The sequence below is a fragment of the Halocola ammonii genome, from assembly GCF_049334165.1.
In the GTDB taxonomy this organism is placed as follows: Bacteria; Bacteroidota; Bacteroidia; order Flavobacteriales_D; family Sanyastnellaceae; genus JBEGHD01.
Genome location: NZ_JBEGHD010000013.1, coordinates 57,672 through 115,342, shown reverse-complemented (window position 1 = coordinate 115,342; position 57,671 = coordinate 57,672). Strand labels below are relative to the sequence as shown.

Here is a 57,671-nt window from a genome sequence, read left to right as displayed (position 1 = left end):
GCTAGTTGAAAAAGGCGATGGTGTATTCGTGCAGTCTGCAGAGAGCTACGTCCCGCTAGACGGCATTCGCCAGGCTATCGGAGAAATGCAAAAAGCGGAACTCGGCACTTTCAATTTCACTGACTTTGAACATCGTCACCAATACTTCTTCGGTGCCGCGTTGTTAATGTTAGTAGTCTACATGCTGCTAAGTGAGCGAAGGTCGAATTTCACAAAAACCAAAACATCATGAGAGTAGCAATCCTGATAACGGTTTTCTCGGTGCTGTCTGCGAGCATTTTTGCCCAGGAAGAAAAAAGGAAAATTCTCGATGGCAACGAAAAGTACGATTCTGAAGAGTATACCGAAGCTGAGGAGCTTTACAGACAAAGTCTTCTAGAAAAGCAAACTCCCGAAGCACTTTTTAATCTCGGGAATGCACTTTACCGACAAGGCAAATTCGCGAAGGCAGCAGAAACTTTTAGGCGAGTAACTCAGTCTGAAGAAGCATCTGATGAGTTAAAATCTCAGGCTTATCACAACCTGGGAAACAGCTACGTTAACCAACAGGAACTTGAGAAAGGAGCTAATGCATTCAAAGACGGATTGAGGAAAAACCCGAAAGACGAAGACACTCGTCACAACCTATCTTATGCCCTGCGACAGATTCAGCAGATGAAGAAGCAGCAGGAGAAACAGCAACAGGGGAAAGAAGGAGAAGAAAGCGAAGATGGCCAGGAAGGAGCAGGTCAGGAAGAGGGAAATGAAGATAATCAACAAAACTCTGGTGAAGAACAAGGTGACAAAGGAGAAGACGAAGGTCCAAAACCCGGAGAACAAGAAGGCGAACAACAGGGAGAACAGCCTGGTGAAGTGCCAGATGAAATTAGCAAGGAAGATGCAGCCAGAATTCTAAATTCGCTAAATCAAAACGAGCAGCGAATTCAGGAAAAGGTGAGAAAGAAGAAAGAATCCAGGGACGAGAACGTGGAAAAAGATTGGTAACTCAAATGAAAAAGATTGCGCTTTTCATATTTATCTTACTGCTGAGTGCCGGTACCGGGTTGTCTCAGGCTGACGTGGAACTCGAGGCCACTGTGAACAAAACGACCATCTCAATTGACGGTTATCTCAAGCTTCGATTTACACTCAAAAATGCACGTACCAGAATTGAAGTTCCCGAGATGGAAAACTTTCGGATTGTGCAGGGTCCACAAGTTGGAACGAACACAATAATTGTAAACGGAGAAGCCACTCGCGAGTACTCTCAAACATATCTCGTGAAGCCGATGAAAGCCGGAACTCATCGCATCCCTCCGGCTCAGGCCAGTGTGAATGGAAAAGTTTACAAGTCGAACCCGATTACAATTAAAGTACTCGAAGCCAGCGCCACAGAGCAGCCCAACAGCAACAGCGATTTTTTTATTGCCGCTATTCCAAACAAAAGAAAGGCTTACAAAGGCGAGCCGATTACGGTTGCTGTTAAACTCTACTCTCGCTTTCGGTCGATGCAAATGACTGAACTCAACTTTCCGGAGCTGGAAGGTTTTTGGTCGGAAGAGCTCACACCAGAAAACAACGGCTGGCAGCGAGAAAACGTTAACGGTAGAGAGTTTCTCACCATGGACATCAAACACTTCATTCTGTTTCCTCAGAAAACAGGCGAACTGACTTTCGGTGGTGTCGAGCTCTCTGCAAATGTGTCCACCTCAATTTTTGGAGGCGGCAAGCGTTACGACATTCGCAGCACTCCTATAAAGTTTAAAGTGCTTGATTTGCCCCAACCTCCTGCTGACGCCAAAATGATCGGCACATTCGATCAGCTTGAAATTAGCAGTGAAATTTCGCGCACCTCTGCCGGAGTTAATCAATCAATTGAACTGAGCCTCAACTTCATCGGAAGCGGCAACCTCAATCTTCTCAACCAGCCGGAGCTAAATTTTCCAAAAAGCTTTGAGCTCTTTGATCCGGTTACAGATCAAAATATTAACGTTGGCAGAAGCGGAGTTACTGGCCAGAAGGCTTTCACTTTTATGATGATTCCGAGGAAAAAAGGAACCTTCAAAATTCCCGAACAAAAGCTCGTCTATTTCGATTCGCAGGCCGATGAGTATCGCACGCACACTATTGGGCCTTACGAAATAACAATCCATGAGACGGCAGAGGGCACTGGTGGAATGACCTACAACAGCAAAGATCAGGTGAATGTGATCGGGCAAAACATTCGGGAAATCAAAACAGAATCAAAGCTGACTAATTCTAGTCAGCAGTTTTTTGGATCAACACTGTTTGTAGGGCTGCTGAGCTTGCCAGTAGTCATACTTATTTTGCTTTTCTTTTATGGGCAAAAACTCAAGGCGGAAGACAAGGACGTTAAAGGGACCAAGTTGAAAAAAGCCGGAAGAGAGGCGCTGAGGCAATTTTCAAAAATAGAGAAACAGTTGTCTTCGCTTTCCGACAACGACTTCTATTCTCGACTGTCTTCAACCATTTACAGCTACATTTCTGTAAAGTATGGAATAGAGATGGCGGAACTCAACAAGAGCCACATCTCTGAAGCAATGGAGGCAAAGCACAGCAAAGGTGAGATCGACAAAACAATTGAGATTCTAGAGACCTGTGAGATGGCTCAATTTGCACCTTCATCGAGTTCAGACAAGCTCAGTCTACTCAATGACTCAAAGGCACTGATTAAAACTTTAGAAGCTTCAGAAAGATGAAAAACCTGGCATTAGCTTTTTTGACCTCTATAATTTGCGCTTCTGGCGGAATTGGCAAGTTGCAAGCGCAGTCTGACGCTCAGGATGCTTTTGAAAGAGGCAACGAGGCCTATCAGTCGGAGAACTACGAACAGGCCCTTGAAAACTACCTTTCAGCAGCTTCCGATGCCCATTCGTTTGAACTTTATTTTAATCTGGGCAACACCTACTTCAAGCTCGACAGCCTTGGAAAATCAATTTTGTACTACGAAAGAGCAAGAGAAATAAAGCCAAAAAACGAAGACATCGTTGTCAACCTTCAAATTGCCAGGCAACAGCTAATCGACAAGATCGAACCTCTGCCGAGTTTGGGAGTGAACAGTTTTTGGGAAAGAGTAACGGCAGAATCCAATCTGACTACCTACGCCACACTGAGCATTGTGGGACTTTTTCTAAGTGCTGCCATTTACCTGTTGATGCTTCTATTCAGAAACAAACCATCCTTGCGCTCCCCATTGCGAATGGTCTTTATCTTCCTAATGATTTTTTCCCTGGGTAGCTTGTTTCTCGCCTATCAGACCAACAATCGCCTGGAGAGCCAGAAATCAGCTGTGATTATGGTACCGGTAACCGATGTAGTTTTATCTCCCGAAGGTTCGGCCAAAAAAGTTTTCGAACTTCACGAAGGAACCAAAGTGGAAATCACCGAGCGCTCCGGAGAGTGGGTAAAGGTAAAGCTAGTGAACGGCAGCACTGGCTGGCTTAAATTTAAAGCACTGGAAGTGATTTAGAGAGATACTCAATCTCGAATGGTTCTGGTATAAAATAAGAAGTCCCCCCGACTTTTCGGGAGGACTTACTTAACCTTAACCAAAATACTTAACTACTTAATCAACTAGTAAAACTGTTGTTTTTCAGTCTAATTAAGAGCTATGAAAAAAACTTCTATTACAGTTTTTCATGAACTGACCTCTGATGTGTCAGTTTCAATGTTTATACAACAATAACCAATCCTACCCTACCACCTCCCCCCTCTTCAGCACGACCAAACTGTTAACAAAAGCCAAATCCGCGGATAGCAGACGTCAGCTGAGTGTAGGAGATTTGACAAGTGAAAGAAGCATTAAGGAGCCGATCGTACCACGCTCTTTTTGAGAGAGTCTATTCCACAGAAGAGTGAAATAATTTGCCGACAATTGAGGGTTAGGACAAAAAAAATTCTCCCCGGAATTAACCGGGGAGAACCCTTAACCAAAACTAAACTAATTGTTGAAGCTTGCTCTAATTACAAACTCTACCTATTCTGGAGTTGGTTTACGTTTACTCTTGAGATATCGTTTCAGAAAAAGGAAACTTTTACTAAAAAAATTCAAGGCCATTTGAGGGTCAAATAATTAGGAACAAAAAAACCCGAAAAAGAATGCTGATTGATTCAATTTCGGGTTTTTCAAAGTGGAGATAGGGGGGCTCGAACCCCCGACCTCTACACTGCCAGTGTAGCGCTCTAGCCATCTGAGCTATATCCCCAATTTGGGTTATGGGACGGCAAATATATAGAATTAATCAAACTGAAAATTGCCAACTACTGACCTTTGCTAAATTTGTTCAACAAGACAAAAAGTACATTAATGGAAGCAAGAGAAATTTGGATAAGCGGAGTTGTTCAGGGCGTTTTTTTCAGAAAGTCAACACAGGAAAAAGCTCAGTCACTAGATCTCAAAGGCTGGGTTAAAAACCTCGATGACGGCAGAGTTCAGGCATGGGCAGAGGGTGAATCTGAGAAACTAAGGCAACTCGAAAAATGGCTCCACAAAGGCCCTGACCGGGCGGAAGTGGATCTAGTGAAAATTGAAACTCGAGAACCCAGGGATTATTCAGATTTCGAAATTCAGAGATAAAATCGCCCGCTACGGATTATTCTGCTGCTCCAGCTCTTCGAACTTGTCAATTTCGAGTGTGTAGTGCTGACCTCCTGATCTGTACTTTAACACTCCGCCCTGCTCAAGCGAAAGCCCACTCTTGGCATACTCAATTTCCTCCACCACTTCAGGACCTTCATCGTTGTAAAATTGTCGCTGAGCTGTTAGAACAAGTTTGTCTACCTCTCCAGAAGCATCCAGTGTGGTGGTAGAACGTCCTTCACCTATTTGCAGGGCTGCAATGGGTAACCTAACATCCTCCACCAACAAACTGTCGAATTTTGTCGGCAAAGGCATATTCCCCGAAAGAGTGATTTTGTAGGTTCGAGTACTTCTCAAGTTGCTATAGGCACCGGGAATGGACTTTTGCATGGTGGCCTTTTTCAATTTCAGGTCAGGCGCAAATCCATTTGCGTTATCCCTTTGGCTGCCGCAAGCGACTATCATAAGCACTGCACTAATTAAACTCACTAATCCGATACTCTTTCTAATCATTTCAAATTTGATTTAAAGCTGTACTATTGCATTCTTGTAAGTGTACAGGGCAAAAATTATGCACTATTTTGTGAAATCCTAACTTGTGGGGATAAGAAAATTGCGATCGACTCTCAAAAAAATTCTGGATGCGCTGAATATTCATGTTACTAAGAATCAGCGCTACGACTTCGAAACCAAGAAAGTAATGCAGCGCGTTTTGAAGCAGGACTCCAACTGTGTGGACGTTGGCTGCCACGAAGGTGATGTCTTAAAACTCATTTTTCAGTTTGCGCCCAAAGGTCATCATTTTGCATTTGAACCGTTGCCAGATTTCTACACCTTGCTGAAATCACGCTTTGGCGATAAGGCAGAAGTCCACAACCTTGCTCTAAGTGATAAAGAAGGGGAGTCGAAATTTCAGTTTGTTGTCAACAACCCAGCCTACAGTGGCTTCAGGCAGCGCACCTACCGTTCTGTAGATGAAAAAATCAAAGAGATCACTGTCAAAAAAGAAAGATTGGACAGTATCGTTCCTTCAGATCTAAAAATCGACTTTATCAAGATTGATGTGGAAGGAGCGGAGTTAGAGGTGCTGAAAGGTGCTTCAGAGATTATTAAGAAAGACAGGCCAGTAATTGTTTTTGAACACGGAAAGGGCGCTTCGGACCACTATGGCACTACCCCAACGATGATCTACAATCTGCTAACAGGAGAATACGGTCTTGAAGTCTACAGGTTGAAAGATTTCCTCAAAGATCAACCTGCTCTGAGCAAAGCATCGTTCACCTCCGATTACAACTCCGGAAGGGAGTATTATTTTATGGCAGTCTAGAGCTTTAGGCAATCCAATCACCAACAAGAAAACGCCACAGAAAATAAACTTGAGTCAGTACGAGAAGCATAAGAATTCCGGTTTTTAGACTAGCTCTTGGCAATCTACGAAATTGCTGACCTGGAATCGATAAAATTAAGGCTGTCATCAGAACCACGAGCAATAACCACTTCAGCAAGGCCTGGATATGAACGAAGGATCCAAACAGCAAACTTGTCACCAGTAGAGAAACCGGTACCCACCACCACCTTCTTATTCTTTCTATTTTGGAAAGCCATCCGAGAACGACCAGAAAGAAAGGCGTTGCAAAAATGAACCTATTTAAACTAAAGAATTCCCCACCACGATAGATTAGTATTAGCATGGTGGTGCCAGCCAAGTACAAAAGCGAAAAAATCTCTTCTCTCCTCAGGTGCAACTTCTTCCGAAAGAAAGCCAAAATAAACATCATTCCAGAGCACGTTCCCGTCCAAAAAGCTATTGCATCAAGCTTCACAATATTATTTCCTCCCCAGGATGAAAAAGGGAATTCAGGAAAGCCAATCTGATTCCCCCATAGTTTCTGCGCTTCCAGAAATGTGAAGAATTTACGTGTATCCAACCATTGAATGTAGAAAACAAAGGCCAACCCAAGCAAGCTCGCCAACGTTCCAGCCATTGGAGTTTTCCAGTCAAACTGCGTTTTTATTCTGACGAACTCAAGAAGACTTACCAACCAAAAAGCGGGAATAAAAACAGCAATTGTCGGACGACAGGTTGCTGCTAAAAATGTGCCTACGGCAATCAGCCAAAACCACCGATTTCTGAGTCCAATCAGTAACAGCACCGATGAAGCAAAGAACAGAGCTTCCGAATAAGGGAGAAAAAAGAAAATCACTGAGGGCAACGCCAGGTACAATAATTGAACGCGGCTTGAAATATTTAGCTTCCATGATAGCAGGCTTAAAAAGAGAATGTAAAGCAGACCATTCAAAATGCTGATATTAACAGCTCCTGACACAACAGACCAAAAAAGAGGAAATAAGGGGAAATAGGCCGTTAACCAGGTTTCGGTATAGCCCGTTTGCGCAATCTTTTGATAATTTTCTGCATCAAAATAAATCAGGTTTGAGATCGAAAACTCTTCAACTAATTTTAATTGAACTAAGACGAAATAACCTACGGTAAAAACTGTGCAGTAATAAACAAGCGTTAATAGAAACCTCCTGATAATATCAGAATTGATACTCATCACTGTTTCAAAAATTTGATTGCATTACTGCTTACTCCTTCACCTTGAAGTCTAATGAAGTAAATACCAGCTTGTAGAGTTTCTAAATTAATGGTTGAGCTGGTTGGCGTAAGAGGTATAGTCAATACTATTCTACCGGACAAGTCGTAGATTTTTGCCTTCGGACTTGCTGTCAAGCCATGATTAATTGTTATCTCAGTTTTTGCGGGATTTGGGAACACGCGAACTTCGGAGTGTACAAATGAATTCTCAGCAATTTCTGTAGCGAACTCATCTTGATAATCTGCGATATCCAAGACATATTCGGAAACTAGAGACACATTCGGAATCCTGACTAAGTAGAAATCATGCAGGCTTCCCCCGTACGAGCTCGAGCCTCCTACATAAACTGCACGTCCCTGTGAATCTACGATAACATCGTTCCCAAAATCGTCTTGGTCTCCTCCAAAAGCAGCAGCAGCTGAATATCCACCACTGCTATTGGTCCTCAACAAATACATAGACAGCCCACCCAAACCATAAATGTCGCTGCGCCCAGCGAAAAGGATCTCGCCATTGTGCTCAGTAACTGCATTGAGCTGTTGATTACCATCATCATCCAGAATATTCTCCCATAGGAGTTCCCCATCAAAATCAAACTTCTTTATTATTTTCTGTCTTCTGTTGTCTGCCAAAAAATAACCAGCACAAAGAACAGTCGAGTCTTCCAACGCATAAGTGTCCAGGATAACCTGACCACTGTCTGTACTTGTAGTTTCACTTGTTTGCCAACTGATTTCCCCGGTCTCCGCATCAACTAGAGCCAAAAATGCCTCTCGATTAGATTCGTTTTGTGTGGTTCCTCCTATAAAAAACTGATCAGTTGAATTGGGAACTGGAGAAATAGTAAATCCTAAATCAAAACCATCTCCACCATAAACCGCCTCCCAAATAAACTCTCCATCTGAAGAGATCTTAGTGCAATAAACTTGGTTCTGCTGCCCGAAACTCCAGGTTTCACCAATGATGACAAGCTCGCCACTCGGCAACACAATAGCATCATTTGCGAAATCCCAGTCACTTTCTCCGTATGAATCACTCCAAATAATTTCACCTATGGAATTAACCTTCATTACTAAAAGATCATAGCTCGAAGATAAGTTAAGTGTATGTCCAATTAAAAAGTAGTTACCATTGCCATCAGGAGATATACTCACTCCAACATTGACACTATTTTCACCATAAACTTGGCTCCATTCAAAACCCAGCTGCTCTGAGATCTTAACCAGATACATTTTAGAACTGGATTCATCTGCGCTACCTGTTGTTCCAAAAAGCAAGTACCCTCCATCCGCGGTCTCAATCACGTCCCTGGCCTCTTCATTCCTGATTCCACCAACAGTCCTCACCATCGCAGTATCCAACTGTGCAATGGCGCTAAAGGCAAAAACAAAAAATCCTATGACCGTGAAAAACGTTCTCATGAAATGGCTTTTCTTATTCTAATCAAATTTTCGAGCATCGGCTTGAGTTTGCTTAGCTCTAACATGTTCGCTCCATCGCTTTTTGCGGTAGACGGTGTCGGATGAGTTTCAATGAACAAACCGTCTGCACCGACAGCTATGGCGGCTCTGGCAATGGTTTCGATGAGTTGGGGTTTTCCTCCGGTCACACCACTTGCCTGATTAGGTTGTTGCAGAGAATGAGTCACATCCATCACCGTTGGACCAAATTGCTGCATGGTGGCGATTCCGCGGAAATCTACAACCAAATCCTGATATCCGAAGGTGGTCCCGCGCTCAGTGATCCAAACGTTCTCGTTACCTGATTCTTTCACTTTGTTCACCGCAAATTGCATGGCGTCTGGTGACAAAAACTGTCCTTTCTTGATGTTCACAACCTTGCCGGTGTTTGCCGCTGCCACAAGCAAATCTGTTTGCCGACACAGGAAAGCGGGGATTTGCAGTACATCAACGTAGCTTGCTGCCATTGCGGCTTCGGGAACGCTGTGAATGTCCGTAATTGTGGGTAGATCGAACTCTCGCCCAACCTTCGCCAAAATCTCCAGTGCCTTTTCATCGCCAATTCCCGTAAACGAGTCGAGACGGCTGCGATTGGCCTTTTTGTAAGAACCTTTGAAGACGTAAGGAATATTCAGCTCTTCAGTAATCTCTTTGATTTCACCGGCTATGTCCATCGCCATTTGCTCGCCTTCAATGGCGCAAGGCCCTGCCAGTAAAAAGAAATTTCCGCTAGCGGTATTTTTAATTTTTGGTACGTTCTCGATCATTTCGTGATTTGAAAAATTTTGAAATTACAAACTGCGCTCCCCGCCCCTTGGCTTCAGGTAAAAACAAACCAGGCACATCGGTTACTCTCAGCTGAAGATACCAATTACTTTCGGTCCACCATTGAAAGTGAAGTCCAGCTCTGAAGTTTCCATACCCCCCGTATTCCGCATTAGCTCCGACAATCATCCTCTCACTCAGAAAATGTGAGTAGCCCACCCTTCCAAGTGGCACATACTCAGAGACTGGAATAAACTCAATTCCCAGAGTGTAAAAACCGTCTTCGACAATGCGATGATTCAAGGTTGCTACGATTCTTCCAGGTAGAAACGTTGTGCGTTGGCTAACTGTTGTCTCCTCAAAAAGAGTGTCCTGAATACTCGGGAATTGCACTTCATTTTCGTCTGAAAAAACATCGTTTATGTCTACTCCCGAAAACGAATAGGTTGTATTGCTCTGGTGATGTAACGAGTACTCATTCCAGTTGATGAAACCAAAGTCATGAAGTTGAAGACTTACAAAACCTTTGTCCTCTTTGAGAGGCAAATTTATTCGAGCATTGATAGCACTTCCCACTCCATTGGAAACACCGAATCCCGAGAAGAGTGTATCGGACTCATTCATTTCGGCAGAAAGCCCAATTGTCAACTCATCGCCATCGGGTGAGGTGTATAAATCGGCACCAGAAACAAGCAGCGATGAAAAAGATTGACCGTTGATAACATCTACAGAAACGAATGACAAAGTAGGTTTGTGAAAGATGCCGACTCCAGCCTGTTGCCAGGCAAAATAATCCGCACTTATTGGGTCCAGCGCTACGTTTGAACTCGCAAATGACCTGTTTCCATACATGGCCATTCCGTAAAAGTTTTCAGAGAAACTGGCTCTTGCATGCCAGTGAGTCGAGAGGTTTACCATCAATCCGAGATTTGGCTTGCTTTTGAAAATGGTGTCGGCAAAGTTGAAAAATCTCAATCCGGCAGAAGCTTCTCCGCCAAACCGAAAAGTTTCGTCTCCATTATCTCTCACCTCATCTTTTAGCTCATTGTTGATTTCTCCACCAAAGATGAATTTGTCGGTAAACTCATTGGTGAGCCGATTGCTTCGGTAATCGAGTTCACCGCGCAGCTCGAGCAGCGCCTGATTCTCAACAAAGGAGCTATCCTCACTCATGAGTAGCAACGTTTGAGATTGCATTTTGGAAACCCATATCAGAAGGATGAGGATCACAAGGGCAGTATGTCTCAACATGCTGCTATTCAACTGTAATCTCATAATCGATATCTCCGGTTAGCACTATATCCATATAATATTGCTCACGCAACTTCACCAGATCGGGATAGTTGGCGGTGTCGAAAGTCACGTTGATCACAATGCGGTTTTCACTGTGAAGCCTGGAAACCAATTCTGCCGGGACCTCGATGGTAGATATCGATTCCTGAGCGAGGTAGTCCAGACCAACGGGCATGGTGGCAGCGGCAATTTCTCCAGAGCCGATAAGCTCTGTTTCGCCATTCCCTTCTTCAAGTAATGAAAGATCGAAGTTTGCCGAAAATGGAAAAGTGTTTTCCACCTTCAGAAAAAGACTTCCCTGTGCCCATTCTTCGATAGGCTCGTTGTTGAGCTCAAGCGTATCGCGCATTCCGAGGTTTTCGGCAGCCAGACAAAGAGGCACATCCAAAATCAAAGACGTTTCCAGAGACTGATCAGTGTAGAGAAAGTCGTTACCCAAAGAAATGTCTCCCAGTGGATTCAAGTTCAGATCAATATCATAGGCCACTTTATCTGGCATTATTTCGGTGAAGTCTACAATATTGGAATTGTCGCCATTCACTTCAATTTCCAGTTCTGTTGGCGACACATTTCCGTTATTGTCAGTAGCCCGGGTAATATTCTTTTGATCTCCGATAAATGCGTGTGATAAAACCACATCATTTTCCGGAGTGGTGCGGATGCTCTTCAACTCGTTGAAGGTTACCTGAGCGTCCATTCCCACATAATTGGTGATAGAGAGATCAAAATTCACCTCATCCAGTTGAAGAATTCCTGGTGAGATATTCTTAAAAAAGTCAAGGTAGATGGTGTCTACAAGTTCGTTTTCGTACTGCCCGAAGTAGCCCGAGGCGTATTCAATTACAACGTCCTCGAAGCTGATATTTACCGATACACTGTCATCGCCATAAATTGCCGTTTCTCCTTCATTGTCTCCAACTGTGGCCAAAAAGTTTGCAGCGAGCGTGTTGTTGTCATTACCGTCAATTCCAGTAAGAGAAAGTTCATAACCAGAAATATCCCGAAAGTCTTCGTATACCGCAGGGTTATCTGGAGTACCTTCATCGGCTTCGATGCTGTAGCCCAGCGGACCTTGCGGACCATCGGCACCAACAAGATTGTAAGACATCTGAAGTTTTGAATCGACATAGTTTCGCAGCTCAATTCGCACTCCTCCGCTTTTTACCCTCACGGTTTTGAGCTCTGCACCACCCAAGTCGTAGGAAGTTTGTTGTGGTTCATCAACCAGTACAAAGCCCGCGGGAAAATCAAAAGGTCCACCGTCAATGTCGAGTGAGTAGCTTTGGCTAACTAGCGTGTCAGGCAGTTTCACCAACGTGTCAAGATCGAAATTTGTGAGCTTATTTTCGTAGATCAGATGAGCTAGACCTCCCTCATCAAAAGACAACAAGGTATCGCCAACAAGGTCGCCCAAAGAAAGTCTGCCCTTGGCAAGAGGTGCTTTCCATTTCGTTTTCCAGCGTGTCTCTTCCTTTCGGCAGGCAAACAGAGTCAAGGTGATAAAGAAGAATATTAAAATTCGAGCTGTTCTCATATCCACGGTTACGGCAAAAATAAAATTATTGCGCACAGGCTGCTCTATGCAATTTAGAATCAAAGAAAGAAAATATGTAATCTTGTGAGGTATCAATTGATGAGCAGCTATTGCAGAGCTATCTCTAATGAAAAGAAGAAGACTGAATGGAACGAGAAAAGATCACCCAAAACTTTAGGCGACATACAGCAGTGACCGAAAGCGATATGGACCTGTTTTTCTCCCTGGCAGAAATGAAATCACTGCAAAAAAACGAAATGCTGATCGAGCAAGATCAACCTGGAGCTGCACTCACGCTGGTTATTTCTGGTTGCCTGATGACCTACTACTCCGACAAAAACTGCGACCCTCACGTTATGCAATTTGGCAGAGAAATGTGGTGGACTGGCGACTTGCAGGCATTTGTTGAAAATTCTCCTTCGCTCTACTCCATCAAAGCGATTACTGAGTCTAAGGTGGCTATGCTACCGAAAAATAACTTCGACCAGCTTTGCAGAGAGGCTCCAACATTCGATCACTATTTCAGGATTCTTTTTCAGAAATCGCTGGTGAGCCACCAAAAACGAATCATTCGAAACATCTCGAACACAGCTGAAGAAAAATACGACCAGTTTTTGAAGTCACATCCGGGAATGGAGTTGGTCGTCCCTCAAAAATATATCGCCTCTTACCTTGGAATTACTCCAGAATTTTTGAGTAAGATCAGAAAGAAACGGGTAGGTAAGTAAGCAAAAAGCTCTTTATTAATTTGAATTTCAAATCTTTGCGTACTAACTTCAGCAATAAATCAAAATTTTATGAAGCTACGCACAATCATCATCATCGGAATTTTAGCAGCCGGTCTCCTTTTCGTACTGACCAGCCCCAACATCAACAAAAAGCTCTATTCACACGTCAGCCAGAAAGACCACTGTGAAATCGATTGTGCTTTCGGTAACGCTGAGGCCAACTGTCCCGGAAATCAGGCGCACTGCGAATGCCTCTTTTTTGCAGTTAAATCATACTGCGATGACCTGGAGGTAACCGATACACTTTCCTTCGATACTTCGCAAATCAAAATTCTTGTTGAGCTGGCAGAGTTTTCAAGAAATGAGCTAGGAGAAACCGAGCTTTCCACAATGTTTGAGCTTTTGTCTCAAAAAGACGCAAGTATACAGACGAAAAAACGAGCCCTCGACCAATGCCGCGAGCTCGTTTCGTTACTTTCAAATTCTGAGAAAAATGCTCTCAATAATTTTGTTCTAAAGGAATCTGGCAAGAAGTTGTTTTAGATACTAACCTTCCCAAACGCCCATTTTACCGGCCTGGTAGTCTTCCATGGCCTGGCGAATTTCCTGATGCGAATTCATCACAAACGGGCCCTGTGCTACAATCGGTTCTTCGAAGGGCTTTCCGTGACCAAAAATCAGAATCGCATCTTGCGAAGCTTCTACCTCGAGCGCAGGATCGTCATTGTCGAACTCCACAAGTTTGTGCAAAGAAGCTTCTTTCCCATTCACTTTCACCGAGCCTCGAGCTACGTAAAACAGGATGTTGTTTTCTACCGGAACATCCAGAGAGAACTTCCCTCCTGCTTTCATTTCAATGCTGGTCAGCATCAATTTGGTGAGCGAATCGATCGGCCCTTTTGTTCCTTTCCAATCTCCTGAAATCAAATTCACGCGAACCTTCCCATTGTCTTCTTCGAGATGTACAACTTCCTCTTCGGTAAGCCCCTTGTAGTCGGGGTCAGTCATCTTGTACTTCGAAGGCAGATTCATCCAAAGCTGGAGAATTTCAACTTCACCACCTTTCGATTTAAATTCTTCGGACGAGATTTCGGAGTGAATTAGACCGCTTCCGGCTGTCATCCACTGAACGCCACCTGCTTCGATTTTGCTTTTGTGGCCTCCCGAATCTTGATGGACGATGTCGCCCTTGAGGATGTAGGTCAGCGTTTCAAAACCTCTGTGCGGATGGGGTCCAAAGGGCAATCCGCGATTTCCGGGGCCGTAAGTTTGCGGCCCGTGATGATTGAGAAACAAAAACGGATCAAGGTGATTGATGCTTCTCGTTGGCATCGGGCGATAAGTCTCCAAGTCATCAATCGGAGCGTAAAGTGAATCGTGAATATCTTTTACTGATCTCATTTCGTTTTGCTTTTTTAGTCAAAAAAATACCGCAGCTAAAGCGATACAATCACTTAACTGCGGTAATTGAAAAGTTGTTCTTATCCTTTAACTACCTGGATGCTCATCATGAGTTTTACGTTGTCGCCAACTACTACTCCACCCGCTTCGGTTACCTGGCTCCAGGTCAATCCAAATTCTTTTCTGTTGATAGATCCGGTAAGTTCAAAACCAGCTTTGGTTTGTCCGTAAGGATCCTCCATTACACCACCGTGCTCCACATCCAGGGTCACTTCTTTAGTGACGTCTTTAATTGTCAGCGGTCCGGTCAATTTGTACCCATCACCAGTTTTTGAAAGTTTTCCTTCGAACTTAAGCTGAGGATATGTCTCAGCATCGAAAAAATCGCCAGACTTGAGGTGACCATCGCGGTCGGCCTGGTTGGTGTGTACGCTGTCTGCATCGATAGTTAGGTAGGCAGATGCTCCATCAAAATCTTCATTTTCTGTAGTGAGGCTTCCTTCAAACTTGTTGAAAGATCCTGTTACAGTTGAGATTACGAGGTGTTTTACTTTAAACTGAACTTCGCTGTGAGTTGGGTCGATTGCCCATTTTGTTTTTACACTTGCTTCTTGAGTATCCATGGTTTTTAATTTTTTTGTTTGACCAAAATTACACCCGGAATACTCCAAAAGCACTTGAACTAGATTAAGAAAACTCTTAGCTAAAGATTTCGACTCACCCAACCCAAACGGAAGCTCGAAAGGGCAAAAATCAAAATCAGCGGGATAAATGCAACGTGATAAGACTGTGGAATGACAGACCAAAGCACTAGCACCAGCAGCAATAAAATGGTCTGGAATTGAAAATATTTTCTGACAACTCCCTTGTTCGATTTCCGAGTGAGGAAAACGAAAATCAGATTCAATGGAATTGCCCAAAGCAGATTGAAATTGTCTGCAGTGGTAGTGTGGTCAGTGGCAAACCAAAGCAAGAAAACCATCAGACCGATCAGCCCGCTGACTACCATCCATAGACGGTCGAGCCAGAGCAGGCGCTTTTTTCTCACAAAGCTGAAAAGTGAAAGTAAAACTGAGACCCCGAACAAAACCCACAGTACAAAACTCGGTGTCATCAACGAGTCTGACGGAGGCTGAGGTTCTGCCGGGAGAATCTCTTTGTCGGAACTCACAAGCGGTTTTCCATCAACTGTAGCGTGCTTGAACTCGAGGTAAAGTCCATCCGGCAAAAACATTCCATCGCCAGGTTGCAGCTCATCGTCACATGGCAATCCGAGAGCGATGTCAATACCAAAATCGCTCCACGGCATGTCGTTCAGGTAGAGCTGAATCATTTCCCTGAATGTTCTTGACGTGTCTACCGGGTGCTGGTAAGCGAGCTTGTCGCCAAGTGTTTCCTTCAGCTTGTCGCGAATTTTTGTAGCGCAGTTGTCGAAGAAAAAATGATACTTGTAGTTTCTGTTCCCAGGCAGGTGGTTTGTTTCCAGCACATCGTAAAAAGCCTGTTTTTCTTCCAGTGTAAGATCCAGAATTTGCTCACGAATAGCTCTTTTCTCTTCGATGTAGGTGTACTGAAACCATGCAAAGGGCTGGCGCGAAAGCGTGTAATCGAGTTTTCCCCGGGAAAATTTCAGGTAAAAATTTTCTGTGTTAAAATCGAAAGTTCCGTAGTTGTAAACCGAGTCGATTTTGTTGATCGGGTCTTTCACGCGAATTGCACTGTGACCAAAAACCGAATAGAGATCAGAACCCGGAGAACAGGTTAGCAAACTGATCTGGACCTCCGGAGAAAGATCGGTAAAAGCTTTGCCTGAGTTGGCACCAAAAAGGAAAACGAGAATAAAACTGAGGCTGAGAAAGAAAGACTTCATCTAATCGATTTCTATTTTTCCGGTAAAAACGCGCTTTGCAGGTCCGGTGAGCCAAATATCTGAAAATCTGTTTTCACCAGCCGACCTAAAACTAACCTCCAGTTTGCCACCTTTGGTTTCAATATTCACGTGATTTGCTTCCGGATGAAGCAGACCATAACTCAAAGCAACAGCCGTCACTCCAGTTCCGCAAGAATAGGTCTCGTCCTCCACTCCTCTTTCGTAGGTTCTCACAAAGACCCCCTCCGAAGTTTCCTTCACTAAATTCACGTTGGTGCCTTCTTCTGCAAATCGCTCACCGTAGCGGATTATTCTCGCCTCTTTCACCAGATCGATCGAGTTTATGTCATCGCGATAAACTATATAATGCGGAGAACCGGTGTCGATAAAATGGTGGTCAATTCCCACTTCCACTTCTTCTACGTCCCGCATTTTTACGCTCACCCTTTCTCCAACCAGTTTCGCTTCGTGCATGCCATCTACCGCGCGAAAAGTGCAAGCTTCAGAAATCATCCCAAGCCGGTTGGCAAAGCTCACAGCACAGCGACTCCCGTTTCCACAAAAACTCTTGCTGCCATCGGGATTGTAAAAATCCATTTCGAAGTCGGCATCGTCACATTCTCGAATAAAAATGATTCCGTCACTACCAATTCCAAAGCGCCTTTCGCAGAGCTTCTGGATTGTTCGGAGATCGATTGAGGTGAAATTATTTCTGCGGTCATCGACCAGAATAAAGTCGTTTCCCGTTCCGTGATACTTGTAAAAATTTAGCTCCATGGAAGTGCAAATTTGAGCCAAATGTAGGGCAAAAGAAAAAGGCCCTGACGCTTCAGAGCCTTTTTCCCTTAACCAAATAATTACTTAACTACCTTGATCGCTATGTGCGATTCTTGCTTTATTACTATGAGAAAATATTCTACTCTTCAAATCTAGTACAACACCTTCTCACAGCCTGTAAGAACAAAAACATTTTGCCAGTAGGAGTATTCTTACAGATGTATGCAAATCACCTACTTCCGTTCGGCTCAATTCCTATAACACTGTGGGATTTTACCAGCCCGGCTCGGAGTTGTAAATTTGTAAATTCGTCAACTATTAAGTTTTAGTCAAAATGGCAACAGCACAGGAGGAAATAAAGAAAACAAAATCAACTATCGACAAAGAGACTCTGCAGAGAGCCTACGAGTTGATGACCACCGCCAAAAGCATGACCGACCTCTACGAGGCCAATTCGAAAATCACTTCGAAGTACGTCCATGCCACTTCTCGTGGTCACGAGGCTGTGCAGCTTGCTTTGGGTATGCAGCTAAAGGCGTGCGATTTCGTTGCGCCCTATTATCGCGATGACAGCATTTTGCTGGGTATTGGAATGACTCCTTACGAATTGATGTTGCAACTTTTGGCTAAAAGAGACGATCCGTTTTCCGGTGGAAGAACTTATTACAGCCACCCCAGCCTTCGAAGAGATGACATGCCGAAAATTCCGCATCAGTCGTCAGCTACTGGAATGCAGGCCATCCCTACTACCGGTGTTGCCATGGGCGTTCAGTTTAGAGAACAGCAAGGTATTCCTGAAAATGAATCTGAAAAACCTGTTATTGTCTGCTCTATTGGCGATGCAGCCATGACCGAAGGTGAAGTTTCTGAAGCTCTTCACATGGCAGCGCTCAAGCAATTGCCGATCATCTACTTTGTACAGGACAACGAATGGGATATTTCTGCAAATGCCGAAGAAATTCGATTTGGCGATGCTACCGATTTCGTGAAAGGTTTCCCGGGAATCGAATCCAGAACTGTAGAAGGAAACGACTTTGAAGCTTGCTACAACTTGCTTAACGAAGTGATGGACACAGTGCGCAAAGAGCGCAGACCGTTTTTGGTTCACGCAAAAGTGCCACTGCTTGGACACCACACTTCAGGTGTTCGAAAGGAATGGTACAGAGACGATCTCGAAGAAGCAGCCAAACGCGACCCACTGCCCAAGTTTAGAGATGCACTTTTGAGCCTCGGCTTTGAAGAGTCGCAACTAAAAGAAATTGAAGAGCAATCGGAAAAGCACGTAGCCGAAGATTACGAAAAAGCTACCGCTGCGGAAGATCCAAGGCCAGAGGATCTAACAACTTTCGATTTCGCTCCCACTTCGATCACCGAAGAAAAAGGCGAAAGAGCGCCAAAAGACAAGGACCCAACCCTAATGGTCGATTGTGCGCTTTTTGCCGTTCAGGAGATATTGAAAAACAACCCCGAAAGCTTGCTCTACGGTCAGGATGTGGGTGGCCGTCTCGGTGGAGTGTTTCGTGAAGCAGCTACTCTGGCTCAAAAATTTGGAGACGAGCGCGTTTTTAATACACCCATTCAGGAAGCTTTCATCATTGGAAGCACCGTGGGAATGTCTGCCGCTGGCTGCAAGCCGATCGTTGAAGTTCAGTTTGCCGATTACATTTGGCCAGGGCTCAATCAGCTTTTCACGGAAGTGAGCCGCAGCTACTACCTCTCTAACGGGAAGTGGCCTGTAAACGCTGTTATCCGTGTGCCAATTGGTGCATACGGAAGCGGAGGCCCTTACCACTCTTCGAGTGTTGAGTCGGTGCTGGCAAACATCCGAGGAATTAAGATCGCCTACCCGAGCAACGGAGCCGACATGAAAGGACTGATGAAGTCTGCTTTCTACGACCCAAACCCAGTGGTGATGCTAGAGCACAAAGGACTCTACTGGTCGAAAATCAAAGGAACTGAAAAGGCCAAAACCATTGAGCCTTCAGAAGATTATGTGATTCCTTTTGGGAAAGCCCGTACAGAACTCAGTGCCAAAAACACGCGCAACAGCATCGCAGTGATCACCTACGGAATGGGCGTTTACTGGGCGCTGGAAGCAGCCAAAGAATTTGATGAAAATATTGAAATCCTCGACTTGAGAACCATCGCACCGCTCGATGAAGAAGCCATTTACACAGCGGTAAAAAAATGTGGCAAATGCCTCGTGGTAACCGAAGAGCCTGAAGGTAACACCTTCGCGCAATCGATTGCCGGTCTGATTGCCGACAACTGTTTTGAATCGCTCGATGCACCTGTGAAGGTGATTGGAGCGGTGAACACTCCTGCCATACCCCTAAATTCTATCCTCGAAACTACTATGATTCCTAACGCCCAAAAAGTGGCGGAAAAAATGAAAACACTGTTAGCGTATTGAAATAAAAACCAAACAACATGCACGCTCTAAAATCTCTCACCCTGCTAATGGCAGTGGTTTTCACTACTGTGGGAATCTGCCAGAAGCCATTTGAAGGACTCATTACTTTCGATGTCAAATACAACGAGCTTTCGCCAGAACTCAAAACCTATGAAAGCTCACTGCCACAACAGGCTTCAGTTTATTTCAAAGGATCCAAAATCCGAATGGAACAAACTACAGCCTTCGGAAAACAAATTGTCATCACTGATCAGGAAAACGAACAGGTTTTTATGCTGATGGACATGCTCGGGCAAAAAATTGCTTTGCAAATTCCACGTGAAGACTATCAGATGAAAGTGGAGAACATGAAAGATCAACGAATCGACTATGTTGAAGAAACCAAAACTTTTGCAGGAATCGAGTGTGAAAAAGCGATTGTGACAGACGCCACTAATGGGAAAAAGCTGACCGTTTTCTACACCACTCTCTTCGAAAACCCAGGAGACAAATTCATCGCGCTTAAAGGATTTCCTCTCTTTTATCAGGAAACCTCAAGCAACAGTGTGAGCATGGAGCTGAAAGCTGTAACTATTGAAGAGCAGCCAGTTGATGACCAATTATTTGATATCCCTGCTGAGTATAAAATTATGACTCGCGAAGAGATGCAACAATCATTCATGGGACTTGGCCAATAAAAAGAAAAATACCTTTAGCTATGTTCTTCTTGTGGCATTCGCTGGATGGCTTGTTTTCTACATCTTGCGCTACAGAGTAGCACCAGAAATAGAAACTTTTGAAGTTACTTTCACCAATATTCAAGGCGACACGCTAAGTCTGGGAGATTTCGAAGGCAAAACCACCTTTGTAAACTTTTACGCCTCGTGGTGTGGACCGTGCATGAATGAAATGCCGGACCTTCAGAGGAGCTGGTCGAAACGAGATCAAGAGCAAACTAATTTTGTTGCTCTCACAGACGACTCATGGCAAAAAATTAATGCTGTTCGTCAAAAATTCGGTTTGACCTTTCCAGTTTACAAACTGACAGGCAGCTTAAACGATCAGGGAATTTATACCATCCCAACATCTTTTCTCTTCTCTGAAAACGGGGAACTACTACAAAAGCAAACTGGCGTGGTGAATCCCGAAGAATGGCTCGAGAAGTAATTGATTTTTCAGGTCGTTTCATAAACCTATCTTTGCGGACTTTGTTGGCAGTACCTAAAGAATCAAATTAAAAGTATGCGTAAGTTTTTCCCTCTCAAGGTTTCTAAAATAAATCGTGAAACAGATGATGCTGTTTCCATACAACTCGACATATCGGGCCTCGAAGATAAATTCAGTTACAAACACGGGCAGTACATCACTTTTAAAGTGCCTGTGAATGGTGAGGATCTACACCGCTCTTATTCGCTTTGTAGCGCTCCTCATGAAAGTGAACTGCGAGTGGCTGTGAAGCGAGTTGATCAAGGGAAAGGCTCTACTTTTCTCACTGAGGAGCTTAAAGAAGGTGACACACTCGAGGCAATGTCTCCGGAAGGAAACTTTACAATTGCCCTCGATGAGAAAAACAAAAAGCACTACGTGTTTTTTGCTGCCGGCAGTGGAATAACCCCAATTTTTTCAATTATCAAAGCCGTGCTGCGCAATGAGCCGGAAAGCAAGCTGACGCTTTTTTACGGAAACTCCAGTAAAGAGCAAATCATTTTTAAAGATGAGCTTGACACGCTTGCCCAACAGAACGAAGGAAGACTGACAACTCACCACATCCTCACAGATGGCAGCAGTGACAAGGCTATTTTTAACGGAAGGATTGACTTTGGGAAAACGCTCGAGCTTCTGATCAACTTCTGCAGTGACGATCTCGAAAAGGAATACTTCATCTGCGGTCCCGCAGGGATGATGAAGAGCGTGCAAAATGCACTGGCCGACAACGGAATTGAAAAAGGCAAAATTCATCTTGAATATTTTGAAGCTCCGGGAGAAGAAAATCCTGAAGTCGTCAAAGAAGAAGACAAGGACGAAGTGAAAAGTGGTTTTATTGGCGATGCCGAAATCACAGCAGTACTCGATGACGAGGAGTGGAACTTCTCTTTACATACAGACGGAAGAACAATATTAACTGAAGCACTCGATCAGGGAGCTGATGCACCTTACTCTTGCCGCGGTGGCGTGTGCACTACCTGCATGGCCAAGCTCGTAGAAGGAACAGTAAAGATGGATTCCAATTTTGCGCTTACCGATCAGGAAATAGAAGATGGCTACATTCTGGCTTGCCAGTCACACCCAACTAGCGAGAAAGTCAAAATTTCCTGGGACGACATTTAGGGAACTCCGATGTACTTGTGGGTCTGTAGTGAAATTCTCCATTCGGGATGCTCTCTGAGGTAATTTAGAATCATCGGTACAGCGTGATCGGCACGGTCCCACTCTGGCTGCAAAAAAAGACCACAAGAATCGTTGACTTTCTCTCGATGCTCCTCGGCCCACTGAAAATCATGCTTGTTGTAGACCACCACCTTCAGCTCGTGGGTTTGACTGTAAACTTCCTCGAGCGGTGCTTTAAATTTCTTAGGACTCAGACAAACCCAATCCCATTCTCCGGTGAGCTTATGTGCTCCCGAAGTTTCAATGTGGGTTCTCAAGCCTTCAGCCCGAAGCTTTTTGGTCAGCTCATCGAGATTGTGCATCGCAGGTTCACCTCCAGTAATTACCACGATTTCTGTCCCCGACTCCTTCGCCTCTTTCACTAATTGATCTACTTCGATTTTCGGATGAACATCAGCATCCCAGCTTTCCTTTACATCGCACCAAAAACAACCGACATCGCAGCCGCCAAGACGGATAAAGTAAGCTGCCGCACCCGTGTAAGCCCCCTCTCCCTGAACGGTGTAGAAGGATTCCATAACGGGCAGCATACCTGTTTTTGTGGCTTTATTTTCTGCAGGAGAATTCATTGCGGCCGCAAAGGTAAGGATAAATGAAAGGTGGCGTAGGGATATAAAAAATCCACATCGGTGGTTTTGAAAAAACTCTTTAGGACATGGTTGGAAATTCCACCGTTGATCAGTAATCCTCTGTTCTAAAACTTTAGAAACCGCTTCCGGTTGAGGCCCGCCTTAACAACAGCGAGTGAGTTTCCAATTTCAATAATGTTAGTTTTTCAAATATATGTCTCCGATGTGGATTTTAATCAGTGAATGAATGACATCTTAAAAGTAAATCACGTCTTTCAATTTTCAAAGAGAAGCGAACGATTTAGTTTTCAACAATTTCCGTCTTTCTCAACCTCGTGAAGACTCTCCTACGAAGTTGTCTTTCTTGCTTTTAAAGAGAACATTAAACGTTGTCAGGCTGCCGTAAATTCGGGTAATGTACTGCTGAAGCTCCACTTTTTCCTGGTCGCTCATTTTCTTGTGACTGTTGATTCGCTGCTCCATCACTCGCAAGCGGTCTCTCACCATCACAATTTTATGGAAGAAGGTATCGATGGGAATTTCCTTTGATTGTAAATCTTCATCACCGGGATGGATCACGATCTTTCCTCCATCCCATTTGTCAGCGAGTTCAATGATCTCCGAAATCTCTTGCTGCTGGTCAAAGACATTCTGAACAGCGTCAATCACATCTTCGAGAGAAATCACTTTATCCTCGAAAGTGGGCTCCTCGAGCAATTCGAATTTGTCGAACAGTTTTGAAAAAACCTTTTCTCCATGTTCGCGGAAATAGATACGATAGTGCTCTTCGGTCCAGCCGAAAATCACACCTTCACCATATTCGGGGTGTTCAATTTTTGCTCCTAATCCTAATTTCATTTTGGTCTTGTTTTGGTGCTTTCAATAGCTCCAAAGATATTCAAGACCGACAAAAAAGGTGTAGGTAAAAACTGAAAAATGAATTAATCGACTACGTGACCGTAGAGATCAAAGAAATCGGCTGAGTCGATCTTTACATGGGCAAAATCTCCCAGTCGAACGAAGCCTTCTGACTTTTTCACAAGCACTTCGTTATCTACATCCGGAGAGTCAAACTCGGTGCGACCAATGAAGTATTCACCTTCTACTCTATCGAAAAGCACCTTGAAAGTCTGGCCGACTTTTTCCTGATTCAAATCGTACGAAATCGATGTTTGTGTTTCCATTATCTCTTCTGAGCGCATGTGCTTCACTTCTTCCGGCACATCATCTTCCGACTTGAATGCATGAGTGTTTTCTTCGTGTGAGTAGTTGAAAATCCCGAGTCGGTCGAAGCGCATTTCCTCAACCCACTCCTTCATTTCCTGAAAATCTTCTTCAGTTTCTCCGGGATAACCTGAAATCAAAGTCGTTCGGATGGCGATGCCAGGAACTTTTTCTCGAATGGCATTTACAAGTGCAGTTGTCTTCTCCTTGGTGATCCCTCTACGCATCGCTTTCAGCATTTTCGTTGATGCGTGTTGCAGTGGCATGTCGAGGTACTTGCAGATGTTGTCGTGCTTGTTCATCACATCTAGCACATCCATCGGGAAGCCCGAAGGATAAGCGTAGTGAAGTCGTATCCACTCAATTCCTTCGATTTGCGCAAGCTGATCGAGCAGATCTGCGAGAGCTCTTTTCTTGTAGAGATCCAGACCGTAGTAGGTCAGATCCTGAGCGATGAGGATCAACTCCTTGGTCCCCTTGGCAGCGAGCGATTCGGCATTTTTCACCAACTGCTCGATTGGAGTGGATTTGTGACCTCCACGCATCAGCGGAATGGCACAAAAAGAACACGGACGATCGCAGCCTTCAGCAATTTTGAAGTATGCGTAGTGAGCCGGAGTAGTTAGCAGACGCTCACCAACAAGCTCGTGCTTGTAGTCGGCTTTTAGAGTCTTGAGGAGCCTAGGTAAATCGCGTGTTCCGAAGTAGGCATCCACATTAGGAATTTCTTTTTCGAGCTCTGGCTGATAGCGCTGAGAGAGACAACCGGTCACGTAAACTTTGTCCACCAGTCCCTGCTCCTTGGCCTCGGAATAGCGCAAGATCGTATCGATACTTTCTTGCTTGGCGTTGTCAATAAATCCGCAGGTGTTGATAATCACGATCTCCGAGTCGTCTTGCTTCGCCTCGTGCTCCACTTCAAAGTTGTTGGCTTTCAGTTGAGCCATCAGCAACTCCGAGTCGAATATATTTTTGGCGCAGCCCAAAGTGACTACATTGACCTTGTTTTGTTTGAGTGTTTTCGTTCTCAAGCTTCCTCCCTGGTTTTATTTGATTTGATTCTGACTAGAGCCCGATCTGCCCGTCAAAAAGAGAATCGACAAATTCGATTTTGTTGAAGACCTGCAAGTCTTCCATTTTCTCTCCAACTCCGATGTATTTCACCGGAATTTTGAACTCATCGGAAATACCAATCACGACACCACCCTTGGCAGTACCGTCAATTTTTGTGAGTGCGAGCGAAGTCACTTCTGTTGCAGCAGTAAACTGGCGTGCTTGTTCAACCGCGTTTTGACCGGTAGAACCATCGAGCACCAGCAAAACATCGTGTGGTGCGCCTGGGACAACTTTATCCATCACGCGCTTAATCTTTGTGAGCTCGTTCATTAGGTTCACCTTGTTGTGAAGTCTTCCGGCTGTGTCGATCAAAACCACATCAGAACCTTTGGCTTTGGCTGCCTGCAATGTGTCGAAAGCAACAGAAGCCGGATCGGCCTGCATGCCTTGTTCTATGATTGGCACATCCACACGCTCCGACCAAATTTTTAACTGATCTACAGCAGCAGCTCTAAAAGTGTCTGATGCTCCGAGCATCACTTTTAATCCCTGTTTTTTAAACTGGTAAGCAAGCTTTCCAATTGTAGTGGTTTTACCCACTCCATTTACTCCCACTACCATCATCACGTAAGGACCATCCACTTTTGGAATGGTGAATTCTGTAGCTTCTCCGGTTGAATTATTTTCAGCCAGGAGTTTTGCAATTTCTTCCTTAAGAATAGCCTGCAGCTCGTCAGTACCCATGTACTTATCACGAGAAACACGCTCTTCAATTCGCTCGATGATCTTAAGTGTAGTGCCGACTCCAACGTCAGAAGTTACAAGCACTTCCTCGAGGTTATCGAGCACTTCGTCATCCACCTTGCTCTTTCCGGCAACAGCCTTGGTGAGCTTAGAAAAAATGCTCGACTTGGTCTTTTCCAGACCACTGTCCAGCGTCTCTTTTTTCTCTTTTGAAAAGAATTTCTTGAATAGACTCATCTTCTAATTAATGTCTGTCTTTAAAGCCGGAGGCTCACGCCATAATGTTCGGTTGCAAAAGTAACTCAATAGCTACAAACACGAAAAGGCTTTTTCCAATCGACAAAGAGGAAAAAGCCTTTCGAAAAATAATTTCTTGAAAATTATCCCTTGGCGAAGAAATCTTTAACAGAATCATTGGTTACGATTTCTTCCTTGAAGATGTAACCACCTGACTTCTCAGACTTCACCATTTTAATCACTTTCGTGTGGTTCTTTCCACCACCTGTCTGGAGGGATGCTACGGATTTCTTAGCCATGGCTCTATATTATTTAATTTCTTTGTGTACTGTGTATTTGTTCAAGATGGGGTTGTATTTTTTCAACTCCATTCGATCTGGTGTGTTCTTGCGGTTTTTGGTTGTCACATAGCGCGAAGTACCTGGTTTTCCAGACTCTTTGTGCTCTGTGCACTCCAAAATCACCTGAACTCGATTTCCTTTCTTAGCCATTGTCTTATTTTTTTGCGGGGCGCAAATTTAAAGTGTTTTCTTCAATTTACCTAACAGCCCGCAAGATAATTCTTTCTTCCGCCATGGCGGCAAACTTCATCAGTTTTTTCCAATTAAGTGTTTTAACGGAAAAGTGTTGATAATAGAAGATCACCGCTACTCGTTAAGGGCTGTGCAAGCGTTATTTTTGAACTTGGATAATTTCCACCCAAAACAAGATTGATTTACGTGGCAGATGGCGAAAGCAAAGAAGAACACACTCAAAAACCAGCCTAAGGACAGCTCCGAAAGCACTTCTAAGAAAAAGGCACCAAGCAAGAAAAAGGAGAAAAAATCTTTTTCGATGCCTTCTTTTAGCTGGATGAAAGACGAACGTGTACGGAAGTTTGTCGGTGTTCTGCTGCTCGTTATTGCCGTTTTCACCGCACTTTCTTTTATCTCTTACCTCATCACCCGAGAGCATGACATCACGCTGCTCGAAAGCGATAGCGACACTTTCACTAATTCGACAGAGTACCGCTATAAAAACATCTTTGGACAGCTCGGAGCCATGACTGCCAGACTTTTCATGGACAACTGGTTTGGTCTGGCGGCATTCTTCATCTCTTTCTACACCTTTTTGATTGGATTTAGAATCGCCTTTAAAAAGTCGCTCTTGCCACTTTTCAAAACATTCAGGCTTTCGCTGCTCGGGTTGTTTTGGTTTTCTCTGGCTTTTGGTTTTGCCACCCTCTCCTTTGAGCAAGGTCCCGATGGATACATGCACCCAACTTGCGACAACTGCCTCGGTGGTGGTGTTGGCTTTCAAATGGCTGTTTGGCTCACCCAAACTGTCGGTAGCATCGGAATCATTTTCGTGCTTGCCCTGGCGCTTGGCGGAGTGCTCATCTTCAACTTCAACCCATCGCTCAATCAGATTTTTGAGTTTGGCAAAAAGGAAAAAGAAGAACCAGAAACTGCAGAACAAAAAGATGATGTTCGCAACAAGCCATTTCAACCGGGGAACGAATCGGAAGAAGACGAAGACATTGACCCAACCGACAGCACTCTGGATTCTCTAATTGGTGAAACCGAAAAGAACCAGGAAGAAGAAGAACAGGAAGAGCAAGAAATGGAGCTCGAACTGGAGGGGTCTGAAGAGGAAGAATCGACCATGGAGGTAGCCGACTCAGTGGGTGAAGAAGAAGAAGGTGATGATGTTGGCCTTGAAATCGAATCTGTGGAGGAAGAGCAACTTAGTGAAGATGAGATTGACGACAAGGTTCAGGAGTTTGGCGAGTTTGACCCAACCCTCGAGTTGTCCCGTTACGAATTACCCAACATCGACCTGCTCAACAAGTACGGATCTGGAAAAGTGGAAGTCGACAAAGATGAACTCGAGCGCAACAAGAACAAAATCATCAAAACGCTTAAGAACTACAACATTGAGATTGCGAGCATCAAGGCGACAATCGGACCCACGGTAACGCTCTATGAAATCGTTCCCGCACCGGGCGTTCGGATTTCAAAAATCAAAAACCTGGAAGATGATATCGCCTTGAGTCTAGCCGCTCTCGGTATCCGCATCATTGCACCAATTCCCGGCCGCGGGACTATCGGTATCGAAGTGCCAAGCAGCAATCCGGACATTGTTTCGATGCGCAGCTTGCTGGCTTCAGACAAGTTTCAAAATACGGATTACGCTCTGCCGATTGCTTTGGGGAAAGGAATTTCGAACGAGACGTTCATTGCTGACCTGGCAAAAATGCCCCACCTCTTGATGGCCGGTGCCACGGGACAGGGTAAATCGGTTGGTCTCAACGCTATCCTCGTTTCTCTGCTTTACAAAAAGCACCCTTCGCAAATCAAGTTTGTGTTGGTCGATCCGAAAAAAGTTGAGCTCACGCTTTTCAATAAAATTGAAAGACACTTTTTGGCCAAGTTGCCCGATGAAGAGGAAGCCATTATCACCGACACGAGCAAGGTGGTGAAAACGCTTAACTCGCTTTGTATCGAAATGGATGAGCGCTACGAGCTACTGAAAAAAGCTCAGGTGAGAAACCTCAAGGAATACAACGCCAAGTTCGTGAAGCGCAAGCTCAATCCTGAAAATGGCCATAAGTACATGCCTTACATCGTGCTGGTTGTCGATGAGTTTGCCGATTTGATCATGACGGCAGGTAAAGAAGTTGAGCAGCCGATTGCGCGACTGGCTCAACTTGCGCGTGCCATTGGAATTCACCTGATCATTGCAACTCAACGTCCATCTGTAAACATCATCACCGGTACGATCAAGGCGAACTTCCCGGCACGAATTGCCTTCCGTGTGACTTCAAAAATTGACAGTCGAACCATTCTTGATGCCGGTGGTGCAGATCAGCTGATCGGTCGCGGTGACATGCTTCTTTCAACAGGAAACGACCTCATCCGACTTCAGTGCGGATTTGTTGACACGCCAGAGGTTGAAGACATTTGCGACTTCATTGGATCTCAGAAAGGATACCCTGAAGCTTTTGAACTTCCGGAATACGTTGAGGAAGGAAGCTCCGAAATAGGTAATATTGCAGATGAAGAACGAGATGAACTGTTCCCCGAAGCTGCTCGAATTATCGTGATGCACCAGCAAGGCTCAGCTTCTCTGCTTCAAAGAAAACTCAAGCTCGGCTACAACCGTGCGGGCCGACTTGTCGACCAACTGGAAAACGCGGGAATCATCGGACCTTTTGAAGGAAGCAAGGCCAGAAAAGTACTGGTCCCCGATGAACTGAGTTTGGAACAGTTGTTGAAAGAAGATGCCAAATAAGATTTTAAACCCGAAAGGAATGCAAAAATTAAACACACTATTTACACTACTGGCTGTAACGATTTTTACCACAACCAGTTTTGGCCAGTCGGCTGAAAAGCTTCTCGAAAAGCTCAGCGAAAAAGCCAAAGGCTACAACACGATTTACGCAGAGTTTGAATCTACCCTGGTAGACAAACAAGCCGACCTAGAAATGACGCAGGAAGGCAAAGTAAAGGTGAAAGGCGAAAAGTATCGTCTCAACTTGCAGGACTACATCATCATTTCTGATGGTGAAAATGTGTGGACCTACGAAAAAGAAACCAACACAGCCTACATCGATTACAAGGAAGACACCGAGCAGGGCAACGTTAGCCCAAGCGACATTTTCACGATTTGGGAAACCGGTTTTAAAAGCGCCAGCAAAGGCACTGTACAGGAAGATGGAAGAACGCTTGAAGTAGTTGATCTCTACCCAAAAGAACCGGCCGACAAACCTTACCATACCATCAAGCTTCACATCGACAAGTCTTCGATGGAAATTGTGAAAGTAATTGTGAAAGGCCGCGAAGGAAGCGACACTGTTTACTCTGTGAAGGAATTTGATCCAAATCGCCAATTCAAAGACAGCGAGTTCACATTCAATAAATCTGAATTTCCAGGTGTTGAAGTGATCGACAACAGGATTTAAAAAAAGAGATTAGAAAATTGAAGCCCGCTTTTCAGGAAACTGGAAGGCGGGTTTTTTTATACCTTGATTCCAACCAATGAGACATCGTCAACCTGCTCAGAGTCTCCTTTCCACTTTTTAAATATTTCCAGAAATTTCTTTTTCTGATTCCTGAGAGAGCAGTCTGTACAACTCGCAAGCATCTCGTAAAACTGCCTTGACATGAACTTTTTGTCGCAGGGTCCACCAAACTGATCTCTGAAACCATCCGAATAGAGGTAGAGCACATCTCCCTTTTCCAGTTCAAAGTTCGAAACTTCAACCTGGACCTCCTCAGGGATCTCTCCTATTGCAAATCGATTACTCCTAACAACTTCAGCCTCTCCACCTGTTAGTTTAACTATTGAATGATTTGCTCCGCAAAAAGAGACCTTGCCGTTTTTGTCCATGTTGAGAATCGAAATATCCATCCCATCGCGCACTGTTTGCCCAGTTTTATTGAGAAGAGCAATTAGGCGGCAGTTCAATTCTTTCATGATCAGATCTACAGATCTTAACCCATTTTGAATGACAATCTCATCCAATAGAGAGTGGCCTAAGATGCTCATCATAGCTCCTGGAACTCCGTGCCCCGTACAATCGGCCAGGATCGCAATCTTTTCCCCTGTTTCTTCATTGCAGTGAAACCAGAAGAAGTCACCAGTGATGATGTCCTTGGGTAAGTTGATGAGGAAGAAATCAGAAAAATATTTCTGCATTTCACGTTCGTTCACCTTGAATGCCAATTGAAGCTTTCGTGCGTAGTTGATGCTGGCAGTAATATCATTGTTCTTGGCCTCGATAATTTCATTTTTAATACTGAGCTTTTCTTTTATCAGATCTTCTTTTTTCAATACTCGCACCAATAGGTTGAGCATGACGAAACCAATGATTAAAAAGACAATCACGCTAATTGCAATATTCCAGTAGAGATCCTGTCGCGCCTTGACCAGAAAAGAGTCAAACGGCTCGTCAACCTGCAGAATCGAAACCACTTCTCCAGCGCTGTTTTTTATGGGAGCAAAAGCCGAGAGCCATGTACCGTTTTCATCTTTGTAGCGATCGATGGTCCCACCTGATTTGTAGTTCTCCAAAATAGCATCGGGCTTTGAATGGTACTCGTGGCGGAAGTATGGGTTTTCACTGCTGGTCACACCAAAGAAAATCCTGTCTGAAGCTGGATCTTTGTACAAAGTGTAGACCGGTGATTCCAGCATATTCGTCTCGTAAGAGCGTCTGAGCTTTTGGTGAAGCAAATGGTATGTAAAATCCTCATCATTCCGGCTAATTTCATCTTTAGATGTGTGTGCATTCATCAGATATTCCACATCATCACCATCAATTTGAGCCGCTGCCGTTCTCGCAATTGTGTAGAGCTTGTCCAGCTGATGATACTGAATAGTAGAAATACTGGTGAGATAGGAATGAGCGATGAAGTAGCCGGCCAAAAGAACCATTCCCACCATTACGATCAGAGCTATCCTACCGGATCCACTTCTGGTAACTGCTGATATGTAGAGACTTTTAAATAGCATTGTCAGGTCTGATCGAAGACTAAAGTAAAGTCTTCTTCTCATCAAACTGTGTAGGAAAAGTCTCTAAAGAATAAAATCAGAGGAATCTTACAGGTTCAGCCAGTCGATATCCTTTCTCAATAACTCGAGCGTGGCCTCTTCCTCCGACCCACTTTCGGCCTCGTAGTTGTAAACCCAGCCAGCTGTTTCTGGCAGGCTCATAAGAATAGATTCCGTGCGACCCTTTGTTTCGAGGCCAAACTTGGTTCCGCGATCGTGAATTAGGTTGAACTCCACGTAGCGACCTCTGCGGATTTTTTGCCATTCGTTGTGTCGGTCTTCGACTGGCAAATCTCGCTTGCGGTTTACCAGCTGCACATAAACCGGAGCGAAGGTATTCCCCACTGCTTTCACAAACTTGAAAATATCTTCAGAAGACTTTTCCTCGTCTGGTTCCAGGTGATCGAAAAAGATACCTCCCACTCCGCGGGTTTCTTCTCTGTGAGAAAGGTAGAAGTAGTCGTCCGCCCATTTCTTAAATCGCGGGTAGTAGGCGATATCGAACTTGTCGCAAACGTTTTTCAGCTCCTTATGGAAAATAGCTGCTTCTTTTTTGTCGATGTAGTGTGGAGTGAGATCAATTCCACCGCCAAACCAGCAGGTTGTTTTTCCGCCCGGCTGCTCCATTTCGAAGTAGCGGATATTCATGTGGATTATCGGAACCAGCGGATGAGAAGGATGAATCACAATTGAAACTCCGGTGGCGAAAAAATTGGCTTCCTCGACTTTAAAATGGCGTTTCATAAGTGGAGGCAGCTCACCTTCCACAGCTGAAAAAAGGACTCCGCCTTTTTCGAAAACATTACCGTGTTGAATAATTCTGGTGCGGCCACCACCTCCGGCTTCACGCTCCCAGAGGTCTTCGTGGAACTTCGCTTTACCATCGCACTCCTCGAGCGCTGCACAAATATTGTCCTGAATTTCTTGAAAGCTCGCTGCTACCGTTTCTCTGTCGACCAATATTCTTCTTTTTTAAATTGGTTGTCCTCGTATTCGAGGATGTAAACAAACTGATTTTCGAATCCGCTTTCAATGCCGGTCTTGGCAAAATCAAACTGCGTACTCAGCAGGTCTTCGTCAGTGAAGTTGGTGAGATAGTTCGGGAATCGAGCTCCGTAACGCAACATTTTCATTCCGAAATACTGAAAAATGTCGTAGCCCAAAAAAGCGTACTGATCGGGCTCAGTGTTATACTTCTCACGATAGCTTCTCACAAAGCTCAGCACCTCTTCCGATTCGTAATCGATCATCGAGTTCGATGGAAGATGCAGATTCAACTTGTTTCTCGTTTCGATATCGAAAAAATTGAAGTTGATCCATTCGGAAGTTCCGTACATCGCAAACTCGTAATCTTTTCTGCTCACACCCCCCATTCTCCTGATCAGGTCAGCAATCACTGCCTTGTCGTTGCATGGTACCACAACCACATTTGTCCTCACCGAATTGAGCTTTTCTTCGAGTCCCTCAGCAGATTTCTCAGAAATCTCAAGAATCTTAACCTCTCCAATTTCGTAGATAGTATCCCTTGAAATTGCAGCTTCCAGCTCGGCCTTAAATGCGTCAAACATATCTTTGTAGCGTATGCCTCCAGCTCTCACAAGTATGATATTATCCTTTTGATGGTGAGCGGCAACTTCTCTTGCCATAATCCGCATTTCAGTGATTTCGGAGGGCACCAACTCGGTCATATTCTCTCGTTGGAGCAAAATTTTATTGGGCTGCGGCACTGGTATCACCTGATGAGCGTTGGAGCCGCTATAAAAATCGGTGACAATCTCAATAGCATCGCGCTGAAGAGGTCCAATTACAAGATCAGCATCGGGAAGGTCTTTTTGCAATCTCGGAGTAATTTGGTTGAGCTGATCATTGACGTCAACCACCACTAAATCGGCATTAAGCCCCCAGTTTTTCAAAGAGTCAGCAGACATAGATGCTCCTCGATAAAAACTCATTGCAATTTCTTGAAGTCGCTGCACCTTCCTTGGAACCGCTGTCTTCTCAGAGTCCAGATAGTTTAAGTAAAAAGGCATCAGTATACCGACCTTAAAACGATCTGGAAAAGCAGTCACTGTGTCGGAAACTATTTCTGAAAACTGAAGCTCTTTGTTGGTGTCAAATCGCTGATTTCGAGAAGGCACATCCCTTTCCGAAATCTGAGTTTGGACACGTTGTTCTCTGTCAGCAGGCTTGTCGGTTACAGCGTTACCTGGCGTCTCATTTTTAAGTTTGGGAATTCGAATAGTCGACTCGGCTTTCAATCCTTCGGGAAGTCCGTTGTTCACCTCCTTAATGGCCTCGATCGTAACTCCATACTTTTTAGAAATTGCATAAAGCGTTTCCTGCGGTTTCACCTTGTGGTGAACTAAACTGTCCTTTTCTGCCGGCACCTGCGCCATTGGAACTGCAGGTTGTGAGACAGAGCCTTTAGGGATTCTAATTTCTTCGTTCTTTTTCAAACCTTCATTCAGCGAAGGATTGAGCTCCAGCAAATCGTTTACTTCTATTCCGTATTCCTGAGAAATGCCAAAAAGCGTTTCGCGCCTTTTAACCTTGTGGATGAGAAAACCATTCTCGATCCGAATTGGGTTTTCCCAGCGGTCGGCACGGGCATCATCTGGCACTTTAATTTTCAAAACCTGGCCTACCTTGAGTCCGTCTTTGAGCTGAGGATTTTGGTCCTGGATTTCTTCAATTTCTACCTGATAGAGCTTAGAAATTGCGTAGAGGGTGTGCCCCGCTTCCACTTCGTGGATGTAGAATTTTTCACCATCTACTTCCTGCGTGGTTCGGTTGCTTTGGGCATTCGCCTGAAAACACATCAGTGCGAAAAGCCCGATAGCCAACAGGCGAATTAATTTGCAAGAAATATTCTTTTTCATCCGATTCATTTCATTCAAAAGTATCCGCCTCTATTAGCGGAAACCGTGCCAGTGAAAGGTAAATTTCAAACTCCAAGCACCAAATCTCAAATCCCAAATTCCACGTGTACTCCGCAAGCTTTAGCGAAGGAGTAAACTCCAAAAGGGTCAGTCCCAAATTCGTTCTACTTCGATCGACAAGCGGCCTTCGCGCCAAAATAAGCTATCTTCCCTCCCTTTCTCTCGCTCTCACACTCACTCTCAACACTGCCTTTACTCCCATTCGATGGTGGCAGGTGGCTTTGAGCTAATATCGTAAACCACGCGGTTAATTCCCTTGACGCGGTTGATGATCTGGTTCGAAACTTTCCCCAGCACTTCGTAGGGCAGGTGACACCAGTCTGCTGTCATTCCGTCTGTAGATGTAACCGCCCGCAAAGCTACGGCCTGCTCGTAGGTTCTTTCATCACCCATTACTCCAACGGACTGCACCGGAAGTAAAATTGCTCCGGCCTGCCAAACCTCGTCATAAAGATTGTTATCGCGTAGGTTCTTAATCCAGATATCGTCTACATCTTGTAAAATACGAACCTTTTCGGGAGTGACCTCACCGAGAATTCTAATTCCCAAACCTGGACCCGGGAATGGATGACGACCCAAAATATTTTCTGTGATATGAAGCGCTCTTCCCACTCTTCTCACCTCATCTTTAAAAAGCAGACGAAGCGGCTCTACTACTTGCAACTTCATGTAATCTGGCAAACCGCCTACGTTGTGGTGCGATTTGATTGTAGCCGAAGGACCACCGGTTGCAGATACAGATTCGATCACATCGGGATAAATTGTTCCCTGGCCCAGCCATTTAGCACCCTCCACCTTGTGCGACTCATCGTCAAACACCTCGATGAAAACGCGACCAATGGCTTTTCGCTTTTTCTCCGGATCGGAAATGCCTTTTAGCGCAGCGTAAAACTGATCTTTGGCATCAACGCCTTTCACATTCAGCCCCATGTCCTTGTAGCTCTCGAGCACATCTTCGAACTCGTTTTTGCGCAAGAGACCATTGTCAACAAAAATGCAGTGGAGATTTTTGCCTATGGCATTGTGCAAGAGCATGGCAGCAACTGAAGAGTCAACTCCACCGCTAAGGCCGAGAATCACCTTGTCGTCACCGAGCTGGTTTTTGAGTCGCTTGATGGTTTCGTCAGCAAAGTGCTCTGCTGTCCAGTCCTGGCTGCACTTGCAAATATTGACGATGAAGTTTTCGAGTAATATTTTTCCGTCAGTGGTGTGGTAAACCTCTGGGTGAAACTGAATTCCAAAAGTTTTTTCCCCTTCGATGTGGTAACCCGCCACTTCTACGTCTTCTGTACTGGCGATGATTTCGAATCCATCGGGCAGCTCGCGGATGGTGTCGGCATGCGACATCCAAACCTGCGACTGATCGGGAATGTGGTGCATCAATTCGTTTTCGCGCTTGATGAATGAGAGGTTTGCTCTTCCGTATTCGCGCGTTTCGGCTGCGGCCACCACTCCACCATTGGCTTGCACCATGTGTTGCGCTCCGAAGCAAACGCCCAGCAGCGGTAGCTTTCCGCGTATTCCAGAAAGATCTGGTTGCGGGGCATCGTCTTTTCTAACCGAAAAAGGGCTTCCCGAGAGAATTACACCTTTCACTTGCTCACCGATCTCTGGCACCTTGTTCCAGGGGTGAATTTCGCAGTAAACGTTAAGCTCTCTTACTCGTCTGGCAATGAGCTGAGTGTACTGCGATCCGAAATCCAAAATTATTACCGTCTCTTGCATGGCGGCAAAATTAGCCAATTGCCCATGAGTGGGTAGCCTATTGTGAGACAATTTTTCCCCAAAGTTTTGGGTGGTTGTTCATATCCCACAACACTAAGCCGGAGGCTGTATATTTGTGACTTCAATTGAAATCTAAGCAAATGTCGTTTCTTCAAAATTTGAGTGACAAAAAACTGGTACTGGCTTCGAAATCTCCTCGAAGACAAAAGCTCTTACGGGAGATGGATCTCATGTTCGAGACACGGGTTAGAGAAATCGATGAGAAGTTTCCCAGCGAGCTCAAGCGCGAAGAAATTCCGATGTTCTTATCAGAGCTAAAAGCAGGAGCATTTAAAGACGAACTCAACCCACAAGAAATACTGATCACCAGCGACACTGTTGTCTGCCTGGGCGACAGAGTGATGAACAAACCCGAAAACCGAAAAGAAGCTATCGAAATGCTCTCGAGTCTTTCAGGAAAAATGCATACGGTTTACACTGCTGTCACACTTACTTCCAGCGAAAAACAAATCACATTTTCTGATGCCACGGACGTTTACTTTAAGGAACTCACTGCCGCAGAAATCGAATATTACATCGACCAGCACCGCCCATTCGACAAGGCCGGAGCTTACGGCATTCAGGAGTGGATCGGCTACATCGGAATTGAAAAAATCGAAGGAAGCTACTTCACGGTTGTGGGACTTCCGGTTCAAAAGCTTTATGCGGAGCTGAGTAAATTTTAGCGATTTTCAAACTGCCCGCAGAAATAAGGAATCATGTCTCGCACTCGCTCGTAGCCAAGTCGCAGGGCTTCATTGAGATCCTCGCAGCCCTGTGACCCGCGGTAGGTCATTATTCTCGCCATTCCCCGGTTGTAGTAGGCAGCTGCGTATTCCGCATCTAAATCAATCGCTCGGTCGTAATGAAATCTGGCTTCATCCATTTCACCGCGCATAAGCTGCATATTCGCCATCAGGTTGAAGGCGATGGCATTGTTTGGATTCATCTCGGCTGCTTTTTCATAATCCGAAAGCGCTCGAAAAAAGTCTTCCTTTTGCTCATACGCCTGACCTCTGTGAATGTAACCCATTTCGTCTTGTGGGTTCAATTCGATTGCTTTTGTGAAATCCTCAATTGCCTCATCCACTTTTCCCTGTTCGAGGTAAAGATGACCTCGCGAGTAGTAAGCCAGCGGAACAGAATCGTTGAGCATAAAAAATGTTTCGAAGTCGTTGAGCGCATTGTCGTAGTCGTCCATGGCTGCGTAGGTCATCGCTCTTTCAAATTGTCCCCAAATATTATTTGCCGGTTCCAATTGAATCGACCTGGTAAAAGACTTAAGAGCACTCTCCATGTTGTACTGGCGATAAGCAATCATCCCTTTCACCTGCCAGGCCTCCTGAAAATCAGGATAACGAACAACCAAATCCTGAATCGTACGATTAGCTGCCGTCATGTCTCTGTTATTGTAAAGCAGTAGAGCACGCTTTAGAAAAGCCAGAGAATCTTCTGGTTCCTCCTCAATTTGATCGTCAATGTCAGCCAGCCTTTCCTTGTAAGAGGTGGTATCTACCACTTCGTTTAAATCGAAAAACACGTTGAGCTCATTGACACTGTTCAGCTTTAGAAAAAGATTCAGGTGCTTTTGATCCCATCCGATATCGCGGTCTAAAAGTCGCAACTTTGCTCCCTGATCGTAAACATATTCGATGTACGGGTTCATAGATTTGGCTTTCCTCCGATCTGATTGAGCCTCGGTTTCCTGACCAGTTCTCATCAAAGCCGTAGCACGCTTCATATAGGCAAGAGCGTATCCCTGATCAGCATTGATTGCGTTGGTGTAAGAGAAAATAGCATTCTGCCACTCGCCATTTTGCATGTAGTTGTCGCCCTCAACTATGAGCTTAACTGATTTGGTTCTCGGGTTTTGTGCGGTCGCATCAATCTGAAAAACAGCAAGAACAACAGTGATGAGGAATAAGAGACGGATGGGAATTTTCATTGTATCAATTTTGTCTTGTTAAGTTAAACAAAACAGAGAGACGGCTGGTTCATTTTGCCGCCTTTCCCGAAAGGCTAGAAAACAAAAAAGCCACGACAAATCTGCCAACCTTCTAAACTCAGTTTCTTGTCTCGACTCCGCTCGACAACCGTCAGCGCGCATTGATCAAAACCCAGAAGCACAAAGTCTCAAAACAAAAAAGCCACAACAAATCTGCCGTGGCTTCTTCAAAAATTAAATACTGATCCTATTATAAGTTCACCGTCACTTTTGGTGCGGCATTCAGTGTTTCATCGTTGGCACCGGACTTAAACTTATCGAAGTTTTTGTTGAACTTCTCTGCGAGCTCAACAGCTTTCTTGTCGTAAGTTTCTTTGTCTCTCCAGGTGCTGCGCGGATCGAGAATGTCTGAAGGAACTCCAGGGCATTCTTCCGGCATTTGCAATCCGAAAACTTCGTGCTCTTTGTAGCTCACGTTCTCCAGTTGGTTTTCGAGAACAGCCGTGATCATGGCACGCGTGTACTTGAGTCGGATACGAGATCCAACTCCGTACACTCCACCGCTCCAGCCGGTGTTCACCAACCAAACGTTTACGTTGTTTTCATCGATTTTCTTCCCGAGCATTTCAGCATAAGTGGCTGGGTGCAGCGGCAAGAATGGCGAACCGAAGCAAGCTGAGAAAACCGTTTGTGGCTCAGTAATTCCAGCTTCAGTACCGGCTACTTTTGCGGTGTACCCAGAGATGAAATGATACATCGCCTGTCCTTTGGTCAACTTGCTGATCGGAGGCAAAATCCCCGAGGCATCGCAAGTGAGGAAGAAAATATTATTAGGCACTCCACCGATTGACGGATCTACCGTGTTTTCGATGTGATCGATTGGATAAGAAACACGTGTATTTTGTGTTTTTGACGAATCGGTATAGTCGGGAGTAACTCCGTCTTCGCCAAAACCGATATTCTCCAAAATCGCACCGAATTTAATGGCATCGTAAATCTGCGGTTCTTTCTTGCGAGAAAGGTCAATGGTTTTGGCGTAGCATCCACCTTCGAAGTTGAAGACAGAATCTTTTGCCCAGCCGTGCTCATCGTCACCGATTAGTTTTCTTTTTGTATCTGAAGAGAGCGTGGTTTTCCCTGTCCCAGAGAGACCAAAGAAAATGGCCGTGTCTCCACCTTCGCCCACATTTGCAGAGCAGTGCATTGAGAGCACATCTCTTTCGTGAGGAAGAATAAAGTTGAGCACTGAGAAAATTCCTTTTTTGATTTCTCCGGTGTACCCGGTTCCACCGATCAGGATCATCTTCTTGGAGAAATTGAGAATGGCAAAGTTGTGTTGTCTTGTACCGTCAATTTCTGGCTCTGCGTGAAAACCAGGAGCACACACGATGTGCCAGTCCGGTTTGAAGTTTTCAATTTCATCAGCCGATGGTCTCAAAAACATATTGTTGGCGAACATATTTGACCAAGGGTATTCGGTAGCTACGCGGATGTTTAGACGGTAATCTTTGTCTGCACAAGCGTAGGCATCTCTCACATACAAATCTCTGTTAGAGAGGTATGCTTTCATTCGATCGTAAAGTCTGTCGAACTTGTCTGAATCGAACTTTTGGTTGATATCGCCCCACCAAACTGAGTTGCGAGTGACATCATCTTCAACGATAAAACGATCCTTAGGAGATCGACCGGTAAATTCTCCGGTATCGATGGCCAGTGCTCCGGTGTTGGTGAGCACTCCCTGGCCGTTCATTAGTGTTTCTTCCACCAGCTCTGCCGGTGCAAGGTTCCAATATGCGTTTGCATAATGCTTTAGTCCAATACTTTCGAGAGATGCATTTTTTGCTCTCTTGCCGAAATTGTTCATAAAATTGAAATTGGTTTCACATGCTTTATAAAGCAAAATTAGGGACTTTCTGAGGAACCTCCCACGTCCAATGTGTGCTATTCTTGGCTTTTTTTTCACACACAGTTTACAGACACGTATATGTTTTGGCACCAAAGGCGCGTGGACTACGGCATCGAAGAGAAATGAAAAAAGTGAAAAACTGTTTGGAAATCAAGACTTGCGAAGCATCGTCACAAAAACGAGCACCCAACCGACAATCATCAGCAATCCGCCAACGGGCGTCACCGGACCGAGGAATCTCAAACCGCCTTCCATCCCCATCAACGGGCGGAGGCTCAGCAGGTAAATGCTAAAACTGAAAAATAAAACACCGATTAAAATAAGTCGCATGGCCCATTTTAAGTTTTTGCCTGAAAGATGCTGAATGACGGGCAGCGCCAACAAAGCCAGTCCCATCCAAACCTGATAGCGCACACCGGTCTTGAAAGAATCGAGCTGGCTAGCCGAAAGCTCGGCCTCCAACGCGTGAGCACCCATGGCTCCGAGAACAACACCCAGCGCGAGAAGAATAGCACCCCATGCCAAAAAACCAGATTTCAAAATTTCTTGATTCTGCATCAGCCTAGCTCCTCCCTGAGTTCTTTTTTAAGGCTGGCGATTGCAAGTTTCGAAAGGTTGTTTTTCTTATTCGCTTCCTGCTGAAAGATGTGCTGACTCAGCTCCAGGCCGCTGGCTTTGGGGCCAACTTTTTTTGCCGCTTCGCGAATCCACTGCGACACCTCTTCTCGCGAAGCCGCCACCAACTGCCAGCTCTGATCGCTCACGTACATCTGCATGCTCACGTTGTGCTCAAACTCTTCGCGGATGGCTTTTAACAATTCTAGCTGCAGTTGGGCCGAGGTCATGGTCCCTCGATTTACTCTGTGAATCAAACTCTGAGGGGTGATTCTCTCCACGAAAAAGATCAGCCTCTCATAAGCCTTTAGCTTTAGCGGAAAATATGTGCTCATCTTGTTGTTCACCTGCTCTGCGTAGCGCAGTCGCTCACGCTCCACGAAATGAACTTTCACAATCACGTAAATTACGATAAATGCCAGCCCCATCAAGATTAATGACATAGCCGGCCAAATCCAATTTTCTAACTCCATGCTCTAAATTTGGCGTCCAAGTTATACAGAACTTAAGTAACCAACAATACCAATCGATTGATTAATTTGGCGTTGTTTGTATCTCAATGAGTAAACAACTACTGAAGATGAAAAAAATTCTGTCGATCGTTATCGCTTTGGTTTTGACCTCAACTGTTTTCGGGCAACTCGCTTTTGAAAGAGACGATTCCATAGAAGTGATTAAAGATGGTGAGCCGATGCTGAACCCCTGGGCTGGAGGATTCAACTCTCCTCAGTTTTCAAACTTCGATCTTTTTGCCAGTGGAAATGACGACCTGTTTGTTTTTGATCGCATCGGAGATCGCATCATGCTTTTTCACAATATTGCCGAGCCCGGAGAAACTCCCATCTACAAACACCGCTATGACGAGCTGCTGGACATCTTCCCGGAACTTGAGGCTTGGGCACTAATGCGTGATTACAACGGAGACGGGCTTTTGGATCTATTCACCAGCGAACAAAGTGGTGTGCGGGTATATAAAAACATCGGTGACTTTGGGCCCTTTTTCGAACTCGCTTCACCTATGCTTCAGTCTACCTACAATTTTGGCAACCCGTTCGATGCCAGCCTCTACTGCGTAAATATCGACATTCCTATTATCGAAGATTATGACGGAGATGGAGATCTGGACATTTTGAGTTTCACAGAGGGTGCCAGTACGATCTATTATTTCTGCGGTCAGTCTGCTCAAAACGGTGACAGCGAATCGCTCGATTTCGATTTGGGCAACCGATGCTGGGGCTACGTGAAAGAAGGTGCCGAAGACAACACCATTTTCCTGGGCGAAGAATGCTCTTTTAACGTAGTCGACCCTCGCTCTTCGAGTGGAGGTGAACGCCACACCGGGGGAACACTCGCTTTCAGAGACCTCAACGGTGATGGCTACGGAGAAGTAATTATTGGAGATGTGACTTTTGACAACCTGATCGCTCTTGAGAACGGACCTGGAGAACAAACACCTGATAGCGTTACAGCTCAGTACACGGATTTTCCCGCCTCTCTGGCTGGCGATGTTGCAGTCGATCTCACCAAGTTTCCAGCCGCCTACTTTCTCGATCTCGATGGCGACAACATTGACGATTTGGTAGTTTCTCCCAATGCGCAGTTTGCCGTGGAAGACGATTCCAGCGCGTGGTTCTACAAAAACACTGGAACAAACGACCTTCCTTATTTCGAGCTGCAACAGAAGAACTTCTTGCAAGACGGAATGATCGATCGGGGCACCAATGCCTATCCCGTGCTTTTCGACTACAACGGTGACGGCCTCAAAGACTTGCTGGTTGGAAACAAGCAATACTACCAGGACGGAGGAAATTCGCCTTCGAGTGTGGCGCTTTACGAAAACACCGGAACAACTTCATCGCCTCAGTTTACTTTCATCACCGATGATTATGCCGACCTGAGCCACGAAGCACACACGAACCTCTACCCCGCTTTTGGCGACATCGATGGCGATGGTGATCAGGATCTCGTGCTTGGCGTGAACAGCGGAGAACTCCTACTTTTTACCAACTCTGCCGGATCGGGAAACACTGCTGATTTTTCCGGAGGTGCCACACCGCTTCAGTATGCCGGAGGTGAGGCTATAGATGTGGGAGTGGCGGCAACTCCACAGTTTTTTGACGTGGATGGAGATGGCATTCTGGACCTTCTCGTTGGCGAGAAAAACGGAAACATCAATTACATCAAAAACAACGGTACAGCTCAAGCGGCCTCTTTCGAATTGATTGAAGAAACGCTCGGTGGCGTAATTGCCAGCAACGAACTCGGTATCAACGGCTACAGCGTTCCGCACATGTTTTTGCAAAGCGGACAACGCAAACTACTCGTGGGAACAGAAGTGGGAATCATCAACTTTTACGACAACATCAACGGAAACCTCGATGGCGAGTTTAACCTCGTTGAAGAGCAGCTGGCGGATATCAAAGAGGGAGATGACTGTGCAGTTTGGCTCGAAGACATCAACAACGATGGCTGGCCAGATCTTTTTTACGGTCAAATTGGCGGTGGCGTAGCTTTTTACGCTGGCATCGATCCAATGATCAGCGTTGGTGAAAATACAATAGGCGAGGATGACGTGACCATTTATCCAAACCCTGCTAGCGATCGAATTACCGTAAGGTTTGAAAAAGGAAACTCAATTCCAAAGCGCATTGTCTTGAAGAACATGCTTGGACAGGAGGTTCTTCCCGTAGTGAATTCTACTGAAAAAGAAATTCACATTGAAACTCACGAATTGCCGAGGGGTGTTTATGTGATCGTCATCACAACGGCCAATGGCAGTAGATCCTCTAAAAAGTTGGTGATCGAGTAATCAGTTTTCTTGTTTAAGGTTGGTAAGGCTAAATAGATCAAACTAGTTAAAGTCTTGGTTTCTAAAAGTTTTTTTACCTTACTCCTCATATCAATACTTAACACTGTTCTAATTGATGGAAATTATTACTCTTCACAAACAGCCAACTTCACTTCTGATCATTCTTTTTGCTTTTGCAATCTCCATTTCAAGTTGCCGAAAAGACAACGATGAAGAGTGCTGCGATCCGACTAATCCTGAGTGTCCAAATTACGATTCTTGTTATGGAGTGGAAGAACCTACCGCAGAAATCATTATGCGTGAGCTTTATCTTTTTGATGGCTTAAGCAAAACCCCGCCAGATTCTGTATTTGCAAATGAAGTCGAGTTCAGTTCACCTTTCATAAACGATGATATTGAGCACACGTGGTATCTAGGGGCAGAGGTAATTAATGAACCTGTTTTTTCACGCACGCACTCAGGAGTTCCTCGCCCCGCGAACATTACTGTAAGCCACGTGATCGAATATCCGGTTGACAATGAATGTTATCCTAATTCAACAGGTCGCGATAGCACAAATGCGACATATTATTTAATAGAGTACTATTATGAGTTCTTGACATATGGAAAATTCAGAGGAGCCTTTGAGAATGAGACAGATTCATTTGATTTCGAATTTTCAGTAAGGTATCCGGATTTCAGTCATGTGGCATACCCCGGTGATCTTTCTTTAGAACCGGAATCATACGCGTTTAACTTCAATAATGAAGGAGATACGATTACCAGCGAGGACCTTACACTTGCAATGAAAGGAAGAAATCTAATCGGTCACCTTAGTGGAAGCGGGACCTTCAGCCCAAGAGGTACATATACAATAAATCCTGAAAATCGAAAAGAAGCACGATTTGAGTACACACATCATGGTGAAGACTTTATTGTTAATGCCCGCATCCTTGACTGATTGACTGTGCCTAGTTTATTCTTCAAAAAATCAACAACCCACCAATAAAAATCACCAACCCAAGCACCAGTAGAAAGAGGGTAAACGGCAAAATGTCGCGGGCTTTCAGTCCGGTGATTCCGAGGAGCGGAAGTGCCCAAAATGGCTGAAGCATATTGGTGATCTGATCGCCATAGGCCAGCGCCATGATACTTTTAGTGAGCGGCACACCCATGTCGGTGGCGGCCTGGACAATGATCGGTCCCTGAACGGCCCACTGTCCTCCTCCACTGGGAACAAAAATGTTTACCAGTCCAGCTGAGAAAAAGGTGAGAATCGGATACAGCGTTTCTGGGGAAGAAGAGTCTTTACAGATTTCCACAAACCAACCCGAAATTTGCTCCACCATTCCGCTGTGGTTCATGATGGCCATAATTCCAAAATAGAGCGGAAACTGAATGAGAATTCCGGCAGCTCCGCCAATAGCGTCATCAACGGCCGATAGAAATGACTTGAAACTGCGATGGAATAGCAATCCCAAACCAAGGAGCAAAAAGTTGAGATAGTTGGGCGTAATAAATTTCAGTTCTGCAAATCCCGGGTCGGAAACGGCTGTGTAGCCGGCAACGCCCAGAAAAAGAATTCCAAACAAAAGCCCACTCCACTTCGAGCGATCGATTTTTTCGGCACCTACTGTCTCCTCTTCAATTTCAGTTTGTGCACCTTCTCCTTTAGGCAATGAAAAAGGCTGAGGCGACAAGCGATTTCCGAGCCAGTACATGGCCGTTGGCAAAATCAGTAACAACGCAAAAGACAGTGAAAGATTCATCGTTCCGAAAACCGTTTCTGTGTAGGTAATCGCCTCAGGGAGTTGAGCGATTTGATCAGCGGTCATGCTTTGTGAGTTGTCGCGCATCAGCTCGCGGATGTGTCCGTTGTCCGCCACTTTCACCAACGAAGATCCCGAAAAGCCACCGTGCCACACCATCAAACCTGAGTAGCCCGCAGCTCCAAGCAGCGGGTAGTTGAGTCCCATCTTTTTCTTTCGGGCACTCTCAGCAACTTTTCTGGCAAACACCGCCCCGAAGATGAGTCCGAGTCCCCAGTTGAAGAGCGCTACCATCACCGTCAAAAAAGTAATCCAAAAAGCAGCTTTACCTGTTGAAGTGCAGTAGTTGTCGGTGAAGTAGTCGATCACTCTGCTGACTGCCGGAGTGAGTGCCAGCGCGTGACCGAGCACCAGGATGAGCATCATCTGCATGGCGAAAACCATGAGGTTCGAGTTCCACAAGCCCTCCTGCCAGTAGCCGGCAATTTCCAATGCATAACTTCCAACACCCTGATCGGCAGTGCGAGTGAAAAACAAGGCGATCAGAAAAGTAAACACCGTCAGCAAAATCGCGATGGTGAAAGGCGAAGGCAGCAGCCTGCGAAAGGTGTAAATAAATCGGTCGGAGAAGTTCATTTGGTTTTCAGGCTTCGTCTTGATTTTTCGATCAAGTCGCTAAAGATAAGAGACTCCTGTCACTTTGCAATCGCTTCATTCAACCTCTCCAGTCACCTCCCCGCACTTCAGCATCGACTCGCCAAAGTAAGGGTTCAGCACTTCGTCTTCACTGCTCAGCCAGTCCGCCCCGTTGTTATTATCAGCCATGGGACAGTGCTGAATGAAAAGCTTGTCTCCACCAGTACCAAACATTTTGACTGCCTGGATCATCGCATTCGATAAGCTTTGAAAATGCTTTCGCATTTCACTCAGGGCATCAGCCTTTTCCATTTCACCGACAGACCTTTCCATTTGGCTCTTTAAGCTCTTCCAGTGATCGGCAGCTTTTTCATCCAAGCCATTTAGGTTGAGTGAAGACAGCGATTCTGAAAGCTTTTCTCGCGAATCTTTCGAACCAGATAGATTGTCGTTCACCAAAGTATTCTTCAAGCTTAAATAATCATCAATGAGTTTACTGAACTTCTCTTTGTCGGAATTACTCAACATCGCCTTCTTACTCTGATCGTCTCCTTTCACGCTCATCATGCTTGGCTTTCCGTTGAGTTGGGCTGCCGCATCTATACTGAAAGCCCCGCTCGCTGCGATTTCTTCGCCACTTTTCAGACCGCTCACGATCTCGTAAGAATCTCCCAGATCTTTGCCGAGCGTCACTTCTCTCATGTTAAAAAACGTACCGGCATCCGTGGCCGATTTTACGTAAACCACAGAGCGCTTGCCCGTCCACAGCACTGCGCTTTTCGGAACCGACAATACCTGGTTCTCCTTTTCGCCAGCGGTCAAACCAGCATTCACAAACATGCCTGGTTTTAGCTCTCCGTCATTTTGAACAACAACACGCGCCTTCGCCACTCTCGACTTTCCATTAATGACCGGATCGATAAATGAAACGCGCCCTTCGAAGATCTTATCGGGAATCGATGGAACCGAAAACTCCACTGTGCTTCCTTCCTCAATCCAGTTTAGATTTGATTCGTAAACATCGAGCATTAGCCAAACGCGAGAAAGATTGGCGATTTCGTAAATCCGCTCTCCAGCTTTCACATAATCGCCTTCATTCACTGACTTCTCCATTACCACTCCCGACACATCGGCATCAATCGGAAAAACCTCTTTTACCTTACCGGAACTCACGATTTCTTCGATCTGCTTTTCTGTTAATTTCCAGTTTCTGAGCTTCGACTTTGCCGACTCGAAAAGCTCCGGTTCTGAAGATTTGTATTTTGCAGCTTCGAGCAATTCTCTTTGAGCAGTTGCGAGCTCGGGTGAATACACCCGGGCAATCGTTTGTCCTTTGCTCACCAATTCACCAGAAAAATTCACCAGCAACTCTTCTACCCTGCCAGGAATATGACTCGACTGTGACTGTGACAGTCTTTCGTCAGCCTCGATTTTTCCGGTGAGGCGCAAACTTCTTGCGTTTTCTCCCATTCCGACTTCCACGGTTTGCACGTTGGCAAGCTTCATGGCTGTTTGCGTCATTTCCACTGCATCGGGGTCGAGCCCAGCAGCCTGCTCATCGACTTTAATTAAGTCCATACCACAAATCGGGCAATCTCCGGGCTCGCTCTTCCGCACGTTTGGGTGCATTGAGCATGTCCAAACTTCGCCTTCTTCGGATTCGTGTTGATGAGAGGATTTTTCGCCTGTCGAGTTTTCACCCGGTGAAACTAACCACACCAACAGTGCTCCCGCTGCAAAGGCCAGCAAGATTACAGTCCATTTTTTTATTCCTTGTTTCATCGTCTTATCTGTTAGTTCAATCTTGTTTTACTTTCCTGAAGTTTCAAAAGAAATTTAATTCACGTTTGAAGTGACGTATCGAATTCTGGCCAGCTCAACGTGGTAGCCCACCAGTGCTTCGACCTTCAGTTTTTCGTATTCGTTAATTTTTTGGCGTATTCTCAAGATCTCATCGAATCGAGTTCCCGAATTGGCGTATTCACTCCGCAACAACTCCAAAATTCTTTGAGCTTCCTCGATTTGTCGTTCGTAGAGATTTACCCATTCCGCCTTTTGAAAGAGTCTCGCCTTAGCCGTTGAAAGCTCGGCTTGCAGCTCATTTTCTACATTCTCTTTTTTGAGTTCGTAGCCTTCGCGCATCAACTGAGCTTCGCGTTTTGCAGCTTTGTACTGCCTGCGGAAAATCGGCAGAGAAACGGAGACCATCGGCATCACCACGTCTTTGCCATTGTCGGGCAGGTCGACATCGCTTCTTTCGCCAACCACCACGTAATCTATGCCCAGACCCACACCCGGCAAGCCGCTCTTTTCAGCAGCCTCTTCGGCAAATCGTGTCGACTCAATCTGTCTGTCATAGACCGACAGCTTCGGATTGTTTTGAATCAGCGAGTCGGCCGTTTGCATTTCTTCGAGCCCATCGATCTTTAAATCCGTTTGAATCACCACATCCTCAGTTTCCTCCCGATTCAGAAGTGCGTTAAATTCCGCTTTCAACTCCTCCTTTCGAGATTCGAGCACCTCAATTTTCGTTTTGGATTCGCGGATCGACATTTCAACAATGAGCACATCAGACATTGGGCTTTTTCCTGACTCGAACTGTTGAGTAACAAAACTCTTTAGGTTTTTCCATAGATCGAGGTTCTCCCTTTCAAGCCTCATCTCTTCTTCAACTTCAACAAGCGGGTAGTAGGCTTTTGCCACATCCAAAAACAATCGGTTTTTACTATCCTCGAAAACGAAAAATCGAGCTTCGGCCTGTTGCTTCAATCGATTTTCTTTAGCACTTAAGGAACCGAACCACGGAAACATTTGCGAAAGCGAAACCTTAGCCTGCTGTGGCCCCACGCGTGTTTCCACCGGAGAAAGAAAGTAACCGAATGAAAGCGTGGGATTTGGCAAACTTCCCACTGTAGCAGCTCTTTCGAGCGTAGCTTCAAACTCTTTGTACTCAGCTTTCAAGCCAGGATTGTTCTCAGCAGCGAGCTTTTGATATTCAGTCAAGTCCTGAGCCACCCCAACCGAAGCCGGAATGATCAAACTCACCAACAGCAAAAACTTGAGCGAACTCATCATGATTGTAATTTTTATTTTGTTTTTCATGACTCTTCGATTTGAGCTCCTGCCTCTTCGCGCCAGCTGTAGAGCACAGGAACAATGAAATAAGTAACCACCGCTACGAGCATACCTCCAAATGCGGGGATCGCCATCGGGATCATGATGTCGGAGCCGCGGCCAGAGGAGGTCAGAATTGGCATCAGAGCGATGATGGTCGTCACTGAAGTCATCACGGCCGGTCGAATTCTCTTTTGACCGCCTTCGAGAACAGCCTCTCGGATCTCGCGCTTTGTATCGGGCTTGTTTCGCTTAAAACTTTGATCGAGGTAAGTTGCCATCAAAACGCCATCATCTGTAGCAATTCCGAAAAGAGCAATGAAGCCGACCCAAACGGCAACACTGAGGTTGATAGTTTCCACCTGAAATAAATCTCGCATGTTGGTGCCGAAAAGCGAAAAGTCGGCAAACCAAGCCTGGCCATAGAGCCATATGAGAATGAACCCTCCGCTGAAGGCCAGTGTGATTCCCACAAAAACCATTAGCGAAGTGGAAACTGACCTGAACTGGAAGTATAGAATGAGGAAAATCACCAGCAACACAACAGGAACTATCAGAGACAGTCGTTTCTCGGCTCGCACCTGATTTTCGTAATTCCCCGAAAACTCGAAGCTAACTCCCTGAGGCACTTTTAGCTCGCCACTTTCTATTCTGCTTTCAATTTCACTTCTGGCAGCTTCAACAACCTCAACTTCAGAAAAACCGTCATTTCTATCGAAAAGCACGTAATCGACCAAAAAAGTATTCTCGCTTTTTATCGCCTGCGGACCTCGAACGTATTCGATATCCACAACCTGGCCGAGGGGAATTTGTGCTCCTGAAGAGGTGTTGATGAGAATGCTGTTTATCGCTTCCGGATTATCACGAAGCTCTCTTGGATAGCGCACCCGAACGGGAAAACGCTCGCGGCCTTCAACTGTTGAAGTGACCTGCATTCCACCTACGGCAGTTTCAATTGTCTTTTGAACATCTTCCACATTTAGCCCGTAGCGACTAATCTCTTCACGATCAATGTTCAGGTGCATGTAAGGCTTGCCAACGATTCTGTCGGCAAAAACAGCTTCAGACTTCACTGGGCCAACTTCCTTCAAAATACCTTCGAGCTCGAGAGCAAAGTCTTCAATCGTTTTAAGCTCAGGTCCAAAAACCTTAATTCCCATCGGAGCGCGCATCCCCGTTTGCAGCATCACCAATCGTGTTTCTATCGGCTGCAGCTTCGGAGCTGAAGTCACACCTGGGATTTTCGTGACTTTCGAAATCTCTTCCCAGATATCATCAGGAGACTGAATGTGCTCTCTCCAGTTTCGATAGTATTGACCATCTTCATCTGGAATAAGTTTTTTGGTTTGCATTCCTCTGAGCACAGCTTCTTCGTTGGAGAGTGTGTCTCCTGTTTCAAAAACGAACTTGCCATCTTCATCGACCTTGAATCTTTGTCTGGCACCCGTTTCGTCAACTTCAAACTCCGACTTGTAGTTGATCACATTCTCGAACATCGAAATTGGTGCGGGGTCAAGAGCCGATTCCACTCTTCCCATTTTTCCTACGGTCATTTTCACTTCAGGAATTGAAGACACAAGCATGTCTAACTGACCTAAAACTTCGCGGTTGTATTCCATCCCAGAGTGAGGCATGGAAGTGGGCATCAGCAAAAAGCTACCTTCATCGAGTGCGGGCATAAACTCCTCGCCCACTCCGGGAAAAGTTTCGGAAAGGCTCGTCCACACACGCGACTTTTCTATATCCACACCAACTTTACTCAGGCCAGCAGAAGCAAACCCAAAGACGGTTGTAAAACCAAGCCAAACCATCGCTCCCATCAGGATTAAAAAAGCAGGAAGAATCAGGAATTTCTTCTTATTGTTGAGGCACCAGCGTAAAATTGGTCGGTAGTAGTGTTCGATCAAACGAAAGACAACGATAACCAATCCAACTGCAAAGGCTACAAAAATGGCGTTTAGAAGCAGCGATCGTCCTGGTCCCAGCGGAAGCCAGAATTTCGCGAGCAGCCAAACTACGGCCACCACACTCACAATGATTTTGAGATTTCTCAGCAACCAGTTTTTATCAGCCCAGAGCTGCTGTGCAAAGCCAGCGATACCAAAAGCCATCAGTGAAATTCCCGCCCAGGCGTTCTCAAAAATGGCAATCAACAAGCCCAAAATGATTAACCCTGCATTCAGGAGCTGATTGATCCGTTTATTCTTCACCCTAAAACCAAACAGCCAGTGAGCTAGCGTGGGTAAAATTAAAATCGTGATCAGCAGCGCTGCAATGAGCGCAAAGGTTTTGGTAAACGCCAACGGCCTAAAGAGTTTTCCCTCTGCTGCCTGCATTGTGAATACAGGAATAAAACTCACAATCGTTGTCGAAACGGCTGTAAGAATCGCGGAGCTCACCTCTGCCGAGCCATCATAAACAGCGTTCTTAACCCGCTGAAAATAGCTCTCCGTTTTCTTCTCATTTTCACCTGAGCTCTTCATCTCCTCCAGCTTCTTCAGAATATTTTCAGAGAGAATTATCCCCAGATCGATCATGGTACCGATAGCGATAGCGATTCCCGAGAGTGCTACAATGTTGGCAGTGACATCGAAAAATCTCATGGCGATAAAAACCATGAGCACAGCCAGGGGCAGCAAACTGGAGATCAGCACCGATGCGCGCAGGTTGTAGACCACCACGATGATTACCAGAATGGAAATCAGAATTTCCAATGAAAGCGCTTCTTCGAGCGTACCGAGTGTTTCCTGAATCAATCCGGAACGGTCGTAGAAAGGCACAATGGTTAATTTGCTTTCCGTGCCGTCATCAAGCGTTTTAGTGGGCAGTCCAACAGAAATTTCGTCAATTCGGTCTTTCACGTTTTGGATAACCTCCATTGGGTTCGCACCATAGCGGGCGACTACTACTCCACCAACGACTTCGGCTCCACCCTTATCGAGAACACCTCTTCGAGCTGCCGGCCCGAGCTTTACAACGGCCACATCGGCCACTGTCACCGGAGTGTTGTCTTCGACAGCTACCACTGCCTTTTCGATGTCTTCTACTTTTTTGACATAGCCAATACCACGAACCAGATATTCAGCCTGATTGATTTCCACGGTTTTGGCACCTGCGTCTCTGTTGGAATTACGAACAGCATTGGTCACATTGGCAAGTGAAATGTTGTAAGCTTTCAGCGCATCGGGGTTCACATCAATTTGGTATTCCTTTACGAAACCACCGATAGAAGCAACTTCAGAAACTCCTTCGGCCGCATTCAGACCGTACTTTACATAAAAGTCCTGAACGGTTCGAATTTCGTGTAAGTCCCAGCCACCGGTAGGATTACCTTCTTTGTCACGTCCTTCCAGCGTATACCAGTAGACCTGACCCAAAGCTGTGGCATCAGGACCGAGAGAAGGCTGAACACCATCGGGCAGTAGTCCCGAAGGAAGAGAGTTGATTTTCTCCAGAATTCTCGTACGTGACCAATAGAAATCAGCATCCTCATTAAAAATCACGTAAATGCTCGAAAACCCGAAGATCGAAGAGCTGCGAATGGACTTCACCTGTGGAAGGCCTAGCAAATAGGTCGTCAACGGGTAGGTGATTTGATCCTCTATATCCTGAGGTGAGCGTCCGTCCCATTTCGTAAAAACGATTTGTTGGTTCTCGCCAATATCCGGTATAGCGTCCACTGCCACCGGACTGCTGGGTAAAAACGTATCTCGCCATTGGAAAGGTGACGTGATGAGTCCGGCAACTAAAAACCCCATGAGCACAAGGAACGTCACGAGCTTGTTGTCGAGAAAATACTTTAAGATTCGATTGAGCATAAATCTAAATCAAGTGTGAATGAATAAAAAGCACGTCTCGCAATGAGACATAATCTGAATCGGCAGTACCGAAACAACAGAGATTCACACTTATTTAGAGAAGGAAAGACTGGAAGAGCACGGTAAGGTCGCTTTCCAGTGGAGGCGGAGGAATGTCCGCAAAGTTGGGAGTTTGGGTGAGGGGAAAGAATTCGGTCCAGTTGAAGAAAACTACAGTAGCAACTACAACGAGTTTCAACTGGTTAACTGTCAGATTTTGCTGGGAGTTGTATTCGCTGTCGACATCCAGTGAGAGGTAATGATTGTCGCAGCAGGGTTTGCTTGCAACAGCATCTTTTGAATGCTTGTTTTCGCAGCTTTCCATTTCTTCCATTCCACAGTCGAGGCTCGCCTTGCCTACCGACAATTCAGACTTGACTGCCTCACCTCCGCAGAAGTGCGTGCCGATCACGAGACCCAGTTGACTGGATATCATCAGAATTGAAAGAAATATGGAAATTGCCTTTTTCACTAAGTTCAAAGATAGGAAACTTGCCGGAAGCAACTTTTATAGAATTTCTTTTGAAGTTTATTGAATTTACGCTTGACGTGTAATTTTAAAAAGTAAATTGGAAATCAACGCTCTACAGAACTAAGAGATTCAATAACTTTCCGAAACCAAATCCTAAAATTATGCTGTTCAGATCCTCACTTACCTCTATTGCTCTTCTTGTAGTTTTGCTTACTGCCTTCGATAGTCAAAGCCAGGTCGACTGGGATGAAACTCTGGATGTAGCCGACAATTCTTTTGGAAACAACCGACCGAGAGTTGTAGTGGATTCAGAAGGAACTCCAATTGTTATGTGGAGCGACAACGGAGCTGTTCAAGTTGCAAAATGGGACGGAAGTGCGTTTGGCGAACCTCAACAAGTAAACCCCGAGAACACCACAGTAGCCACTGCTACATGGATGGGGCCTGGCATTGCGGCTTTTGAAGATAGGATCTATGTGGTTTACACAGAAACCTCCTCTGCAGAAGGCGGGAATGAAATAAAAATTTGTAGCTCTACCGATGGCGGAGAAACATTTTCTAACCCTCAGACGGTTACAGAAAATGCTGACCTGACCAGGTTTTCAGAAATTACTGTGGATGAAAATGGGAACCCTGTTGTAGCTTACATAAGTTTCCCGGAATCGATGGATCACCACGAATGGCTGGTTCGCACCTCTTCCGATTTTGGAAGTACTTTTTCAGAACCGGCACTTGCCAGTGGCTGGAGTAGCGAAACCACCGAAGCTTGTGATTGCTGCCCCGCAAGTCTGATTCGAAGCGACAACACACTAATCACTTTATTTCGCGACAACAACAGTGACATTAGAAATATTTGGGCTGGATTTTCATCCAACTCCGGAGAAACTTTTACTGCAGGTTACGATGTCGATCAACAAAACTGGGAGATATCTGCCTGCCCCGCTTCGGGACCTCACGGGGTGATTGTTGGTGATACCCTCTACTCCAGTTTTATGAGTGGCGTTGAAGGACCACCGCGAGTTTTTGCGAGCAAAATGTCTGTATCGAACCCCGGATCGCCTGTGGTTTCAAGGATCACAGAAGAGTTCGATGACCTCAGCCAACAAAATTTCCCTCGCATGGCGGCATCGGGAAATATTGTCGCTACCGTTTGGACGCAGCGTATCAATTGGGCAAATCAACTTGCATTTAGCATTGATGAAGACATCACCGATGGTGAAGCTGCGGCTTTTCAAACCATTGATGAAAGTGGTGTGATCAGTGGAGATGTGAAAATCGTTGGGCAAGAGGTTTTTGTCGTTTGGCAAAACAGCATTACCGGGATGGTTAAATTTAAGTCTGGGACAATCGACTTCTCTATTGGTGTTGAAGAATCAGAAGATCTTGAAGAGGTTCGTGTTTACCCAAATCCTTCTTCGGGAGTTTGGAACATCACAAATATTGAGAAGAACGCCAACTACCAGTTGCTCGATACTTCCGGTAGAATCATTCAATCCGATGCGGAATCGGTTTCAGGCGGGCAACTCAAACTGGACTTACGCGATTACCCTACTGGTATGTACTTCCTGAAAGTGACTACTGACGATGGGACTAAGAGCTTTAAGCTCTTGAGAAAGTAATTGAAGCGAGCGACCATAATTTCGTCCCGCTGGGACTTGCTTGTAATATGGCACTACAACCGGCTACCAAAATGTCGTCCCTCCGGGACTTAGCCATTTTACTCAGGTCTCTCCGTGGACTCTGTGTAACCTCTCTTACTCTGTGAGAAAAATTGAAGTGACATATTTTGAAAACATGAAGAAAGTTAAGATCTGGTCATGAAGGTTCATTAAGTCTTGCAGCTACGGGAAGTGCTCACTGAGTGCACAGAGTTTGGACACAGAGAGCACTGAGCTTTTTTAGTGATTGGTTTGAACTATTTCTCAGTTTATCGAGATTTCTCCGTGGGCTATGTGAAACCTCTCATGCTTTGTGAAAAATTCAGTTTGAATTCTTCTCTCTAAAACAATCAGAGTTAAACCAGGAAGATTGATCACTGAATGGCACCGACAGAAGGAGGTGTTGTATCGAAGTGACCTGTTTTGAAAACGAACATAATGTCACCCCTTCGGGGTTTTGCAAAACGCAATCCACAATTATCTACTTCAATTATTTCACCCCTTCGGGGTTAGGGTTTTCACAACCCCAATTACCTTAACCCCTTTCTCCTAAAATAATCCCGAGATCTTCCCGTCTTTATCGATTTGGATTTTCTCTGAGGCTGGGTGCGCTGGCAGGCCGGGCATGCGCAGCATGTTTCCCGCAATCGGAATTATAAAACCGGCTCCGGCAGCAATTTCAAACTCGCGAATTTCGATGGTGAATCCTTCAGGTCGACCGATCAGCTTATCGTCATCGCTCAAACTCTTTTGCGTCTTTGCCATGCAAATGGGCAATTCACCAAAGCCGAGTTTTTCGAATCTTCTCAACTGTGAAGATGCTTTCTTCGACAGGCTCACTCCTTTTGCTCCATAAATCTTTTTCGCCACCTTTTCCATCTTGGTGACGATGTTGTCCGAGAGGTCGTAGGTCGGTGTGAACTCGGCCTTGCCTTTTTCGCACGAGCGAACCACGGCTTCGGCAAGCTCGGCACAGCCCTCGCCTCCTTTGGCCCAGCCAGAGCTGAGCGCCACTTCCACTCCCAGCTTTTTACAATGATCTTTCAAAAACTGGATTTCCGCTTCGGTGTCGCTCACAAAGTGGTTAATCGCCACAGTCACCGGAATACCGAATGACTGAATACTTTCGATGTGCTTTTCAAGATTGGGCATTCCCTGCTCCAGCGCTCCTACGTTTTCGGTAGTCAATTCATCGAGCGGTTGCCCACCGTGATATTTCAGTGCGCGGATGGTGGCTACCACAACCACTGTTTTTGGTGCAATTCCCGCAGCACGGCATTTGATGTTGAGAAATTTTTCGGCTCCGAGGTCGGCTCCGAAACCAGCTTCAGTTACTGTGTAGTCACTTAGGCTCATCCCCATTTTTGTGGCCAACACTGAGTTGGTTCCCTGGGCGATGTTTGCAAAAGGACCACCATGCAAAATGGCCGGGTTCGACTCGAGCGTCTGCACGAGGTTTGGCTTGATGGCATCTTTGAGCAGCACTGCCATGGCGCCCTCAGCTTGTAACTGTCTGGCGTAAACCGGCTCTCCGGAATAGGTGTCTCCGATGTAAATATTTCCGAGTCGCTTTTTGAGGTCTTCAAAATCGGAGCTCAGGCAGAGAATCGCCATCACTTCGCTGGCTGCTGTGATGTTGAATCCCGTTTCGCTGGGAACTCCGCCCGACTTGCCACCGAGACCTGAAACGATGTTTCTCAGCGCGCGGTCGTTCATGTCCATCACGCGCTTCCAGAGGACAGTCCGCGGATCAATGCCGAGATTATTAACCTTGCTTTGCACGTTGTTGTCTATCAACGCTGCCAGCAGGTTGTTCGCCTTTTCGATGGCGTTGAAATCGCCCGTGAAATGCAGGTTGATGTCTTCCATTGGAATCACCTGACTTTGGCCGCCACCGGCAGCTCCGCCTTTGATTCCAAACACCGGACCGAGGCTGGGTTCTCTGAGCACAGCTGTTGCCTGCTTGCCAATGTGATTGAGCCCATCGGTAAGTCCGATAGAAACGGTGGTTTTGCCTTCTCCCGGAGGAGTTGGCGTCAGCGCTGTCACCAAAACGAGATTCGACTGCTTCACCTTTTGCTCATCAATCAGTGAAAGGGGAAGCTTGGCTTTTGACTTTCCATAAAGTTCGAGATGATCTTCTGAAAGCTGGAGCTTTTGAGCAATTTCCCTTATGTGTTTGGCATCGGCCTTCTGGGCAATTTCTATATCGGACATAAACAGTTTTTTGATGTTGATTTGCTGTGGAGCAAGTTAAGATTTATGCCAGAAAAAAAGTTGTGATTGATCAGGTGATTGCGTGAGAAAAACCATTTTCAAAAGAATTTTTCACTGGATCAAAAAAGTCATTCCCGGATTACAAATCCGGACATTTAATTCCGCAGGATTGCAAATCCTGCGGAACACAACCGATAATCATTTCACCTAAAAACCAAAAACCCCAGCCGGATTCTCCAACTAGGGATTTAATGTTTTCAAATGTAAGTTACCTCTACATTAAGGTGGCTGAGATAGAAAGTTCGAGGCCAAGGGGTTTATTTACAAAAACGTATAGTGAATTCTTAAGAAGAGAAACAGACTAAAACTTGTAGCCAAACTTTACATCTGAAATGACTATAGTAGTATCTAGTTCACTGTCGCGTACCGTGGCGTCTAGTGCTCCCTCGATGTAGCCGTTATTATCGGAAGTCTCAACTATTCTTATTATTTCCAACCGGATTTCCTGGCACTCAGTAGCATGAAGGATGGATTCATTTGAATCTGGAATATCTATGCTATTATTCATATAGTGGCCTCGAGGACCTACAGAGTCATTTTCATTGCAAGAAGTAAAAACTCCTTCGTGAAGATTCGCGCGTGTTCCAATAACTATAAACTCACCATCTTCAACATTTCTAATAGAAACATGAAAATATCTTCTCTCAAAGTCTAGATAACCATTTGGATAATAAGCACCATTCATCCATGACAAAACTCCATTTCCATCAGGCTCGAATTGAACACCATTAACTTTCCCCTCAAAATAATTATCCATTGATTCGGAAGGGTCATAAGGC

Annotated in this window: 49 protein-coding genes and 1 tRNA gene (2 of these 50 cut by a window edge); 18 read left to right on the top strand and 32 right to left on the bottom strand. The window is 45.3% G+C overall.

The annotated features are described in order from the left end of the window. The 4 genes in view from ABHV44_RS13415 to ABHV44_RS13400 are tightly spaced (at most 20 nt apart) and all read left to right on the top strand, a layout consistent with a single transcriptional unit that may run on beyond the window. Window positions 1-232, top strand: partial view of a VWA domain-containing protein gene (locus tag ABHV44_RS13415; protein WP_459075214.1) — the 3' end only. 911 nt of this gene lie to the left of the window's left edge; the window shows 232 of its 1,143 coding nt (coding positions 912-1,143); its start codon lies off the left edge, out of view; it ends in the stop codon at window positions 230-232. Further along, window positions 229-984 (top strand): tetratricopeptide repeat protein, encoded by a 756-nt coding sequence (locus ABHV44_RS13410; protein WP_459075213.1) that lies wholly within the window; start codon window positions 229-231, stop codon window positions 982-984. Before ABHV44_RS13415 ends, ABHV44_RS13410 begins: the two co-directional genes overlap by 4 nt. A gap of 5 nt (window positions 985-989) precedes the next feature. Then, window positions 990-2,699, top strand: coding sequence for a BatD family protein (locus ABHV44_RS13405; protein WP_459075212.1), 1,710 nt, complete (start codon window positions 990-992; stop codon window positions 2,697-2,699). A gap of 20 nt (window positions 2,700-2,719) precedes the next feature. Then, the gene (locus ABHV44_RS13400; protein WP_459075211.1) at window positions 2,720-3,469 is read left to right on the top strand and encodes a tetratricopeptide repeat protein; all 750 of its coding nucleotides are present in this window, start codon (window positions 2,720-2,722) and stop codon (window positions 3,467-3,469) included. Window positions 3,470-4,131: 662 nt separating this feature from the next. Here the strand turns inward: ABHV44_RS13400 and ABHV44_RS13395 are convergent. Next, window positions 4,132-4,205, bottom strand: a tRNA-Ala gene (locus ABHV44_RS13395). A 101-nt stretch (window positions 4,206-4,306) separates the two neighbouring features. Between ABHV44_RS13395 and ABHV44_RS13390 the strand changes: the two genes are divergently transcribed. Continuing rightward, window positions 4,307-4,576 (top strand): acylphosphatase, encoded by a 270-nt coding sequence (locus ABHV44_RS13390; RefSeq protein WP_459075210.1) that lies wholly within the window; start codon window positions 4,307-4,309, stop codon window positions 4,574-4,576. 9 nt (window positions 4,577-4,585) lie between these two features. Here ABHV44_RS13390 and ABHV44_RS13385 read toward each other — a convergent pair whose 3' ends face one another. Beyond that, complete coding sequence (locus ABHV44_RS13385; RefSeq protein WP_459075209.1) at window positions 4,586-5,092, bottom strand: LPS-assembly lipoprotein LptE; 507 nt, start codon at window positions 5,090-5,092, stop codon at window positions 4,586-4,588. Between the two features lie 85 nt (window positions 5,093-5,177). Here ABHV44_RS13385 and ABHV44_RS13380 point away from each other — a divergent pair, with 85 nt between their 5' ends. Beyond that, window positions 5,178-5,906 (top strand): FkbM family methyltransferase, encoded by a 729-nt coding sequence (locus ABHV44_RS13380; protein ID WP_459075208.1) that lies wholly within the window; start codon window positions 5,178-5,180, stop codon window positions 5,904-5,906. 4 nt (window positions 5,907-5,910) lie between these two features. Here the strand turns inward: ABHV44_RS13380 and ABHV44_RS13375 are convergent, their stop codons facing one another. The 5 genes from ABHV44_RS13375 to ABHV44_RS13355 all read right to left on the bottom strand — a co-directional run bounded on the left by ABHV44_RS13375 (window position 5,911) and on the right by ABHV44_RS13355 (window position 12,267). Next, a complete protein-coding gene (locus ABHV44_RS13375; RefSeq protein WP_459075207.1) occupies window positions 5,911-7,137 on the bottom strand; it encodes a hypothetical protein in 1,227 nt (408 codons plus the stop codon). Further along, on the bottom strand, window positions 7,137-8,600 hold the full coding sequence (locus tag ABHV44_RS13370; protein ID WP_459075206.1) for a T9SS type A sorting domain-containing protein: 1,464 nt from the start codon (window positions 8,598-8,600) through the stop codon (window positions 7,137-7,139). Before ABHV44_RS13370 ends, ABHV44_RS13375 begins: the two co-directional genes overlap by 1 nt. Continuing rightward, entirely contained in the window at window positions 8,597-9,406 is an 810-nt protein-coding gene (gene kdsA, locus ABHV44_RS13365) for a 3-deoxy-8-phosphooctulonate synthase (protein WP_459075205.1), read from the bottom strand. Before kdsA ends, ABHV44_RS13370 begins: the two co-directional genes overlap by 4 nt. Further along, on the bottom strand, window positions 9,381-10,577 hold the full coding sequence (locus ABHV44_RS13360) for a DUF5723 family protein (protein WP_459075204.1): 1,197 nt from the start codon (window positions 10,575-10,577) through the stop codon (window positions 9,381-9,383). Before ABHV44_RS13360 ends, kdsA begins: the two co-directional genes overlap by 26 nt. An 82-nt stretch (window positions 10,578-10,659) precedes the next feature. Then, the gene (locus ABHV44_RS13355) at window positions 10,660-12,267 is read right to left on the bottom strand and encodes a hypothetical protein (protein WP_459075203.1); all 1,608 of its coding nucleotides are present in this window, start codon (window positions 12,265-12,267) and stop codon (window positions 10,660-10,662) included. A 110-nt stretch (window positions 12,268-12,377) separates the two neighbouring features. Here ABHV44_RS13355 and ABHV44_RS13350 point away from each other — a divergent pair, with 110 nt between their 5' ends. Continuing rightward, complete coding sequence (locus ABHV44_RS13350) at window positions 12,378-12,959, top strand: Crp/Fnr family transcriptional regulator (RefSeq protein WP_459075202.1); 582 nt, start codon at window positions 12,378-12,380, stop codon at window positions 12,957-12,959. A gap of 69 nt (window positions 12,960-13,028) precedes the next feature. Beyond that, entirely contained in the window at window positions 13,029-13,502 is a 474-nt protein-coding gene (locus ABHV44_RS13345) for a hypothetical protein (RefSeq protein WP_459075201.1), read from the top strand. 3 nt (window positions 13,503-13,505) lie between these two features. Here the strand turns inward: ABHV44_RS13345 and ABHV44_RS13340 are convergent, their stop codons facing one another. The 4 genes from ABHV44_RS13340 to dapF all read right to left on the bottom strand — a co-directional run bounded on the left by ABHV44_RS13340 (window position 13,506) and on the right by dapF (window position 17,007). After that, window positions 13,506-14,360: a pirin family protein gene (locus tag ABHV44_RS13340; protein ID WP_459075200.1), complete on the bottom strand. Its 855-nt coding sequence runs from the start codon at window positions 14,358-14,360 to the stop codon at window positions 13,506-13,508. 80 nt (window positions 14,361-14,440) lie between these two features. After that, window positions 14,441-14,983 carry a YceI family protein gene (locus ABHV44_RS13335; RefSeq protein WP_459075199.1) on the bottom strand — a complete coding sequence of 181 codons (543 nt, stop codon included), beginning with the start codon at window positions 14,981-14,983 and terminating at the stop codon, window positions 14,441-14,443. 80 nt (window positions 14,984-15,063) lie between these two features. Then, the gene (locus ABHV44_RS13330) at window positions 15,064-16,230 is read right to left on the bottom strand and encodes an Lnb N-terminal periplasmic domain-containing protein (RefSeq protein ID WP_459075198.1); all 1,167 of its coding nucleotides are present in this window, start codon (window positions 16,228-16,230) and stop codon (window positions 15,064-15,066) included. After that, on the bottom strand, window positions 16,231-17,007 hold the full coding sequence (gene dapF, locus ABHV44_RS13325) for a diaminopimelate epimerase (RefSeq protein WP_459075197.1): 777 nt from the start codon (window positions 17,005-17,007) through the stop codon (window positions 16,231-16,233). A gap of 334 nt (window positions 17,008-17,341) precedes the next feature. On the opposite strand from dapF, the gene ABHV44_RS13320 reads away from it, so the two are divergent. From ABHV44_RS13320 to ABHV44_RS13305, 4 genes are all read left to right on the top strand, one after another. Beyond that, window positions 17,342-19,420 carry an alpha-ketoacid dehydrogenase subunit alpha/beta gene (locus ABHV44_RS13320; protein ID WP_459075196.1) on the top strand — a complete coding sequence of 693 codons (2,079 nt, stop codon included), beginning with the start codon at window positions 17,342-17,344 and terminating at the stop codon, window positions 19,418-19,420. Window positions 19,421-19,437: 17 nt separating this feature from the next. Continuing rightward, a complete protein-coding gene (locus ABHV44_RS13315) occupies window positions 19,438-20,097 on the top strand; it encodes a DUF4412 domain-containing protein (RefSeq protein ID WP_459075195.1) in 660 nt (219 codons plus the stop codon). Continuing rightward, complete coding sequence (locus ABHV44_RS13310) at window positions 20,087-20,566, top strand: TlpA family protein disulfide reductase (protein WP_459075194.1); 480 nt, start codon at window positions 20,087-20,089, stop codon at window positions 20,564-20,566. The genes ABHV44_RS13315 and ABHV44_RS13310 overlap by 11 nt, the downstream gene beginning before the upstream one ends. Window positions 20,567-20,641: 75 nt before the next feature. Then, window positions 20,642-21,727 (top strand): 2Fe-2S iron-sulfur cluster-binding protein, encoded by a 1,086-nt coding sequence (locus tag ABHV44_RS13305; RefSeq protein WP_459075193.1) that lies wholly within the window; start codon window positions 20,642-20,644, stop codon window positions 21,725-21,727. On the opposite strand, the gene ABHV44_RS13300 is transcribed toward ABHV44_RS13305, so the two are convergent. The 6 genes from ABHV44_RS13300 to rpmG form a co-directional block, all read right to left on the bottom strand. Next, the gene (locus ABHV44_RS13300; protein WP_459075192.1) at window positions 21,724-22,305 is read right to left on the bottom strand and encodes a 7-carboxy-7-deazaguanine synthase QueE; all 582 of its coding nucleotides are present in this window, start codon (window positions 22,303-22,305) and stop codon (window positions 21,724-21,726) included. The two genes, ABHV44_RS13305 and ABHV44_RS13300, sit on opposite strands and share 4 nt — an antisense overlap. Before the next feature lie 378 nt (window positions 22,306-22,683). Continuing rightward, complete coding sequence (locus ABHV44_RS13295) at window positions 22,684-23,214, bottom strand: hypothetical protein (RefSeq protein WP_459075191.1); 531 nt, start codon at window positions 23,212-23,214, stop codon at window positions 22,684-22,686. An 83-nt stretch (window positions 23,215-23,297) separates the two neighbouring features. After that, window positions 23,298-24,611, bottom strand: coding sequence for a 30S ribosomal protein S12 methylthiotransferase RimO (gene rimO / locus ABHV44_RS13290; RefSeq protein WP_459075190.1), 1,314 nt, complete (start codon window positions 24,609-24,611; stop codon window positions 23,298-23,300). 34 nt (window positions 24,612-24,645) lie between these two features. Next, on the bottom strand, window positions 24,646-25,617 hold the full coding sequence (ftsY, locus tag ABHV44_RS13285; protein WP_459075189.1) for a signal recognition particle-docking protein FtsY: 972 nt from the start codon (window positions 25,615-25,617) through the stop codon (window positions 24,646-24,648). A gap of 143 nt (window positions 25,618-25,760) precedes the next feature. Further along, window positions 25,761-25,916: a DUF4295 domain-containing protein gene (locus ABHV44_RS13280; protein ID WP_459075188.1), complete on the bottom strand. Its 156-nt coding sequence runs from the start codon at window positions 25,914-25,916 to the stop codon at window positions 25,761-25,763. A 9-nt stretch (window positions 25,917-25,925) separates the two neighbouring features. After that, window positions 25,926-26,108: a 50S ribosomal protein L33 gene (rpmG, locus tag ABHV44_RS13275; protein ID WP_459075187.1), complete on the bottom strand. Its 183-nt coding sequence runs from the start codon at window positions 26,106-26,108 to the stop codon at window positions 25,926-25,928. A 235-nt stretch (window positions 26,109-26,343) separates the two neighbouring features. Between rpmG and ABHV44_RS13270 the strand changes: the two genes are divergently transcribed. Both ABHV44_RS13270 and ABHV44_RS13265 read left to right on the top strand, forming a co-directional pair. Beyond that, entirely contained in the window at window positions 26,344-28,890 is a 2,547-nt protein-coding gene (locus ABHV44_RS13270) for an FtsK/SpoIIIE family DNA translocase (protein WP_459075186.1), read from the top strand. Between the two features lie 19 nt (window positions 28,891-28,909). After that, entirely contained in the window at window positions 28,910-29,560 is a 651-nt protein-coding gene (locus ABHV44_RS13265) for a LolA family protein (protein ID WP_459075185.1), read from the top strand. A gap of 56 nt (window positions 29,561-29,616) precedes the next feature. On the opposite strand, the gene ABHV44_RS13260 is transcribed toward ABHV44_RS13265, so the two are convergent. From ABHV44_RS13260 to guaA, 4 genes are all read right to left on the bottom strand, one after another. After that, the gene (locus ABHV44_RS13260) at window positions 29,617-31,113 is read right to left on the bottom strand and encodes a PP2C family protein-serine/threonine phosphatase (protein ID WP_459075184.1); all 1,497 of its coding nucleotides are present in this window, start codon (window positions 31,111-31,113) and stop codon (window positions 29,617-29,619) included. A gap of 87 nt (window positions 31,114-31,200) precedes the next feature. Beyond that, on the bottom strand, window positions 31,201-32,112 hold the full coding sequence (gene hemF, locus ABHV44_RS13255; protein ID WP_459075183.1) for an oxygen-dependent coproporphyrinogen oxidase: 912 nt from the start codon (window positions 32,110-32,112) through the stop codon (window positions 31,201-31,203). Next, complete coding sequence (locus ABHV44_RS13250; RefSeq protein WP_459075182.1) at window positions 32,091-34,031, bottom strand: PBP1 and LysM peptidoglycan-binding domain-containing protein; 1,941 nt, start codon at window positions 34,029-34,031, stop codon at window positions 32,091-32,093. The genes hemF and ABHV44_RS13250 overlap by 22 nt, the downstream gene beginning before the upstream one ends. A gap of 252 nt (window positions 34,032-34,283) precedes the next feature. Continuing rightward, entirely contained in the window at window positions 34,284-35,816 is a 1,533-nt protein-coding gene (guaA, locus tag ABHV44_RS13245; RefSeq protein WP_459075181.1) for a glutamine-hydrolyzing GMP synthase, read from the bottom strand. Window positions 35,817-35,956: 140 nt separating this feature from the next. Here guaA and ABHV44_RS13240 point away from each other — a divergent pair, with 140 nt between their 5' ends. Then, window positions 35,957-36,541, top strand: a complete 585-nt coding sequence (locus tag ABHV44_RS13240; RefSeq protein WP_459075180.1) for a Maf family nucleotide pyrophosphatase — start codon at window positions 35,957-35,959, stop codon at window positions 36,539-36,541. Here the strand turns inward: ABHV44_RS13240 and ABHV44_RS13235 are convergent. From ABHV44_RS13235 to ABHV44_RS13220, 4 genes are all read right to left on the bottom strand, one after another. Continuing rightward, window positions 36,538-37,800, bottom strand: a complete 1,263-nt coding sequence (locus ABHV44_RS13235) for a tetratricopeptide repeat protein (RefSeq protein ID WP_459075179.1) — start codon at window positions 37,798-37,800, stop codon at window positions 36,538-36,540. The two genes, ABHV44_RS13240 and ABHV44_RS13235, sit on opposite strands and share 4 nt — an antisense overlap. A 250-nt stretch (window positions 37,801-38,050) precedes the next feature. Next, a complete protein-coding gene (pckA, locus tag ABHV44_RS13230) occupies window positions 38,051-39,664 on the bottom strand; it encodes a phosphoenolpyruvate carboxykinase (ATP) (protein WP_459075178.1) in 1,614 nt (537 codons plus the stop codon). A gap of 192 nt (window positions 39,665-39,856) precedes the next feature. After that, the gene (locus tag ABHV44_RS13225; RefSeq protein WP_459075177.1) at window positions 39,857-40,264 is read right to left on the bottom strand and encodes a DUF423 domain-containing protein; all 408 of its coding nucleotides are present in this window, start codon (window positions 40,262-40,264) and stop codon (window positions 39,857-39,859) included. Further along, window positions 40,264-40,764: a DUF7935 family protein gene (locus tag ABHV44_RS13220; protein WP_459075176.1), complete on the bottom strand. Its 501-nt coding sequence runs from the start codon at window positions 40,762-40,764 to the stop codon at window positions 40,264-40,266. The genes ABHV44_RS13225 and ABHV44_RS13220 overlap by 1 nt, the downstream gene beginning before the upstream one ends. A 137-nt stretch (window positions 40,765-40,901) precedes the next feature. Between ABHV44_RS13220 and ABHV44_RS13215 the strand changes: the two genes are divergently transcribed. Together ABHV44_RS13215 and ABHV44_RS13210 are read left to right on the top strand one after the other, a co-directional pair. Beyond that, window positions 40,902-43,130, top strand: coding sequence for a T9SS type A sorting domain-containing protein (locus tag ABHV44_RS13215; protein ID WP_459075175.1), 2,229 nt, complete (start codon window positions 40,902-40,904; stop codon window positions 43,128-43,130). Window positions 43,131-43,245: 115 nt separating this feature from the next. Further along, window positions 43,246-44,070 carry a hypothetical protein gene (locus tag ABHV44_RS13210; RefSeq protein ID WP_459075174.1) on the top strand — a complete coding sequence of 275 codons (825 nt, stop codon included), beginning with the start codon at window positions 43,246-43,248 and terminating at the stop codon, window positions 44,068-44,070. A gap of 22 nt (window positions 44,071-44,092) precedes the next feature. On the opposite strand, the gene ABHV44_RS13205 is transcribed toward ABHV44_RS13210, so the two are convergent. From ABHV44_RS13205 to ABHV44_RS13185, 5 genes are all read right to left on the bottom strand, one after another. Further along, on the bottom strand, window positions 44,093-45,514 hold the full coding sequence (locus ABHV44_RS13205; RefSeq protein ID WP_459075173.1) for a short-chain fatty acid transporter: 1,422 nt from the start codon (window positions 45,512-45,514) through the stop codon (window positions 44,093-44,095). Window positions 45,515-45,589: 75 nt separating this feature from the next. After that, complete coding sequence (locus ABHV44_RS13200; RefSeq protein WP_459075172.1) at window positions 45,590-47,296, bottom strand: efflux RND transporter periplasmic adaptor subunit; 1,707 nt, start codon at window positions 47,294-47,296, stop codon at window positions 45,590-45,592. A 54-nt stretch (window positions 47,297-47,350) separates the two neighbouring features. Further along, window positions 47,351-48,616, bottom strand: a complete 1,266-nt coding sequence (locus ABHV44_RS13195; protein ID WP_459075171.1) for a TolC family protein — start codon at window positions 48,614-48,616, stop codon at window positions 47,351-47,353. Then, window positions 48,613-52,446: an efflux RND transporter permease subunit gene (locus ABHV44_RS13190; RefSeq protein ID WP_459075170.1), complete on the bottom strand. Its 3,834-nt coding sequence runs from the start codon at window positions 52,444-52,446 to the stop codon at window positions 48,613-48,615. The genes ABHV44_RS13195 and ABHV44_RS13190 overlap by 4 nt, the downstream gene beginning before the upstream one ends. A gap of 94 nt (window positions 52,447-52,540) precedes the next feature. Beyond that, window positions 52,541-52,957 carry an HYC_CC_PP family protein gene (locus ABHV44_RS13185; RefSeq protein WP_459075169.1) on the bottom strand — a complete coding sequence of 139 codons (417 nt, stop codon included), beginning with the start codon at window positions 52,955-52,957 and terminating at the stop codon, window positions 52,541-52,543. Window positions 52,958-53,118: 161 nt separating this feature from the next. Between ABHV44_RS13185 and ABHV44_RS13180 the strand changes: the two genes are divergently transcribed. Further along, window positions 53,119-54,576: a T9SS type A sorting domain-containing protein gene (locus ABHV44_RS13180; RefSeq protein ID WP_459075168.1), complete on the top strand. Its 1,458-nt coding sequence runs from the start codon at window positions 53,119-53,121 to the stop codon at window positions 54,574-54,576. 588 nt (window positions 54,577-55,164) lie between these two features. Here ABHV44_RS13180 and ABHV44_RS13175 read toward each other — a convergent pair. Next, a complete protein-coding gene (locus tag ABHV44_RS13175) occupies window positions 55,165-56,832 on the bottom strand; it encodes a formate--tetrahydrofolate ligase (protein WP_459075167.1) in 1,668 nt (555 codons plus the stop codon). Window positions 56,833-57,193: 361 nt separating this feature from the next. Then, on the bottom strand, window positions 57,194-57,671 hold the 3' portion of the coding sequence (locus ABHV44_RS13170) for a hypothetical protein (RefSeq protein WP_459075166.1). Its footprint extends 80 nt past the window's final position; 478 of the gene's 558 nt are visible here — the last part of the coding sequence; its start codon lies off the right edge, out of view — the gene reads right to left on this strand; it ends in the stop codon at window positions 57,194-57,196.

Excerpts from the sequence above, each read along its gene's own strand:
- ABHV44_RS13345 (WP_459075201.1), top strand. The coding sequence starts at position 13,029 with ATGAAGCTACGCACAATCATCATCATCGGAATTTTAGCAGCCGGTCTC.
- ABHV44_RS13335 (WP_459075199.1), bottom strand. The coding sequence starts at position 14,983 with ATGGATACTCAAGAAGCAAGTGTAAAAACAAAATGGGCAATCGACCCA.
- ABHV44_RS13180 (WP_459075168.1), top strand. The coding sequence starts at position 53,119 with ATGCTGTTCAGATCCTCACTTACCTCTATTGCTCTTCTTGTAGTTTTG.
- ftsY (WP_459075189.1), bottom strand. The coding sequence starts at position 25,617 with ATGAGTCTATTCAAGAAATTCTTTTCAAAAGAGAAAAAAGAGACGCTG.
- ABHV44_RS13330 (WP_459075198.1), bottom strand. The coding sequence starts at position 16,230 with ATGAAGTCTTTCTTTCTCAGCCTCAGTTTTATTCTCGTTTTCCTTTTT.
- ABHV44_RS13205 (WP_459075173.1), bottom strand. The coding sequence starts at position 45,514 with ATGAACTTCTCCGACCGATTTATTTACACCTTTCGCAGGCTGCTGCCT.
- ABHV44_RS13410 (WP_459075213.1), top strand. The coding sequence starts at position 229 with ATGAGAGTAGCAATCCTGATAACGGTTTTCTCGGTGCTGTCTGCGAGC.
- ABHV44_RS13190 (WP_459075170.1), bottom strand. The coding sequence starts at position 52,446 with ATGCTCAATCGAATCTTAAAGTATTTTCTCGACAACAAGCTCGTGACG.
- kdsA (WP_459075205.1), bottom strand. The coding sequence starts at position 9,406 with ATGATCGAGAACGTACCAAAAATTAAAAATACCGCTAGCGGAAATTTC.
- ABHV44_RS13225 (WP_459075177.1), bottom strand. The coding sequence starts at position 40,264 with ATGCAGAATCAAGAAATTTTGAAATCTGGTTTTTTGGCATGGGGTGCT.
- ABHV44_RS13235 (WP_459075179.1), bottom strand. The coding sequence starts at position 37,800 with ATGAAAATTCCCATCCGTCTCTTATTCCTCATCACTGTTGTTCTTGCT.
- ABHV44_RS13315 (WP_459075195.1), top strand. The coding sequence starts at position 19,438 with ATGCACGCTCTAAAATCTCTCACCCTGCTAATGGCAGTGGTTTTCACT.
- ABHV44_RS13390 (WP_459075210.1), top strand. The coding sequence starts at position 4,307 with ATGGAAGCAAGAGAAATTTGGATAAGCGGAGTTGTTCAGGGCGTTTTT.
- ABHV44_RS13385 (WP_459075209.1), bottom strand. The coding sequence starts at position 5,092 with ATGATTAGAAAGAGTATCGGATTAGTGAGTTTAATTAGTGCAGTGCTT.
- ABHV44_RS13260 (WP_459075184.1), bottom strand. The coding sequence starts at position 31,113 with ATGCTATTTAAAAGTCTCTACATATCAGCAGTTACCAGAAGTGGATCC.
- ABHV44_RS13175 (WP_459075167.1), bottom strand. The coding sequence starts at position 56,832 with ATGTCCGATATAGAAATTGCCCAGAAGGCCGATGCCAAACACATAAGG.
- ABHV44_RS13375 (WP_459075207.1), bottom strand. The coding sequence starts at position 7,137 with ATGAGTATCAATTCTGATATTATCAGGAGGTTTCTATTAACGCTTGTT.
- ABHV44_RS13350 (WP_459075202.1), top strand. The coding sequence starts at position 12,378 with ATGGAACGAGAAAAGATCACCCAAAACTTTAGGCGACATACAGCAGTG.
- ABHV44_RS13405 (WP_459075212.1), top strand. The coding sequence starts at position 990 with ATGAAAAAGATTGCGCTTTTCATATTTATCTTACTGCTGAGTGCCGGT.
- rpmG (WP_459075187.1), bottom strand. The coding sequence starts at position 26,108 with ATGGCTAAGAAAGGAAATCGAGTTCAGGTGATTTTGGAGTGCACAGAG.
- ABHV44_RS13280 (WP_459075188.1), bottom strand. The coding sequence starts at position 25,916 with ATGGCTAAGAAATCCGTAGCATCCCTCCAGACAGGTGGTGGAAAGAAC.
- ABHV44_RS13220 (WP_459075176.1), bottom strand. The coding sequence starts at position 40,764 with ATGTCATTAATCTTGATGGGGCTGGCATTTATCGTAATTTACGTGATT.
- ABHV44_RS13295 (WP_459075191.1), bottom strand. The coding sequence starts at position 23,214 with ATGAAATTAGGATTAGGAGCAAAAATTGAACACCCCGAATATGGTGAA.
- ABHV44_RS13250 (WP_459075182.1), bottom strand. The coding sequence starts at position 34,031 with ATGAAAAAGAATATTTCTTGCAAATTAATTCGCCTGTTGGCTATCGGG.
- ABHV44_RS13215 (WP_459075175.1), top strand. The coding sequence starts at position 40,902 with ATGAAAAAAATTCTGTCGATCGTTATCGCTTTGGTTTTGACCTCAACT.
- ABHV44_RS13210 (WP_459075174.1), top strand. The coding sequence starts at position 43,246 with ATGGAAATTATTACTCTTCACAAACAGCCAACTTCACTTCTGATCATT.
- dapF (WP_459075197.1), bottom strand. The coding sequence starts at position 17,007 with ATGGAGCTAAATTTTTACAAGTATCACGGAACGGGAAACGACTTTATT.
- ABHV44_RS13200 (WP_459075172.1), bottom strand. The coding sequence starts at position 47,296 with ATGAAACAAGGAATAAAAAAATGGACTGTAATCTTGCTGGCCTTTGCA.
- ABHV44_RS13370 (WP_459075206.1), bottom strand. The coding sequence starts at position 8,600 with ATGAGAACGTTTTTCACGGTCATAGGATTTTTTGTTTTTGCCTTTAGC.
- ABHV44_RS13195 (WP_459075171.1), bottom strand. The coding sequence starts at position 48,616 with ATGAAAAACAAAATAAAAATTACAATCATGATGAGTTCGCTCAAGTTT.
- ABHV44_RS13300 (WP_459075192.1), bottom strand. The coding sequence starts at position 22,305 with ATGGAATCCTTCTACACCGTTCAGGGAGAGGGGGCTTACACGGGTGCG.
- ABHV44_RS13305 (WP_459075193.1), top strand. The coding sequence starts at position 20,642 with ATGCGTAAGTTTTTCCCTCTCAAGGTTTCTAAAATAAATCGTGAAACA.
- ABHV44_RS13270 (WP_459075186.1), top strand. The coding sequence starts at position 26,344 with ATGGCGAAAGCAAAGAAGAACACACTCAAAAACCAGCCTAAGGACAGC.
- ABHV44_RS13360 (WP_459075204.1), bottom strand. The coding sequence starts at position 10,577 with ATGAGTGAGGATAGCTCCTTTGTTGAGAATCAGGCGCTGCTCGAGCTG.
- ABHV44_RS13320 (WP_459075196.1), top strand. The coding sequence starts at position 17,342 with ATGGCAACAGCACAGGAGGAAATAAAGAAAACAAAATCAACTATCGAC.
- ABHV44_RS13240 (WP_459075180.1), top strand. The coding sequence starts at position 35,957 with ATGTCGTTTCTTCAAAATTTGAGTGACAAAAAACTGGTACTGGCTTCG.
- guaA (WP_459075181.1), bottom strand. The coding sequence starts at position 35,816 with ATGCAAGAGACGGTAATAATTTTGGATTTCGGATCGCAGTACACTCAG.
- pckA (WP_459075178.1), bottom strand. The coding sequence starts at position 39,664 with ATGAACAATTTCGGCAAGAGAGCAAAAAATGCATCTCTCGAAAGTATT.
- ABHV44_RS13340 (WP_459075200.1), bottom strand. The coding sequence starts at position 14,360 with ATGAGATCAGTAAAAGATATTCACGATTCACTTTACGCTCCGATTGAT.
- ABHV44_RS13265 (WP_459075185.1), top strand. The coding sequence starts at position 28,910 with ATGCAAAAATTAAACACACTATTTACACTACTGGCTGTAACGATTTTT.